Source organism: uncultured Sphaerotilus sp., assembly GCF_963924895.1.
Classification (GTDB): domain Bacteria; phylum Pseudomonadota; class Gammaproteobacteria; order Burkholderiales; family Burkholderiaceae_C; genus Sphaerotilus.
This window is the reverse complement of sequence record NZ_CAWURG010000003.1, coordinates 169676-225706: the sequence shown is the minus strand read 5'-3', so window position 1 is coordinate 225706 and position 56031 is coordinate 169676. Positions and strand designations below refer to the sequence as shown.

The 56031-nt window shown below is 67.9% G+C and carries 49 protein-coding genes, 1 tRNA gene, 1 pseudogene and 2 riboswitches (2 of these 53 only partly in view); of the genes and pseudogenes, 18 read left to right on the top strand and 33 right to left on the bottom strand.

The window, feature by feature from the left end; genetic code table 11:
* Both AABN02_RS01800 and AABN02_RS01795 read right to left on the bottom strand, forming a co-directional pair.
* Positions 1-410, bottom strand: the 5' portion of a protein-coding gene (locus tag AABN02_RS01800) for a hypothetical protein (RefSeq protein ID WP_338413205.1). Its footprint begins 148 nt before the window's first position; 410 of the gene's 558 nt are visible here — the first part of the coding sequence; its start codon is at positions 408-410; the stop codon falls past the left edge of the window.
* 158 nt (positions 411-568) lie between these two features.
* Positions 569-1024: a chemotaxis protein CheW gene (locus AABN02_RS01795; RefSeq protein WP_338413219.1), complete on the bottom strand. Its 456-nt coding sequence runs from the start codon at positions 1022-1024 to the stop codon at positions 569-571.
* A gap of 261 nt (positions 1025-1285) precedes the next feature.
* Here AABN02_RS01795 and aroC point away from each other — a divergent pair, with 261 nt between their 5' ends.
* Positions 1286-2395, top strand: a complete 1110-nt coding sequence (gene aroC, locus AABN02_RS01790) for a chorismate synthase (protein ID WP_338413204.1) — start codon at positions 1286-1288, stop codon at positions 2393-2395.
* Positions 2396-2431: 36 nt separating this feature from the next.
* Here aroC and AABN02_RS01785 read toward each other — a convergent pair whose 3' ends face one another.
* The 6 genes from AABN02_RS01785 to AABN02_RS01760 form a co-directional block, all read right to left on the bottom strand.
* Positions 2432-2920, bottom strand: a complete 489-nt coding sequence (locus AABN02_RS01785; RefSeq protein WP_338413203.1) for a chemotaxis protein CheW — start codon at positions 2918-2920, stop codon at positions 2432-2434.
* A gap of 4 nt (positions 2921-2924) precedes the next feature.
* Positions 2925-3194 carry an STAS domain-containing protein gene (locus AABN02_RS01780; protein WP_338413202.1) on the bottom strand — a complete coding sequence of 90 codons (270 nt, stop codon included), beginning with the start codon at positions 3192-3194 and terminating at the stop codon, positions 2925-2927.
* Between the two features lie 7 nt (positions 3195-3201).
* A complete protein-coding gene (locus AABN02_RS01775; RefSeq protein WP_338413201.1) occupies positions 3202-3585 on the bottom strand; it encodes a response regulator in 384 nt (127 codons plus the stop codon).
* Positions 3586-3605: 20 nt separating this feature from the next.
* Entirely contained in the window at positions 3606-4385 is a 780-nt protein-coding gene (locus tag AABN02_RS01770) for a hypothetical protein (RefSeq protein WP_338413200.1), read from the bottom strand.
* A 211-nt stretch (positions 4386-4596) separates the two neighbouring features.
* Complete coding sequence (gene ypfH, locus AABN02_RS01765) at positions 4597-5295, bottom strand: esterase (protein ID WP_338413199.1); 699 nt, start codon at positions 5293-5295, stop codon at positions 4597-4599.
* Between the two features lie 34 nt (positions 5296-5329).
* Positions 5330-6415, bottom strand: coding sequence for a low specificity L-threonine aldolase (locus AABN02_RS01760; RefSeq protein WP_338413198.1), 1086 nt, complete (start codon positions 6413-6415; stop codon positions 5330-5332).
* Positions 6416-6539: 124 nt separating this feature from the next.
* On the opposite strand from AABN02_RS01760, the gene AABN02_RS01755 reads away from it, so the two are divergent.
* The 3 genes from AABN02_RS01755 to AABN02_RS01745 are packed head-to-tail and all read left to right on the top strand — an operon-like array spanning position 6540 to position 8411.
* On the top strand, positions 6540-6935 hold the full coding sequence (locus tag AABN02_RS01755; protein ID WP_338413197.1) for a hypothetical protein: 396 nt from the start codon (positions 6540-6542) through the stop codon (positions 6933-6935).
* A gap of 21 nt (positions 6936-6956) precedes the next feature.
* Entirely contained in the window at positions 6957-7514 is a 558-nt protein-coding gene (locus tag AABN02_RS01750; protein WP_338413196.1) for an RNA polymerase sigma factor, read from the top strand.
* Positions 7515-7532: 18 nt separating this feature from the next.
* Positions 7533-8411 carry an anti-sigma factor gene (locus AABN02_RS01745; RefSeq protein ID WP_338413195.1) on the top strand — a complete coding sequence of 293 codons (879 nt, stop codon included), beginning with the start codon at positions 7533-7535 and terminating at the stop codon, positions 8409-8411.
* A 120-nt stretch (positions 8412-8531) separates the two neighbouring features.
* On the opposite strand, the gene gcvP is transcribed toward AABN02_RS01745, so the two are convergent.
* From gcvP to AABN02_RS01720, 5 genes and pseudogenes are all read right to left on the bottom strand, one after another.
* Positions 8532-11444 (bottom strand): aminomethyl-transferring glycine dehydrogenase, encoded by a 2913-nt coding sequence (gene gcvP / locus AABN02_RS01740; protein WP_338413194.1) that lies wholly within the window; start codon positions 11442-11444, stop codon positions 8532-8534.
* A gap of 102 nt (positions 11445-11546) precedes the next feature.
* Positions 11547-11918, bottom strand: coding sequence for a glycine cleavage system protein GcvH (gene gcvH, locus AABN02_RS01735; protein ID WP_338413193.1), 372 nt, complete (start codon positions 11916-11918; stop codon positions 11547-11549).
* A gap of 57 nt (positions 11919-11975) precedes the next feature.
* Positions 11976-13109 carry a glycine cleavage system aminomethyltransferase GcvT gene (gene gcvT, locus AABN02_RS01730; protein ID WP_338413192.1) on the bottom strand — a complete coding sequence of 378 codons (1134 nt, stop codon included), beginning with the start codon at positions 13107-13109 and terminating at the stop codon, positions 11976-11978.
* A 59-nt stretch (positions 13110-13168) separates the two neighbouring features.
* Positions 13169-13308, bottom strand: a riboswitch (glycine riboswitch).
* A gap of 12 nt (positions 13309-13320) precedes the next feature.
* Positions 13321-13426: riboswitch (glycine riboswitch) on the bottom strand.
* 22 nt (positions 13427-13448) lie between these two features.
* The gene (locus AABN02_RS01725) at positions 13449-13835 is read right to left on the bottom strand and encodes a nuclear transport factor 2 family protein (RefSeq protein WP_338413218.1); all 387 of its coding nucleotides are present in this window, start codon (positions 13833-13835) and stop codon (positions 13449-13451) included.
* A gap of 111 nt (positions 13836-13946) precedes the next feature.
* A pseudogene (locus AABN02_RS01720) lies at positions 13947-15965 on the bottom strand (NADPH-dependent 2,4-dienoyl-CoA reductase); the annotation flags it as partial.
* A gap of 115 nt (positions 15966-16080) precedes the next feature.
* Between AABN02_RS01720 and AABN02_RS01715 the strand changes: the two are divergent.
* Positions 16081-16635 carry a PadR family transcriptional regulator gene (locus AABN02_RS01715; RefSeq protein ID WP_338413191.1) on the top strand — a complete coding sequence of 185 codons (555 nt, stop codon included), beginning with the start codon at positions 16081-16083 and terminating at the stop codon, positions 16633-16635.
* On the opposite strand, the gene AABN02_RS01710 is transcribed toward AABN02_RS01715, so the two are convergent.
* The 7 genes from AABN02_RS01710 to AABN02_RS01680 form a co-directional block, all read right to left on the bottom strand.
* On the bottom strand, positions 16611-17258 hold the full coding sequence (locus AABN02_RS01710; RefSeq protein WP_338413190.1) for a 3'-5' exonuclease: 648 nt from the start codon (positions 17256-17258) through the stop codon (positions 16611-16613). The genes AABN02_RS01715 and AABN02_RS01710 overlap by 25 nt on opposite strands.
* A 408-nt stretch (positions 17259-17666) precedes the next feature.
* Positions 17667-18383: a SprT family zinc-dependent metalloprotease gene (locus tag AABN02_RS01705; RefSeq protein WP_338413189.1), complete on the bottom strand. Its 717-nt coding sequence runs from the start codon at positions 18381-18383 to the stop codon at positions 17667-17669.
* Complete coding sequence (locus tag AABN02_RS01700; RefSeq protein ID WP_338413188.1) at positions 18380-21502, bottom strand: type I restriction endonuclease subunit R; 3123 nt, start codon at positions 21500-21502, stop codon at positions 18380-18382. The genes AABN02_RS01705 and AABN02_RS01700 overlap by 4 nt, the downstream gene beginning before the upstream one ends.
* Positions 21503-21557: 55 nt before the next feature.
* Positions 21558-22241, bottom strand: coding sequence for a hypothetical protein (locus tag AABN02_RS01695; RefSeq protein ID WP_338413187.1), 684 nt, complete (start codon positions 22239-22241; stop codon positions 21558-21560).
* A gap of 1 nt (position 22242) precedes the next feature.
* Positions 22243-23436: an AAA family ATPase gene (locus tag AABN02_RS01690; RefSeq protein WP_338413186.1), complete on the bottom strand. Its 1194-nt coding sequence runs from the start codon at positions 23434-23436 to the stop codon at positions 22243-22245.
* Positions 23433-24689 (bottom strand): restriction endonuclease subunit S, encoded by a 1257-nt coding sequence (locus AABN02_RS01685; RefSeq protein WP_338413185.1) that lies wholly within the window; start codon positions 24687-24689, stop codon positions 23433-23435. Before AABN02_RS01685 ends, AABN02_RS01690 begins: the two co-directional genes overlap by 4 nt.
* Entirely contained in the window at positions 24680-27100 is a 2421-nt protein-coding gene (locus AABN02_RS01680; protein WP_338413184.1) for an N-6 DNA methylase, read from the bottom strand. The genes AABN02_RS01685 and AABN02_RS01680 overlap by 10 nt, the downstream gene beginning before the upstream one ends.
* 278 nt (positions 27101-27378) lie before the next feature.
* Between AABN02_RS01680 and AABN02_RS01675 the strand changes: the two genes are divergently transcribed.
* From AABN02_RS01675 to AABN02_RS01645, 7 genes are all read left to right on the top strand, one after another.
* The gene (locus AABN02_RS01675; RefSeq protein WP_338413183.1) at positions 27379-28566 is read left to right on the top strand and encodes a PilT/PilU family type 4a pilus ATPase; all 1188 of its coding nucleotides are present in this window, start codon (positions 27379-27381) and stop codon (positions 28564-28566) included.
* Positions 28567-28632: 66 nt separating this feature from the next.
* Positions 28633-29004: a hypothetical protein gene (locus tag AABN02_RS01670; protein WP_338413182.1), complete on the top strand. Its 372-nt coding sequence runs from the start codon at positions 28633-28635 to the stop codon at positions 29002-29004.
* A gap of 20 nt (positions 29005-29024) precedes the next feature.
* A complete protein-coding gene (locus AABN02_RS01665; RefSeq protein WP_338413181.1) occupies positions 29025-29600 on the top strand; it encodes a DUF2242 domain-containing protein in 576 nt (191 codons plus the stop codon).
* A 63-nt stretch (positions 29601-29663) separates the two neighbouring features.
* Complete coding sequence (locus tag AABN02_RS01660; RefSeq protein WP_338413180.1) at positions 29664-29909, top strand: hypothetical protein; 246 nt, start codon at positions 29664-29666, stop codon at positions 29907-29909.
* A 170-nt stretch (positions 29910-30079) separates the two neighbouring features.
* Complete coding sequence (locus AABN02_RS01655) at positions 30080-30829, top strand: SAM-dependent methyltransferase (RefSeq protein ID WP_338413179.1); 750 nt, start codon at positions 30080-30082, stop codon at positions 30827-30829.
* A gap of 28 nt (positions 30830-30857) precedes the next feature.
* Positions 30858-31118 carry a translation initiation factor IF-1 gene (gene infA / locus AABN02_RS01650; RefSeq protein ID WP_179634929.1) on the top strand — a complete coding sequence of 87 codons (261 nt, stop codon included), beginning with the start codon at positions 30858-30860 and terminating at the stop codon, positions 31116-31118.
* Positions 31119-31340: 222 nt separating this feature from the next.
* Positions 31341-32192 (top strand): family 16 glycosylhydrolase, encoded by an 852-nt coding sequence (locus tag AABN02_RS01645; RefSeq protein ID WP_338413178.1) that lies wholly within the window; start codon positions 31341-31343, stop codon positions 32190-32192.
* Between the two features lie 167 nt (positions 32193-32359).
* On the opposite strand, the gene AABN02_RS01640 is transcribed toward AABN02_RS01645, so the two are convergent.
* The 4 genes from AABN02_RS01640 to AABN02_RS01625 all read right to left on the bottom strand — a co-directional run bounded on the left by AABN02_RS01640 (position 32360) and on the right by AABN02_RS01625 (position 37317).
* Positions 32360-32435: transfer RNA gene (locus tag AABN02_RS01640), tRNA-Ala, on the bottom strand.
* A 21-nt stretch (positions 32436-32456) separates the two neighbouring features.
* Positions 32457-33119 (bottom strand): electron transport complex subunit RsxB, encoded by a 663-nt coding sequence (gene rsxB, locus AABN02_RS01635; protein ID WP_338413177.1) that lies wholly within the window; start codon positions 33117-33119, stop codon positions 32457-32459.
* Positions 33120-33220: 101 nt separating this feature from the next.
* Positions 33221-34570, bottom strand: a complete 1350-nt coding sequence (gene phaZ / locus AABN02_RS01630) for a polyhydroxyalkanoate depolymerase (protein WP_338413176.1) — start codon at positions 34568-34570, stop codon at positions 33221-33223.
* A gap of 287 nt (positions 34571-34857) precedes the next feature.
* Entirely contained in the window at positions 34858-37317 is a 2460-nt protein-coding gene (locus AABN02_RS01625) for a sodium-translocating pyrophosphatase (protein ID WP_338413175.1), read from the bottom strand.
* 272 nt (positions 37318-37589) lie between these two features.
* Between AABN02_RS01625 and ppa the strand changes: the two genes are divergently transcribed.
* Positions 37590-38129, top strand: a complete 540-nt coding sequence (ppa, locus tag AABN02_RS01620) for an inorganic diphosphatase (RefSeq protein WP_338413174.1) — start codon at positions 37590-37592, stop codon at positions 38127-38129.
* Between the two features lie 64 nt (positions 38130-38193).
* Positions 38194-39975: an ABC transporter ATP-binding protein/permease gene (locus AABN02_RS01615; RefSeq protein WP_338413173.1), complete on the top strand. Its 1782-nt coding sequence runs from the start codon at positions 38194-38196 to the stop codon at positions 39973-39975.
* A 15-nt stretch (positions 39976-39990) separates the two neighbouring features.
* Here the strand turns inward: AABN02_RS01615 and AABN02_RS01610 are convergent, their stop codons facing one another.
* Genes AABN02_RS01610 through AABN02_RS01595 form a run of 4 tightly spaced genes read right to left on the bottom strand, consistent with a single transcriptional unit; the run spans position 39991 to position 43203 of the window.
* Positions 39991-41337 (bottom strand): DUF1615 domain-containing protein, encoded by a 1347-nt coding sequence (locus tag AABN02_RS01610; RefSeq protein WP_338413172.1) that lies wholly within the window; start codon positions 41335-41337, stop codon positions 39991-39993.
* Positions 41338-41374: 37 nt separating this feature from the next.
* Complete coding sequence (locus AABN02_RS01605) at positions 41375-41755, bottom strand: type II toxin-antitoxin system VapC family toxin (protein WP_338413171.1); 381 nt, start codon at positions 41753-41755, stop codon at positions 41375-41377.
* Positions 41755-42009 carry a hypothetical protein gene (locus tag AABN02_RS01600; protein ID WP_338413170.1) on the bottom strand — a complete coding sequence of 85 codons (255 nt, stop codon included), beginning with the start codon at positions 42007-42009 and terminating at the stop codon, positions 41755-41757. Before AABN02_RS01600 ends, AABN02_RS01605 begins: the two co-directional genes overlap by 1 nt.
* A gap of 39 nt (positions 42010-42048) precedes the next feature.
* Positions 42049-43203: a GNAT family N-acetyltransferase gene (locus tag AABN02_RS01595; RefSeq protein WP_338413169.1), complete on the bottom strand. Its 1155-nt coding sequence runs from the start codon at positions 43201-43203 to the stop codon at positions 42049-42051.
* Between the two features lie 79 nt (positions 43204-43282).
* On the opposite strand from AABN02_RS01595, the gene AABN02_RS01590 reads away from it, so the two are divergent.
* The 3 genes from AABN02_RS01590 to AABN02_RS01580 all read left to right on the top strand — a co-directional run bounded on the left by AABN02_RS01590 (position 43283) and on the right by AABN02_RS01580 (position 49859).
* The gene (locus AABN02_RS01590) at positions 43283-45337 is read left to right on the top strand and encodes an NAD(+) synthase (protein ID WP_338413168.1); all 2055 of its coding nucleotides are present in this window, start codon (positions 43283-43285) and stop codon (positions 45335-45337) included.
* 88 nt (positions 45338-45425) lie between these two features.
* Entirely contained in the window at positions 45426-48233 is a 2808-nt protein-coding gene (locus tag AABN02_RS01585) for a zinc-dependent metalloprotease (RefSeq protein ID WP_338413167.1), read from the top strand.
* A gap of 264 nt (positions 48234-48497) precedes the next feature.
* Positions 48498-49859, top strand: a complete 1362-nt coding sequence (locus tag AABN02_RS01580; protein ID WP_338413166.1) for a methyl-accepting chemotaxis protein — start codon at positions 48498-48500, stop codon at positions 49857-49859.
* Positions 49860-49890: 31 nt separating this feature from the next.
* Here the strand turns inward: AABN02_RS01580 and AABN02_RS01575 are convergent, their stop codons facing one another.
* Genes AABN02_RS01575 through rarD form a run of 3 tightly spaced genes read right to left on the bottom strand, consistent with a single transcriptional unit; the run spans position 49891 to position 54012 of the window.
* Positions 49891-51714 (bottom strand): aminopeptidase P family protein, encoded by a 1824-nt coding sequence (locus AABN02_RS01575; RefSeq protein WP_338413165.1) that lies wholly within the window; start codon positions 51712-51714, stop codon positions 49891-49893.
* 14 nt (positions 51715-51728) lie between these two features.
* The gene (locus AABN02_RS01570) at positions 51729-53129 is read right to left on the bottom strand and encodes a TAXI family TRAP transporter solute-binding subunit (RefSeq protein ID WP_338413164.1); all 1401 of its coding nucleotides are present in this window, start codon (positions 53127-53129) and stop codon (positions 51729-51731) included.
* A gap of 4 nt (positions 53130-53133) precedes the next feature.
* A complete protein-coding gene (gene rarD, locus AABN02_RS01565; protein WP_338413163.1) occupies positions 53134-54012 on the bottom strand; it encodes an EamA family transporter RarD in 879 nt (292 codons plus the stop codon).
* A 137-nt stretch (positions 54013-54149) separates the two neighbouring features.
* On the opposite strand from rarD, the gene AABN02_RS01560 reads away from it, so the two are divergent.
* Positions 54150-55280, top strand: a complete 1131-nt coding sequence (locus tag AABN02_RS01560) for a trypsin-like peptidase domain-containing protein (RefSeq protein WP_338413162.1) — start codon at positions 54150-54152, stop codon at positions 55278-55280.
* Here the strand turns inward: AABN02_RS01560 and AABN02_RS01555 are convergent, their stop codons facing one another.
* Positions 55281-55847, bottom strand: a complete 567-nt coding sequence (locus tag AABN02_RS01555; protein ID WP_338413161.1) for a GNAT family N-acetyltransferase — start codon at positions 55845-55847, stop codon at positions 55281-55283.
* Positions 55848-55873: 26 nt separating this feature from the next.
* Positions 55874-56031, bottom strand: partial view of a GNAT family N-acetyltransferase gene (locus tag AABN02_RS01550; RefSeq protein WP_338413160.1) — the 3' portion only. 127 nt of this gene lie beyond the right edge of the window; the window shows 158 of its 285 coding nt (coding positions 128-285); the start codon falls outside the window, past its right edge — the gene reads right to left on this strand; its stop codon occupies positions 55874-55876.

Genomic DNA, 56031 nt, shown 5'->3' with positions numbered 1-56031 from the left:
GTGTGCTGCGTCCCGCCGGGCACCTCGTCGCCGGGTTCCGGCAGCACCACCGCCAGGTAATCAGCGAGTTGCCCCAGTGCGACCAGCAGCTGGCCCGTCTCGTCCAGCCGGTGCACACGGACGCGGACACCGTACTGGCCATGCATCAGCGCCCGGGTCAGCCGGCTGGCGTCCTCCAGCGGCCGCTCGAGCGATCGGATGTTGGTCTGCAGCAGCAGCAGCCCCGTCCCGATCGCCAGGCCCAGCAGCGCCGCGGACAGCAGCAGCGTGAAGTGGGTGGCATGGGCCGCGCTGGCCGCGGCCGGCACCCAGGCCACCGCGACGCCCGCCGTGGCCAGACCCAGCGGAAGCAGGGTCCCCAGGGCGAGTCGGGTCCGCAGGGAGATGTGTCGGAAGCGATCAACAAACATGGCAATTCCCATTCGATTCAAGCTTGTATCCATCAATGATGCAAAGGTAACAAAATGTCTTGGGTGGGACCTTGCCATAAAAAAGGCACGGTGCCCTTAACGCACCGTGCCTGAAACGAGTCACTGGTGGACTCGCGGCTGGAATATTCAGGTTCTGTTCACATGTCGGAGCTGGACGAGCTGAGTCCCAGGTCGCTGCTGCCCATCAGGCGTTCGATGTCGAGCAGGATCAGCATGCGGTCCTGCAGGTTGGCGATGCCGGTGATGAAACTGGTGTCCTGGCTGGTGTCCATCTCCGGGGCGGGCCGCACGGCCTCGCCGGGCAACTCCAGCACGTCCGACACCGAGTCGACCACCGCGCCGACCACCCGCCCGCGGATGTTCAGCACGATCACCACCGTGAAGCCGTTGTACTCGGCGCTCTCGCAGCCGAACTTGATGCGCAGATCGACGATCGGCACGATCACGCCGCGCAGGTTCACCACCCCCTTGAAGCACGACGCGGCATTGGCGATGCGCGTCGGAGCCTCGTAGGAGCGGATTTCCTGCACCTTGAGGATGTCGATCCCGTATTCCTCGTGGCCGAGGCGGAAGGTGAGGTACTCGCCGCGCATGTGGCTGGTGTCACCGGCACTGGCCGCGGCGTTGCCGCCGCGCTGTGTGGTGGAAGTTCCGCCGCTGGTGGTCGACCGGGGGGATGTCGGGTGCTTGAGGGCCGTGCTCATCTTGATCCTTGATGTGCGATGCATGGGATTCTCGACCCGGCCGGTGGCGGTGATGGCGGGAGCAGCGGGGCATAGTCCGCCCAGTTCGCCGTGGAGGGCCGCCTACAATCGACCGATCTTCTCCAGCGCAAGCAGTCACCCATCCGCACCATGTCCGGCAGCACTTTCGGTCTCCTGTTTCGAGTCACCAATTTCGGCGAAAGCCACGGCCCGGCCATCGGCTGCGTCATCGACGGCTGCCCGCCCGGGCTGGCGCTGTCCGAGGCCGACATCCAGCCCGACCTCGACCGCCGCCGTCCCGGCACCAGCCGCCACGTCACCCAGCGCAACGAGCCGGACCAGGTCGAGATCCTCTCCGGCGTCTACGAGGGGCTGACCACCGGCACGCCGATCTGCCTGCTCATCCGCAACACGGACCAGCGCAGCAAGGACTACGGCAACATCCTCGACACCTTCCGCCCCGGCCACGCCGACTACACCTACTGGCGCAAGTACGGCCTGCGCGATCCGCGCGGCGGCGGGCGCTCGTCGGCCCGGCTGACGGCGCCGATGGTGGCGGCCGGCGCCGTGGCCAAGAAGTGGCTGCAGGCCCGCCACGGCACGACCTTCCTGGGCTGGATGAGCCAGCTCGGCCCGATCGCGATTCCGTTCGAGGACGAGACGCAGATTCAGCTGAACCCCTTCTTCGCCCCTGGCACCTCGCAGATCGAGGCGCTGGAGACCTACATGGACGACCTGCGCCGTGCGGGGGACTCCTGCGGCGCCCGCATCCAGGTGGTCGCCCGCGGCATGCCGGTCGGGTTGGGTGACCCTCTGTTCGACAAGCTCGATGCCGACGTGGCCTACGCCATGATGGGCATCAACGCGGTCAAGGGGGTCGAGATCGGTGCGGGCTTTGCTTCCGTTGCCCAGCGCGGCACTGAGCACGGCGACGAGATGACCCCGTCCGGCTTCCGCAGCAACAACGCCGGTGGTGTGCTCGGCGGCATCTCGACCGGGCAGGATCTGGTCGTCTCGATCGCCATCAAGCCCACCAGTTCGATCCGCACCCCGCGCGACTCCATCAACCGGGCTGGTGAGCCAGCGACGGTCGAGACCTTCGGTCGCCACGACCCCTGCGTCGGCATCCGTGCCACGCCGATCGCCGAGGCGATGCTGGCGCTGGTGGTGATGGACCATGTGCTGCGCCACCGGGCACAGTGCGGAGATGTGGAGCTGCCGATCGAGCCGCTGCCGGGCCGTCTGCCGGAAGCGGGCTGACGGACGAGGGCGCGGTCGCGGGCGCCCGTTCGCGGTTCAGCGGCGGGTGCTGCCGGCCGCCATGAGGTGGGCCAGCGCGGCCGGGTCCAGCACCGTGGACAGATCCAGCTCCGGCGTGGCGACACCGCGCACCCGCACCAGGCTGCGCAGGAAGCGGGGATCCACCTCGGTGCCCAGGGGCGGGACCGGCTCGTGGTGGGCTTCATCCGCGTCCACCACCTCGTCCACCGCGTCGACCAGCACGCCCATGGCGGGCAGCTCGTCCCGGGTCTCCACGGCGAGGTCGACCATCACGATGCAGGAGCGCCGTCCGATGCTGGCCGCGCCCAGGCCGAGGCGGTCTCCGAGGTCGATCACCGGCACGACCGCGCCGCGCAGGTTCATCACGCCGCGGACGAAGGCCGGCACCATCGGCACCGGGGTCAGCGGGCCGAATTCCAGGATCTCCTTCACCCGCGCCAGATCGATCGTGTAGCGGCCCTGGCCCAGGGCGAAGCGCAGGTACTGGTGCGTGGGATCGGGCATGGGCTCAGGCATGGGGCAGCGTGCCGTCCAGGCCGCAGCGCTGCAGCAGCTCCGCCAGCGCCGGCGGCGCATGGCACAGCACCAGACCACGGCCCTGTCGGGCTCGGCTGAGGCGCAGCGCCAGCAGCAGCTGCAGACCCGACGAGTCGCACGCGGCCACACCCGCCACGTCCAGTGCGTCGTCCGGGCCGGCCTCGGCCAGCCAGGTGAGCAGCTGCTCGCGGCGCCGGGCCGCGTGGCGGATGGTCAGGTCACCGTCGATCGACAAGGCCATCGTCCGCTCACGGGCAAAGCCGTGCCACGGCGTCCACCAGCTGCGAGGGCTGGAACGGCTTGGTGATCCAGGCCCGCACGCCTGCGGCGCGTCCTTCGGCCTTCTTGGCGTCCTGCGACTCGGTGGTCAGCATGATGATGGGCGTGAAGCGGTGGTCGGCCGTGGTCTTGACGTGGCGCGCGAAGCTCAGCCCGTCCATGCGCGGCATGTTGACATCGCAGACGATCAGGGCGGGCGGATGGGTGTCGAGCCGGGCCACGGCATCTTCGCCGTCCACGGCTTCCACCACCGCGTAGCCCGCCTTCTGCAGCGCCAGCTTGACGACCGTTCGGAAACTGCTCGAATCGTCGATCACCAGAATGGTCTTGCCGGCGTGGAGGGGCGTGTTCATGGAAGGGTCCTCGGTCTGAATCAGAAAAACTCGACGCTGCCGCCGGATGCGCCAGTGCTGGCCTGGTCGTTGTGGCGAGCGCGCTGTTCCTGCATCGTGTAGGAACGTTCCAGCTCGGACAGCCAGTGCATCGCATCGGCGTGGCTGGCGTGCTCGTTGCATCGCATCCACTCGGTGAAGCGCTGCATGTCGCTGGTGACATTGGTCAGCGTCTGGTTCAACCGGTCCTGGAACTGCATGCCGACCAGCACGCGCTCCAGATCCTTCTCGATGCGCGCACTCAGCGATTGCAGGGCACAGGCCGCCGCCTCCGGGGGCGTGCGTTCGATGGTGAGCGTGACGAGCGCCTGCCGGGCCTCGACGAGGGCGTGCTCCTGGCGTTCATGGTCGCCGCGCGTGTCGGACGCGACCTGCTGCGACAGCAGCGCCAGCGCCGCGCGCGAGTCTTCCAGCCGCAGCAGGGGTGTGGCGTCCGGGGCGAGGCTGCTGCGCAGGTCGGCCTCGATCGCATCGAGCTGCAACAGGGATTCGGCCAGCTGGGCGAGCAGCTGCTCGCGCCGCTGGTGGGTGACGCCGGTCTCGTCGAGCATGCGGGTCAGCACGGCGTCCTGGCGGGCCTGCACGTCCGCGATGGACACGGCGGCGGCGCCGTCGGGGCCGGGCGTGTGCTGGCTGGCGGCCATGACGCCATCGCACAGCCGCGAGAACGATTCCAGCAGGTCGCCGATGCCGTTTTCGACGGCCGCGCGCGAAGCTTCGACGTGGCGTTGCCACACGGGCACCACCTCGGCGACCATCATGCGGGGACCCTCACCGAGAGGGGGGGCGCCTGGTGTCGGGGCGGTGTCGCAGTCTGACCGGGGATGCAGCGGCATGGGGATGACAGACGAAGTGGAGTGCAGAGTCCCCACTGTCGCGTCTGTCCGCCTTGCGCAATCCCCGAAATTCAGGAGCAATTGAAGGGCAGTTCAGCCCGGGTCGATGTCCGGGGGAACCTCCGGCGGCTGGCGGTCAGGCCGCACCGGTCGGTGCGCCGGCGAGGCTCATCGCTTCGCGCCACAGCCGCGGCGGCACGTGGTGCGTGAGCCGGAAGATGGCCCGCTCCAGCAGCGCCGGGTGCAGCTCGTGCGCGACTTCCTCGGCGATGTCGAGCGTCGCATCGCCGTCGTCCAGCGCCGCCACGTGCTCGAAGGCGGTGGTCGACTGCTGCGCCGGGATGACGCTGTCCTGCCCGCCGTGGAAGAAGTGGAAAGTAGTCAGCGGCGGGGCGGCCTCAGGCAGTTGCGCGAAGCGGCCCGAGAACGCCAGCACCCGCCCGACCAGATCCGGCGCCGCCACGGCCGCTTCGAGCGACACGATGCTGCCCTGCGAGAAACCGACCAACGCGGTCGCTGCCGAACCCACGCCGAGGCGCTGCTGGTGGCCGCGTACCCAGTCGATCAGTGTCGGCACCACGGCCTGCACGCGCTCGGCGCGGTTCTCCTCCGTCACGCCGACGACGGAAAACCACTGGCGGCCCTGCGCGGTGGGGGCCGCGTCGAAGGGCTCGAAGCCGTCCGGCAGCAGCAGCGCCGCCTGCGGGAAGGACTGGCGCAGCACCTTGGCCAGCGGCACCAGATCGTCGGCCGAGGCGCCGACGCCGTGCAGCAGGATGAAGAGTTGGGCGGGCGCGCCGGAGTCCGGCAGGCTCTGCATCAGGCGAGCGGTCATGGGGAATCCTTGGTGAAGCGGAAGCGAAAGCAGATCAGGCGCAGGCCTGCACGATGTCGGCGGCGAAGGCGTCCACCGACTCAGGCGTCGTGTCCCACGAGCACATGAAGCGGCAGCCGCCGCCCGCGATGAACTGGTAGAAGCGCCAGCCCTTGGCCTGCACCCGGGCGATGGCCGCGGGCGAGAGGCGGGCGAACACGGCGTTGGCCTGCGGGGCGTGCAGGCGCTCGACCCCGGCCACACCCTCCAGCGCCCGGTACAGCCGCTGCGCCATCGCGTTGGCGTGGCGGGCGTTGGCCAGCCAGGTGTCGTTTTCGAGCAGGCCGAGCCAGGGCGCCGAGATGAAGCGCATCTTCGAGGCCAGTTGCCCCGCCTGCTTGACGCGGTAGGCGAAGTCTTCCGAGAGCGCCCGGTCGAAGAACACCACCGCCTCGCCGATCGGCAGCCCGTTCTTGGTGCCGCCGAAACACAGCACATCGACCCCAGCGCGCCAGGTGATGTCGCTCGGGTGGCAGCCCAGCGTGGCGACCGCGTTGGCGAAGCGGGCGCCGTCCATGTGCACCTTCAAGTGGCGGCGCTTGGCAATGGCGGCGATGGCGCGGACTTCCTCGACGCTGTAGACGGTGCCCAGTTCGGTGGCCTGCGTCAGGCTCACCACCTTGGGCTTGGGGTAGTGCAAGTCGTTGCGCTTCGTGACCAGCGTCTCCACGGCGTCGGGCGTCAGCTTGCCGAGCTTGGCAGAAGCGCTCTCGCCCTCGGCGGTCAGCAGCTTGGAGCCGTTGGAGAAGAACTCCGGCCCGCCGCACTCGTCCGTCTCGATGTGCGCGACCGGCGTGCAGATCACCGAGTGGTAGCTCTGGCACAGCGAGGCCAGCGCCAGCGAGTTGGCCGCCGTGCCGTTGAAGACGAAGTAGACGTCGCAGTCGGTCTGGAACAGGTCACGCAGCCGCTCCGAGACCTCGTGTGTCCAGCGGTCGTCCCCGTAGGCGGGTTCGTGGCCGCTGGTCTGCGCTTCCATGAACCAGCGCGCGGCGTTCGGGCACATGCCGGCGTAGTTGTCGCTGGCGAACTGCTGGCGGGGCGGCGTGGTTTCGGACGGGGCGGGGTACGGGGTGCTCATGGGGCGGGATTGTCGCGCTGTTTATTTGATGAACGCTGGAATGAACCGGGTGCATGCTGTGTTCACCCTGGTGCGGGCTGGCCTCTGCCGGCTCCACCCGTTCGACCAACCAGGAGATGACGCCATGACCTTGATTCCTTCCTCGATCCGACGTGTCAGCCTCGCGCTCACCGTCTCGGCCACGCTGGTGCTGGGGGCCTGCGCGATGATGGCGCCGCCGCCACCCGCCATGACCGCCGGCGGCATGCTGACCGACGCGGCCGGCATGACGCTCTACACCTTCGACAAGGACGCCGCCGGCCGCAGCGCCTGCAACGGCCCCTGCGCCAAGAACTGGCCGCCGCTGATGGCCCCGGCCGATGCCAAGCCCCGCGGCGACTACAGCGTCGTCACCCGCGACGACGGCACGCGCCAGTGGGCCTACAAGGGTCAGCCGCTCTACACCTGGGTCAAGGACATGAAGGCCGGCGACACCACCGGCGACGGCGTCAACAGCATCTGGCACATCGCCCGTCCCTGAACCAGGCCGCCATCCGTCGCTTTGGCCGATCCGCCGGACTTGATCGTGCACCTGCCGCGCCTGCGGCGGTATGCGCGTGCGCTGACGGGCGACGCCGCCAGCGCCGACGATCTGGTGCAGGACACGCTGGAGCGCGCCTGGGCGCGGCTGCACCAGTGGCGCGCGCCGGTTGAAGGCGACCCGGCGGATCCGTCCGAGCGGCTGCGGGCCTGGCTGTTCACGCTGATGCACAACGTCCACGTGAACCAGCGGCGCCAGCACCACCTGGCCACCGATCCGCTTGACGACATGCTGGACGATCCCGCGCTGCCCTCCGTCAGCGGCGGGCAACTGGAGACGCTGGCGCTGCGCGACATCCACGCAGCGCTGGCGGGCCTGCCGCTGCCGCAGCGCGAGGTGCTGCTGCTGGTCGGGCTGGAGGACTTCAGCTACGCCGAGGCGGCCGCCGTGCTCGATGTGCCGGTGGGCACCGTGATGTCGCGGCTGTCGCGGGCGCGGGCGGCGATGCGGGTGGCCCTGTCGCACCCGGTGGCTACGCCGCGGCCGGGCGTGGCGGCTGGCTGGAAAGTGGTCAAGTGACGTGCTCAAGTGAACAACATGGACGCTGACGTTCAAGCCGACGAACTGCACGCCTACGCCGACGGCCGCCTGCCGCCCGATCGGCGCTTGGCGGTGCAGGCCTGGCTGGCCGCGCATCCGGACGAGGCGGCGCAGGTGCGCCAGTGGCAGTCGCTGAACCAGGCGCTGCACCTGGGCTTCGACGACGTGCTCAACGAACCGTTGCCGCTGCGGCTGGTCCGCGCCGCGCAGGGGGATGCAGCGCCGCCGGTGTCACCGCTGCCGCCGTTGGGCAACGCGAGCCGCTGGCGTCTGTGGTCGCGCGCCGGCTCGGGTCGCGCCGCCACCGCCGCGCTGGTGTTCGGGCTGGTCGGACTCGCCGTGGGCGGTGGTCTGGGCTATCGGCTTGGACAGGGCGGACCGGCCGTCAGCGAGACGGCCGCGGCCTCCGGCCGGTTCGTCCACGACGCCGCGCTGGCGCACGCCGTCTACACGCCCGAGCAGCGCCATCCGGTCGAGGTCGATGCCCGGCAGGCGGACCACCTCGTCGCTTGGCTGTCGAAGCGGCTCGGCACGCCGCTGCACGCGCCGCAACTCGCGCCACTGGGCTACGAGCTGCTGGGCGGGCGCCTGCTCGCGGCGGGGGAAGGGCCGGTCGCGCAGTTCATGTACCAGAACGCGGCGGGCGCCCGGCTGACGCTCTACGTGCGCCGCGCCGCGCCGGCCGGGACCATGCCCGCCGACACGCTGACCGCCTTCCGGGTCGCCCGGGAAGGCGATGTCGAGGTCTTCTACTGGGTCGAGGACGGCTTCGGTTACGCGCTGTCGGGCCGGGTCGCGCGGCCGCAGCTGCAGGCCGTGGCCGAAGCGGTGTACCACCAGCTCACGGCCCCGCCCTCGGCAGCCTCCGCCCCGTGACCGACCTCCGTCATCCTCGCGCATGCGAGGACCCACGCAGTCCAGCCACCGTTGGCGACCTGCGTGGGTGCCCGCCTGCGCGGGCATGACGGGGAGGTGGAGCGACGCCGGTCGCTGCGCTCACTCCCCGGCGTAGTCGCCCACCGGCAAGCACGAGCAGAACAGATTGCGATCCCCGTAGACGTTGTCCACGCGGCCGACCGGCGACCAGTACTTGCCGCGCCGCAGGCTCGCCACCGGATAGGCGGCGGTCTCGCGGGCGTAGGCATGGCCCCAGTCGTTGGCGAGCAGGCTGGCCGCCGTGTGCGGGGCGTTCTTCAGCGGGTTATCCTCGCGCGGCCAGGCGCCGGATTCGACCTGCGCGATCTCGCCGCGGATGGCGATCATCGCGTCGCAGAAGCGGTCCAGCTCGGCCAGCGGTTCGCTCTCGGTCGGCTCCACCATCAGCGTGCCGGCGACGGGGAAGCTCAGCGTCGGCGCGTGGAAGCCGTAGTCGATCAGGCGCTTGGCCACGTCCTCGGCGCTGACGCCGGACGAGTCCTTGAGCGGGCGCAGGTCGAGGATGCATTCGTGCGCCACACCGCCGCCCTTCACGCCGTCGATGCCGCCGCTGAAGTGGATGTCGTAGTGGTCGGCCAGCCGGGCGGCGATGTAGTTGGCGCTCAGGATGGCGATTTCGGTCGCCGACTTCAGGCCGTCCGCGCCCATCATGCGGATGTACATCCACGAGATCGGCAGCACCGCCGCGTTGCCCAGCGGCGCGGCCGACACGGCGCCCACCCCACCTTCGCGCACATCACCCGCCGTCGCATGGCCCGGCAGGAAGGGCACCAGATCCTCGACGACGCACACCGGCCCGACGCCCGGCCCGCCACCGCCGTGCGGGATGCAGAAGGTCTTGTGCAGGTTCAGGTGCGACACGTCGCCGCCGAACTCGCCCGGTGCGGCCAGCCCGACCAGCGCGTTCATGTTCGCGCCGTCCACGTAGACCCGTCCGCCGTGCGCGTGCACGATCTCGCACAGCGTGCGCACCTGCGGCTCGAACACGCCGTAGGTGGACGGGTAGGTGATCATGATCGCGGCCAGATCGGCGGCGTGCTTGGCGCACTTGGCGCGCAGGTCGTCCAGATCGACGTTGCCGCCCGCTTCACACTTCACGACGACCACCTGCATCCCGGCCATCTGCGCCGAGGCCGGGTTGGTGCCGTGGGCGCTTTCCGGAATCAGGCAGACCTTGCGGTGGGCGTCGCCGCGTGAGGCGTGCCAGCCCATGATGGCGAGCAGGCCGGCGTATTCGCCCTGCGAGCCTGCGTTGGGCTGCAGGCTGATGCCGCTGTAGCCGGTGGCCTGTGCCAGCCAGCCGGTGAGCTGCGTGTTCAGCGCGGCGTAGCCGGTGAGTTGCTCGGCGGGCGCGAAGGGGTGGATGTGCGCGAACTCGGGCCAGGTGATCGGGATCATCTCCGAGGTCGCATTGAGCTTCATCGTGCAGGAACCCAGCGGGATCATGCTGCGATCCAGCGCCAGGTCCTTGTCGGACAGCGACCGGATGTAGCGCAGCATCTCAGTCTCGCTGTGGTGGGCGTTGAAGACCGGGTGCGTCAGGTAGTCGCTGGTGCGCTGCAGCGCAGCCGGGATCATCGGCGTCACCGTGTCGGCGTATTGGGCGATGGTCGGCGTGACGCTGCCTTGCGCGAAGACCGTCCACAGCGCCTCGACATCGGCGCGGGTGCTGGTCTCGTCCAGGCTGATGCCCAGCGTGTCGATGCTGGCGGCGCGCAGGTTGCGGCCGGAGGCGACGGCGGCGGCCATCAGCGCATCCCGGCGTTCGCCCGCCTCGACATGCAGCGTGTCGAAGGCGGTGTCGTGCAGCAGGCGCCAGCCCATCACCTTCAGCCCTTCGGCGAGGATGGCGGTCAGCACGGCCACGCGCTGCGCGATGCGCTTCAGGCCAACCGGGCCGTGGTAGACCGCGTACAGGCTGGCGACGACGGCGGGCAGCACCTGCGCGGTGCAGATGTTCGAGGTGGCCTTCTCGCGGCGGATGTGCTGCTCGCGGGTCTGCAGCGACAGGCGGTAGGCGGGCGCGCCGTGGCTGTCGATGCTCACGCCCACCAGACGGCCGGGCAGCGAGCGCTTGAAGGCGTCCTGCGTGGCCAGATAGGCTGCGTGCGGGCCGCCGGCGCCCATCGGCATGCCGAAGCGCTGGGTCGAGCCGAATGCGATGTCTGCGCCGAGTTCGCCCGGCGAGACCAGCAGCGTCAGCGCCAGCAGGTCCGCGCCGACGATGGCCATGGCGCCCGCGGCGTGCGCGGCGTCGATGATCGGCTTCAGGTCACGGAGCTGGCCGTTGACGCCGGGGTATTGCAGCAGCACGGCGAACGCGGGCGCGGCGGCCAGCGACGCGGCGATCTCGGTCGCGTGGACCTGGTCGACCGTGATGCCCAGCGGCTTGGCGCGGGTGCGGATGACTTCGAGCGACTGCGGTAGCACATCGTGGGCGACGACGAAGCGCGTGGCCTTCGACTTGCCCACGCGGGCGGCCAGCGTCATCGCCTCGGCGGCGGCGGTGGCCTCGTCGAGCATCGAGGCGTTGGCGATCGCCATGCCGGTCAGGTCGGTGACCATCGTCTGGAAATTGACCAGCGCCTCCATGCGGCCCTGGCTGATCTCGGCCTGGTAGGGCGTGTAGGCGGTGTACCAGGCGGGGTTTTCGAGCACGTTGCGCAGGATGACGCCGGGTGTCAGCGTGCCGAAGTAGCCGCAGCCGAGGTGGCTGGTCAGCACGCGGTTCTGCGATGCCAGGGCCTTGAGTTCGGCCAGCGCCTGCGCCTCGCTCAGCGGAGCGGGCAGGTCCATCGGCGTGGGGCGGGCGATCGCGCGCGGGATGATGGCGTCGATCAGCGCGCGGCGGCTGGCCGGGCCGATGGCCGCCAGCATGCGCGCCTCGTCGGCCGCGTCCGGGCCGATGTGGCGGGCGGTGAATTCGCTGGCGTTTTCCAGATCGGCGAGGCGGGGCAGGGCGGTGTGTGGCATGGCGGCGGGGCTTCGGGGCAGCGGTTGTTCTGGCGGTTCAGACAAAGGCGCGGCCGCGACCGGGCGGGGGCGCGGTCGGACGGCGTGGTCGGCGGGGGTGGATCAGCCCTGGGTGAGGGCGTCGTAGGCGGTGGTGTCCATCAGCGCGTCGAGCTGCGACGGCTCGCTGAGCTTCATCTTGAAGAACCAGCCGGCGCCCAGCGGGTCGGTGTTGGCCAGCGAGGGGTCGTCGCGCAGGGCTTCGTTGACTTCGGTGACTTCGCCCGACAGCGGGGCGTAGACATCGGCGGCGGCCTTGACCGACTCGACCACGCCAGCGACGTCGCCCTGCGCGAAGCTGGTACCGACGGCGGGCAGGTCCACGAACACCACGTCACCCAGGGCATCCTGGGCGTGGACCGTGATGCCCACCACGGCAGCGGTGGTGTCGGCGGCGTTGATCCATTCGTGGTCGGCGGTGAACTTGAGGGACATGGGAAAGCTCCAGCGAAAAATGGGGATGTGGGGTGCGTTGCGGTGTGATCGGTGTGATCAGCCGCGGAAGTATCGGTGAGGCGCGAAGGGCATCGCGGCGACTTGCATCGGTACGCGCTTGCCACGGACTTCAGCGAACAGCGCGGTGCCGACCGCCGCGTGCGTGGCGGCGACGTAGCCCATCGCGATCGGCTGGCCGACGGTCGGTCCGACGGTACCGCTGGTGACGCGGCCGACGGGCTGGCCATCAGCATCGATGAGGGGGGCGCCTTCGCGGACGGGGGTGCGCTCCAGCCCGCTCAGGCCGATGCGTTTGGTGGTGGCGCCGTGGGTGAGCTGCGCGCCGACAGTGGCATCGCCGGGATAGCCGCCCGCCCGCGCACCGCCGGGCCGGCGCACCTTCTGGATCGCCCAGGTCAGGCCGGCTTCCACCGGGGTGGTCGCGGTGTGGATGTCGTGGCCGTAGAGGCACAGACCCGCTTCGAGGCGCAGCGTGTCGCGGGCGCCGAGACCGGCGGGGGCCACTTCGGGCAATGCGAGCAGGACGCGGGCCAGCGTCTCGGCTTGCGCTGCCGGCACGGAAATCTCGAAACCGTCCTCGCCGGTGTAGCCCGAGCGGGTGATGAAGCACTCGGCGCCGGCCAGCGTGAACGTGCCACCGGACATGAAGGTCAGCGCGGCGACACCCGCGTCCAGCCGTGCCAGCGCCTCGGCTGCCTTCGGACCCTGCAGGGCCAGCAGCGCGTGGTCCGGCATCGGGATGACCTGGCAGCGTCCGCCGATGCGCTCGACGAGGTGGCGTGTGTCTGCGTCCTTGCAGCCCGCATTGACGATGAGGAAGAGGTCGTCCGCCCGGCGTGTGACCATCAGGTCGTCGAGCAGGCCGCCCGCCTCGTTCGTGAAGAAGGCGTAACGCTGCTTGCCGATCGGCAGATCCTGGATGTCCTGCGGCACCAGCGTCTCCAGTGCGGCGGCGGCGTCCGGCCCGACCAGGCGCAACTGGCCCATGTGTGACACGTCGAACAGCGCGGCCGAGTCGCGGCACTGGCGGTGCTCGGCGATGATGCCGGCGGGGTACTGCACCGGCATCGCGTAGCCGGCGAAGGGCACCATGCGGGCACCGAGTTCCAGATGGAGTGCGTGCAGCGGCGTCTGCAGCAGCGGCGAGGAGGGGGTGGCGTCGGCGGTCATGGACAGGCTCTCGAAGGGCAACGGATCTTGAAAGGATCGGTCCACCGATGGTCGGTGGTGGTGCCCTCGCTGTCCGCTTTACCTGAGAGATTGACGCGGCCCCGGTGTGGCCGGTGCCGCGCTTGCCCCTTCGGTGGACCGCGATCGCTGCTGACCTGTGGGTCGACGCAGCGCGCGGTCTCTCTCCAGTGAGGTGACGCCGCCCTGCGGGCGACGTTTGCCAGTCCTTTTGCCTGAGCGTTCGAAACCCGGTTTCAAGGGGCCTCTGCGCCTTCGGCGGCCGGCTCGGGGGCGCGGCTCTCTCCTGGCGGCGTGCAGTTTAACCGCAGATTCACCGTTTCAGGCGGCCGGTTTCGCGGCTTTGTAAGCGGCCAGGTACGGCGCCAGCCGCTGCCCCATCTCGTCGCCGAGCGCCTGCAGCCCGCTCATCGGCCGCACCATCACCTCGAACTCGGTGATCTTGCCGTCCGCATCGAACTGGATCAGGTCCACGCCCTTGAGCGACTTGCCGTTGACGCTGGCGCTGAATTCCAGCGTCACGCTCAGGCCGTCGGCGCTGGCCATCTCGCGGTGGTAGGTGAAGTCCTCGAACACCTTGGCCACGGTGGACAAGATCAGTTGCACCACCTGCGCGCCGGGGTAGGGCGTGTGCGCCATCGGCGAGCGGAAGACCACCTTGCGGTGCAGGATCGCGCCGAGTTCGCTCAGGTCGCCCTGCGCGACCATGCGGTGCCAGTGCGCGAGGCTCTTCGCCACGGCAGTCGGCAGGCGCTCGGACAGCGTGGCGACGGGTGCCGCCTGCGCGCTTGCCTCGGCCGCCGCAGGATCAAAGCCCAGCGCCAGCTCGGTGCCCTGCTTGATCGCGCGCTTGGCGTCCAGCTCGGCGGCCACGTCGGCGCCGCCGATCAGGTGGACGCTGCAGCCCGCCGCCTGCAGCGCGGCTTGCAATTCGCGCTGCGGATCCTGCCCCGCGCACAGCACGACCGTGTCCACTGGCAGCGTCATCTCGCGCTCGCCGACCGTGATGTGCAGTCCGTCGTCGTCGATGCGCCGGTAGGTCACGCCGGGCACCATCTCGACCTGCCGGTTCTTCAGCGAGGTGCGGTGGATCCAGCCCGTGGTCTTGCCCAGACCGTCGCCGACTTTGCTCTCCTTGCGCTGCAGCAGCGTCACCTTGCGCGGGCTCGGTTCGATGTGTGCCGGGGTGAGGCCGCCGCGGTTGGCATACGCGGTGTCCACGCCCCATTCGGCGAAGAACTTGGCCTTGTCGAGGCTCGGGCTGGTGCCTTCGTGCAGCAGGTACTCGGCCACGTCGAAGCCGATGCCGCCCGCCCCGATCAGCGCCACGTCGTGCCCGACCGCGCACTTGTCGCGCAGCACGTCTAGGTAGCCGACCACCTTCGGATGGTCGATGCCGGGGATGTCGGGCGTGCGCGGCGTGACGCCGGTGGCGAGCACGACATGCTGGAAACCGGCGTCCACCAGCTCCTGCGCGGCGACGCGGTGTTTCAGCTTCAGCGTCACGCCGGTGAGCGCGATCTGCTTGCCGAAGTAGCGCAGCGTTTCAAAGAATTCTTCCTTGCCCGGCACCTGCTTGGCGATGTTGAACTGCCCGCCGATCTCGCTGCCCGCGTCGAACAGTGTCACGTCGAAGCCGCGCCGCGCCGCCGTCGTCGCGAACGCCAGCCCCGCCGGCCCGGCACCAACCACGGCGACACGGGCCTTCGTCGTGGCCGGCCGCTCGATCAGGATCGTCTCGTGGCAGGCGCGTGGGTTCACCAGACACGAGGTGATCTTGCCGCCGAAGGTGTGGTCGAGGCAGGCCTGGTTGCAGCCGATGCAGGTGTTGATCTCGTCGGCCCGGCCCTCGGCGGCCTTGCGCACGAAGTCGGCGTCGGCGAGGAAGGGCCGCGCCATCGAGACCATGTCCGCCATGCCGCCCGCCAGGATCTGCTCGGCGACCTCGGGGGTGTTGATGCGGTTGGTGGTGATCAGCGGGATGCCGACCTTGCCCTTGAGCCCTTGGGTCACCCAGGCGAAGGCGGCGCGTGGCACCTTGGTGGCGATGGTCGGGATGCGCGCCTCGTGCCAGCCGATGCCGGTGTTCAGGATCGTCGCGCCCGCGGCCTCCAGCGCCTGGGCGAGCTGGATGACTTCGGCCTGCGTCGAGCCGCCTTCGACCAGATCCAGCATCGACAGCCGGAAGATCAGGATGAAGTTCGACCCGACCCGCGCCCGCGTGCGGCGCACGATCTCCAGCGCGAAGCGGATGCGGTTCTCGTAGGCGCCGCCCCACTCGTCGTCGCGCTGGTTGGTCTGCGCGGCGATGAACTCGTTGATCAGGTAACCCTCGGAGCCCATGATCTCGACGCCGTCGTAGCCCGCGCTCTGCGCAAGGGCGGCGGCGCGGACGTAGTCCTCGATGGTCTGCTCGATCTCGTCGCCCGTCATCGCCCGGGGGCGGAAGGGGCTGATCGGGGCTTTCAGCGCGCTGGGGGCGACCAGCTCGGGGTGGTAGGCGTAGCGGCCGAAGTGCAGGATCTGCATCGCGATCTTGCCGCCCGCGTCGTGGACCGCTTGTGTCACGACCTTGTGCTTGTCCGCCTCGGCCTGCGTCGTCATGCAGGCGCCGCCAGGCATCGGGCGGCCGGCATCGTTGGGCGCGATGCCGCCGGTGACGATCAGGCCGACCCCGCCGCGGGCGCGCTCGGCGTAGAACGCGGCCATGCGGGCAAAGCCGTCTTTCGCTTCCTCCAGCCCGACGTGCATGGACCCCATGAGTACGCGGTTCTTCAGCGTGGTGAAGCCGAGGTCGAGCGGGGCGAGCAGGTGGGGATAGGCGGTGGTCGTTGTCATGGCGTGTCCTTGCTATGCAACCAGTTGCAGGGTGCAGTGAGGGCGCAGTGTAGGCAGGCCGCCGTGACTATGCAACGGGTTGCATGGTTTTCCCGAGGCCCGTAGACTGCGCCGCATGTCCCTGTCCCACGCCGTGCTCACCTCGCTGATCGAGAAGGCCTCGTCCGGCTACGACCTCGCGCGGCGTTTCGACAAGTCCATCGGCTACTTCTGGCACGCCACGCACCAGCAGATCTACCGCGAACTCGCGCGCATGGAAGCCGCCGGCTGGATCGCCTCGCAGCCCGCGCCCGATGCGGGCAAGACACGCAAGCGGCTGTACGAGGTGCTGCCCGCCGGCCGGGCAGAGCTGGCGCGCTGGGCCACCGAGCCGACACCGCCGCCGGATCTGCGCGACGACCTCTCGGTCAAGCTGCGGGCGGAGGCGGCGCTGGGCGAGATCGACCTGTGCACTGAGCTGCGCCAGCGCATCGCCAGCCACGCCGAGCGGCTCGACCTCTACCGCGCCCTGGCGCAGCGCGACTTTCCGCCCGGCCGCCCGCTCAGCCGTGCCGCGGCCATCCAGCACCTGATCCTGCAGAAGGGCCTGCGCTACGAGGAAGGCAATTTGCGCTGGTGCGAGGAGATGCTGGCGCTGCTGGACGGTCAGCAGGGCGACGTCGACGCCTGAGCCTGGCCCAGCAGCCGCGGGAGCTTGGCCTTTGGACAGGCCTGCACCTGCATCAGCCAGTCGTGGTCGGCGCGGCCGGTGCCGGCCGGGCCGCGCAGGTCCTGCTGGATGCGGACCAGCAGCGCCGCGGCCATCTCGGCATCCGCCAGCGCCCGGTGCGCCTGACCTGTGCGGGGCAGGCGGTGGAAATCGACCAGCGTGCCGAGCTTGTGGTTGGGTGCGTGCGGGTACAGGCGCCGTGACAGCATCACCGTGCAGGCGAAGGGGTGCGGCGCGGCCAGCCCGGCCTGCGCCAGCTCGGCCTGCCAGAACTTGCGGTCGAAGGCGGCGTTGTGCGCCACCATCGGCGCGCCGGCGACGAAGCGGGCCGCGTCCGACATGACCTGCACCGCGGTCGGCGCGCTGCGCACCATCTCGTTCGTGATGCCGGTGAGCTGGCTGATGAAGGCGGGGATGTAGACGCCGGTGAACATCAGGCTCTGGTAGCGATCGACCACCCGGCCGGCTTCCAGCAGCACGATGGCCACCTCGGTGGCGCGGTCGCCCATCTGGGGCGAGATGCCGGTGGTCTCGAAGTCGATGACGGCGATGCGGGAGGCGGAGGTGTGGGCGGCAGCAGGCATCCACCAATGATCTCAGAACGGCGAGAACATCACGCCCGCACCCGCCGTGCTGGTCCTCGGGGTCGAGTTCCCAGTAGCGCGAGAGTTCGCTGGGAGGGGCGTCCGCGGCGGTGGCGTGCAGTGGCGCCATCGCGCCGAGCAGTGCGGTGCAGGCGGCCGCAATCGATGCGCAGTGCAGCGGCAGGGCAGAAGTCCGACGACGGCGCCGATGGTAGGGCGTGGTTCGTAACATCGGTACGGATCGGTTCTGTGCTGCGGGTCCATTTGTAAATCGATGTGTCGCCGCCAGGGTGTCACCGCTTGGGCATCGGATGCGCCGAGCGGATGAACGACTCCGAACGACGTGGCGGTGAACGAGTGCCGTAGTGGAAGACGGTCTGACACGGCCCCGCAGTGGGCCAGCAAGTGCTACCCCTGCCACGCCTGTGCCGCGAGCGGAAGCGCATTCAGTTCGACCCGTGCCTCTCGCCACGTGGGGTAGTGCGCATCCAGCAGTGCGACGAATCGCTCGCTGTGCCTGGGCTCGATCAGGTGCACCATCTCGTGCAGGACGACGTATTCCAGCAGATCTTTCGGCTTGGTCACGAGGTCGGTATTGAGTCGAATATTCCGAGCCCGGTGGTTGCAGCTGCCCCATTTGGTCTTCATCTGCTGCAGGAAATAGCCTGTCACCGTCACACCGAGCTTGGGCTCCCACTTGCGAATCAGTTCAGGCACGACGCCGTGCAACTGCGTCCGGTGCCATGCCCGCAGGACCTGTGCCCGTTGTTCTCGCGTGGTACCGGGGCGGACGGCGAGCGTGATCCGTCGGTGATCAAGCGATACGGTCGGCTTTGCCTCACGCTCGATGACCGACAACAGATAGCGCCGCCCCCACAGATAGTGGCTTTCCCGTTCGATGTACTGGCGTGGCGTTTCCCGCGCCTGTGCCTGCAGCTTGTCTCGTTGGTCGCGAATCCAGCCCAGCCTGGAAATCGCATAGGCACGGGCAACCTCCAGGCGCGTCTCCAAGGGAGCGACCAGCGTGACATGCCCTTGGGGCGGGTGTACCGACAGGTGTACATGCTTGACGGCTTTGCGCGTCACGGCGATGTCGAACTCGCCGAGTTCGATGATCTCGGTCACTGATAGCCCGGCTGGTTCTTGACGATGTCGAAGACGGCTTTGGTTGCCGCGCGGTCCTTGTTCATCAGTGGATAGATCGCGTTCACCACCTGCGACTCACGCGCCTGATCACCGTACCACCCCGCAGGGGAATGCTCGCGCACGGTCTGGTCGATCTTGAGCGCCAGCGCGGCCTTGTCGTCGTCCGTGGTGGGGTACTGGAAGGTCGTCGCCGGAATCGAGCCCAGGTTGTTGAAAAGCACCACAGCCTCGTGCTTGCCGTGCAGCGAGACCGGTACCCCGTCTTTGGGCTGCTTGTTGACGAGTTGTTTCACCAGTGTCTCGGCTTGGCGCAGAAATTCCTCATAGGCTGCCGCGTCGGTACGGCTCTGTTTGATGAGATCGTCCAGCAGCTTGGACATCTGCTCGTAGAACATCGGGTCGGTGAGCTGATCGCGGATGATCGTCTTTCGAACGTTGTTGATGATCCCCTCGGCGATGGCGTTCTTGCTGAGCTTGCCCTTGGCATTGAGCTTCCTGGCGATGGCATCGTGGATGCCGGTCTCGATGATCAGCTCCGTCAGCGACATCTCGCCCAGTTCACCCAGCGGGGTGGCTGAATCAGCCTGGATGTAGGTGTTGATGAGGTGGCGCATGTCGGCCTCGAAAGGCTTGATGTCCAACTCCTCGCCCGAGTGCTTCTTGATGGCCGCGCGGGTGTCGGTGTAGAAGTCGACTTCCTTCTTCACCGCCACCGCCTCGGCATCCGAATACCCGGCCTCGGTCAGGTCCTGGGCGATGGCAGCGAAGGCCCGGACAACGTGGGCGACCAGCTTGTAAAACGACACCCGCAGCACCTCGGTGTCGTTCAGCGCGTCGGGATTGGCGGCATCGCCGCAGAAGTAGTGCAGAAACTGTTCGACCTCGCGTGGCATGGCCACTGGCTCGCACAGGTAGTGCAGCGCTTCGCGGGTCGCGTCGAGCTGTTTGCGCCCTTCTTCGAGCCAGTTCTTCAGGTGGACATTGTTGTCGTCGCCGTCACCGCCACCACCTTCGTCGATGTCCAGTTCATCGGAGCTGTAGACCGCAATGGCGTCCTGCACATTGCCGTACAGCTCCTTGAAATCGACGATGTAGCCGTAGTCCTTGTCTGCGCCGTCGAGCCGGTTGGTGCGGCAGATGGCCTGGAACAGGTTGTGGTCGCGCAGCTGGTTGTCGAGGTAGATGTAGGTGCAGCTCGGCGCGTCGAAGCCCGTCAGCAGCTTGCTCACCACGATCAGCAGTTTCAGGTTCGCCGGCTCCTCGATGAAGCGCCGCTTGGTTTCGTCCTCATAGACCTTGGTGGCCTGGCCATGCTTCAGCACGTGCTGCGTGTAGGTGTCGAACTTGTAGCGCTCGTCACTGTCGGCGGGTTCCCTGGAGATCGCGCCGGCGTTCGGCTCGTACGACGTGATGAGGCCGCAGTACCTGCCGAAGTTCGTGTTCTGCAGCAACCGGAAGTAATGGCAGGCGTCGTAGATCGACGCGGCCACCAGGATCGCCGTGCCGCGGCCGTTGTTCAGGCGCGGCTTCAGGCTGAAGTCTTCGATGAGGTTGGCGATGATGCGCTGCTTGCGCTCGCCCGAACTCATCAGCTCCTCCATCGTGGCCCAGCGCTTGCGCACCAGCGCCTTCTGGAAGTTGTTCAAGCCTTTGGTTTTGTGTTCGAACCACTGGTCGATGGCGGCGGGCGAGGTCAGCCGCTGCGGCACGTCGCGGGCCTCGTACTTCAGATCCAGCACCACCCCGTCGGCCACGGCCTGGTGGAACTTGTAGGTGTGGATGTAGGTGCCGAAGACGTCACGCGTCATCTTCTTGTCCTTGCGCAGCAAGGGGGTGCCGGTGAAGCCGATGAAGAGGGCGCTGCCCAGCCAGCGCTTCATCTGCTTGTTCATGTCGCCGCCCTGCGTGCGGTGGCATTCGTCGACGAACACGTAGAAGCGCCCCTGCACCTTGGGCGGCGGCCCGCTCAGGTCGGTGACGTTGAACTTGTGGATCAGCGCGCACAGCAGGCGCGGTGTGGCGGCACTCAGCTTCTGCACGAAGTCGGCCCGCGAGACGATGCGCGGCGAGGGTGCTGACTCGCCGATCACCCCGGCATTTTTCATCACGCCCTCGATCTGCTTGTCGAGTTCATCGCGGTCGGTGACGACGAGGATGCGGGCGTTCGGGTCGTGTTCGAGCAGCCATTTGGCGATCAGCACCATCAGGATGCTCTTTCCGCTGCCTTGGGTGTGCCAGATCACGCCACCCTCCTGGCGGGCGATGCGCTCCTGCGCGGCCTTGACGCCAAAGAACTGGTGCTGGCGTGGCACCTTCTTGTGGCCAGCGTCGAACACCACGAAGTTGCGGATCAGATCCAGCAACCGGGCCTTGTTGCAGAGCTGGGTGAGCGGGCGGTCCAGCAGCGAGCCGGCGGAAGGCGTGGCCGTCACCGCACCGGCTGCGACCAGCGCTTCGTCCTTCCACTCCACGAAGAACTGCTCCGGCGTGCCGGTGGTGCCGTAGCGCAGGCCTTGCGCATCGCTGCCGGCCAGCAACAGCTGCACCGTGCTGAAGAAACCCTTGTTGAAGATTTCTTCCTGGTTGGTGATGAGCTGGCGCACCCCGTCGGCCACCTCCACTGAACTCCGCTTGAGTTCGATGACCACCATCGCCATGCCGTTCAGGTACAGCACCAGATCCGGCCGGCGCTCGAAGCCGCCCTTCAGCCGCACCTCCTCGGCCAGCGCGAAGTCGTTCCTGTCGGGGTGTTCCCAGTCGATGAGGTGCACCGTCTCGTGGGCCTGGCCGGCGGCGATCTGCACGGGCACGCCGTACCGCAGCAACTGGTAGGTGCGCAGGCTGGCCTGGTAGAGCGTGATGCCGGTCGAGTCGGCCGCGGCTTGCAGCTTGTACAGCGCCGCGCTGATGTGGGCGGCGCTGTAGCGACGGGCGGCCAGGTTGGCACGCAGGAGGTCGGTTTCGATGCCGCGGTTGTTCTCGCGCTTGCTCCAGTGGCCCAGGTAAGCGTAGCCCAGGCCGCCTTGCGGTGTCGCCGCCGTGATGCGTTCAACGACGCGGTTCTGAGTCGCTCGCTCGTGGCGTGATGTTCCGGCCATGTGTGTGTCCCCTCCCTTGGGGGTGTTGTCTGGTTTGCGATCAGGCCAGGCGGCTTCAAATGGCTGCCAGCACCGCTTGTTCAAAAGCATGGGCCTGACTGCACAGCGCTTTGACCGCAGCCCAGTTGTCGACCACCTGGCTTGCGAAAGCCCGGTAATCGCGCACCGTCTTCTTGATCTTCTGGCTCTTGGCCAACTGCCCCAGTCTGGCCTCCAGATCAGGGTTGCACTGCGCGCCGGCGAGCAGCGAATGCCCGGGTGGCAAGGTCGCTGCGGCCAGCCAGGTGCCCGTGGATTGAGCGGGCAAGCACAGCACGGTCTTCTGGCCGGCTTGGGCAGCGCCCAGCCAGCTCTTGAGGGTCGTCTTCAACGGGACGACGCTGTCATCCACCGGTGGACAAGGCCGTGCGCAGGGCAGCGCCGCCCAGCCCTTGCTGACCGCCATGGCTTCTACGGTCGGCCCGCACTGGTCATAGCGGCTGCCCGCCACATCGACATCCAAGTGGATGATCAGCAGGTCAACGTCGCCCAGCAATGGGTCGGTATCCAGCGAGCCCGTGTGACGCTGGCTGGCCGCATCACACCATTTCAGTACACCCCCCCAGCCTGCACCCATCTGCGGCTGCGTTGCCTCGGGCTGCAGCTGGGTCAGCACAAACGGCTGCGGCAAGATGGCCTTGAGCGAGGCCTGAATCACTTCGTAGTCCGTCGGCCCTTCGGCCACCAGTGCGATGCGCAAGTCAGACATTGGGCACGGCCCCCAAGTGCCCCATCATCCACAGGCGGGACAGCGGGTATTGCTGATTCATTCCGGCCAGTTCGCCCGACGGCTCGATCCGCCGCACTACTGTCAGGCCATTGCTATTGCGTTCCACCGCGAAGAGCCGGGTTTGCGGGTCGGTCAGATCCAGCCCGTCCAGCACCGCCGGGTTGTGGGCCGTGAAGAGCAGTTGGCGATCGGCCGCGTTGTGCTGCAGCCAGCCTGACAGTCGCGACGTCAGCTTGGCCAGCAGTCGAGGGTTGAGGGCCTGATCGAAGTTGTCGATGGCCAGGATGCCGGGTGCGTCAGGCAGCAGGCACAGCACGGCGCAGAAGATGATGTAGAGCGCGCCCTCGCTGGCGTCGTAGGCCGTCAGTTCGTTGCGGCTCTTGTTCATGAACCTGTCGGTGAATTTCAGCATCAGCTTGGTGCGCGGCACCTTGCTCGACACCAGCGCGGCGCCGTGGCTGGTGGCCTGCACATCGGCCACCCAGTCGATCAGCTCCAGCACCTGGTCGAGCAGCGCGTCACCCGCCTCCTCCTGCGCCTCCAGGTGCTTGCGCAGCGCCTCGAAGCTCTCGGCCAGCAGTCCACCGCTCAGGCCCACGGGCCGGCGTGACTGCATGTCCGGCACCACGCCGCGCAGGGTGGGCGTGTTGGGGCAATAGATGGCGTAGTCCTGCAGGCGCCGCAGCAAGCGGGCGGCCGGGTTGCTGGCTTCCAGATCCACCATCTTGAGCGCCGCCAGGCCCGCCTGGGGGTTCAGATTCTTCTTGTTGCGCACGCCGTCGGACACCACGTCGTTGGTGCCATCGGTCAGCACCTCGGTCTTGTACGACCAGGCCGGCTCGGGCGAGTCCAGCGGGTTCAGCAGCGACACGCGGTAGCCCTCTTGGGCATCGCCTTGCACGCCGATGCCGATGTGGGCCGGCGTGCGCTCGGTGGCAAACGAGCTTTTGTAGAGCCGGGGCAGGCCCGCGCGCACGCCACGGCGCAGCAGGCTCTCGTCGTCCACCACGCCATTGGCGGCGGCGCCCAGCACGCCCAGGGCTTCGAGCACATTGCTCTTGCCGACGCCGTTGGCGCCGATGAAACAGTTCACTCGACCCAGTTCGATGCTGGTCTGGTGTATGGACTTGAAGCCCTGGATCGTCAGCGTGCGAATCATCGTCATATCAACCTCGTTCTGCCTGTCAGCAGCTCTTGCATCATGGCCTGCTTGAGGGCGCGGGTCTTGTCGCGGCGGGTTTCGAGGGCGGAGAGTTCGGCGTCCATGTCGGAGAGGACGGCGGCGATGGCAGTTTGTTCGGGCACGGGTGGAAGAGAAAATCGGAGTTTATTTAGTTCCGCCAGATTCACGACTAATTGGGCTGATCCCGCGCTAGGAGCCAATACCATCCTTCTTCCTACCGGTGAGTTGAGGTAGGAGACTAGGTAGTCCGGCATTATCCTGCTATTGAGGCGAAGCAAACCGACCGCTCTTGAAATGTTCGCGCCTTCAAGCGATACAGGAACTCTTGCTGCTTCACCTGGGTAGCCAACCAACGCGATAACGACGTCGTTTCGCCTTAAAACAGTTCGCTCGTATTCGGCGCTCTTCTCGTGCGACACGAATGGCATATCGCGGCCAATTCGACCGACCTTAATGTCTCCCGCCCTCACCATCGGAATGCCATTACTCTTAAATTCTCCTGCCGTCACGATGCCGTAAGTAGCCTTCACGGTCAGCATATTTCCTAAGTAGAGCCTCTCCCATTTTCCACCAAATCCAGGCAGCCGAGTCTGTCCGGTCAGTAGTTGCTGCGCGGCGGCCTGTTTGAGGTGGCGCTTCTTGGCGATGAGACGGTCTAGGCCGGCCAGCAGGGCATCCACATCGCTCAAGGCTTCGGCGATGGCACGTTGTTCAACAACGGGTGGGCAGGTAACCTGCAGTTGTTCGAATTTTTTCCGTTTAATTCCTTGAGCAGTTGAGCCTGATGAATTTTCAGAAAGTAGTTTTTGGAAATGATCCGACAGCATCAACTGAAATAGGAATGGGCTGAATGCGAGCGTCGGGTTTGCCTTCAGCAAGATGGTGCGCTGACTGAGGATGTACCGTCGTTCATCAGGTATAAGGGCCACATTTCCGAGTGGCGCTTCCGTTGTAAAAACGATGTCGTCGGGCGCGGCGTCCCCGTTGGTCATCCACCTCGTGTAGAGCGCGTCCGAACCGAGGTAACACTCCTCACTAAAGTCGATAAATCCACACTTTACGTTGCGTGCCGAGAGCGCAGGAATATCTCCACCACCCCAATCCATCCCCAGCTTTCGCGGTGTACGGCCTCGGTAGTCGATGATCTTAGAAGTGGTTTCGATAATCGTTCGCGTACTCCACTCAGTCGGTATCACGCCAGCATCAGTCTGCTTGTAGCCAGGCTTCACTTCCATGACGCCCCCATCCGCTTAAGGTGTTCCTCAACCCTGTCGGCGAGCGTCGCCACCTCCTCGGTGAGCTGCGCCATCGGCGCGGCGTAGCGCTCGGCCAGTTCACGCACACGCCCGGTCAGCGTCTGCGACACCCGATCCAGCTCGCCCTGCACCGTGGCCGCCAGCTGCGCCATCCACTTGTCGTCCACCACCAGCGCCTTGATCTCGGCATCGGTGAGCTGTGGGTATTTCTCGCAGGCGAGCTTGTCGAGCGCCGCGTCGGAGTCCTTGACCTGCTTCTTCAGCGCGGTGATCCGTTCGCTCAGGCCGAGCCACTCCTTCAGGATCTTCAGCTCCACCGCACCATCCGGATCCCGGCCAATCTCGCGCACCCGCTCCTTCACCGCCGCAGCGGTGATGCTGTCGTAGCCGGCGAACACGGCGTCTTCACCGCTGTGCTCCTCTTCCAGCTCGGCAAGGCTGGCCCCAGCGGCTTCCGACTCGGCCTGCCGCCCCTCCAGCGCCGCCTGTTCCTTGGCGAAATAGCGGGCCACGATCAAGGGCTTGGGGACCAGGTCGCAGGCCCAGCCCTTGTCCTTGCGCCTGCCCTTCTTGTCGGTCTCGACGATGCGCGCCGGCCGGGCCACCCAGCCGTCAGCGGCGATCAGGTAGGCATCGTCCTGCATCGTCTCGGCCCAGTAGTCCATCAGGTGCTGGTAGACGTCGTAGGCGTCGAGCAGCGACACCGCGCGGAAGCGGGCGAGCAGGTCCTCGGCCAGCACCTCGATCAGCGCCTTGGGCTGGCTGCCCACGCCAAAACCGCCGAGCTGCCGCGTGGCCTCCGCACGCCAGTCGGCAAAGCGCTGCGTCGCGGTCTGGTTGAACGCGGTGAACTCGGCGTGGCCCAGGATGGCGGGCTTGACCTCGGCCAGCGCCAGCTTCAGCCGGGCATAACCCGGCCGCCCAGCGGACTCGAACAGCGTGGCGCGCACGCCGGGCAGCACCGCCCAGTAGGCCGAGAAGGCGTCCAGATCCCGCTCGGGGATGCCGCCGCGCAAGTGGGCGTCGATGTCGTGCAGGTCCTCGGGCTCGGCGCTGTCGATGTAGCGCGGCAGGTTGAGGTTGAAGTCGTTCTTCGCGTCAGCAATCTCGTCGAACGGCACCATGCGGGCATAACGCGGCGTGTCGGTCTGCTTGGTGAAGGTGTCGACGATGCGGTGGATGTCCTGCTCGCGCAGGCGGTTCTTGTTGCCGTCCTTGATGTAGCCCTTGGCGGCATCGACCATGAACACGCCTTTGCGCGCACTGGCGTTCTCCTTGTCCAGCACCAGGATGCAGGCCGGAATGCCGGTGCCGTAGAACAGGTTCGCCGGCAGGCCGATCACGCCCTTGAGAATGCCCGAGCGCACCAGCTGCTGGCGGATCACGGCCTCGGCATTGCCGCGGAACAGCACGCCGTGCGGCAGGATGCAGGCGCCTTTGCCGCTGCTCTTGATCGACCGGATGATGTGCAGCAGATAGGCGTAGTCACCCTGCTTGGTCGGAGGCTCGCCCCAGGCGAAGCGCTGGTAGGCGTCGTGGCTCGGCGTGAGGCCCGTGCTCCAGGTCTTGTCCGAGAACGGCGGATTCGCGACCACGTAGTCGTAAGTGCGGAGCTGCTCGCCGTCCTTGAACTTGGGTGCGGCCAGCGTGTTGCCCGACAGGATGCTGGCGGTCGGGAAGTCGTGCAGGATCATGTTCATGCGGGCCAGACCCGCCGTGGTCACGTCCTTCTCCTGTCCCTCCAGCGTGATGTGCTTGCCCGCCTCGGCCGCTACCTTCAGCAGCAGCGAGCCCGAGCCGCAAGTCGGGTCATAGGCGGTGGTGGCCGCGCGGGTGTTGGCCGGCGAAATGCCGATCACCTTGGCGATGACGCGGCTCACCTCGGACGGCGTGTAGAACTGGCCCTTGCTCTTGCCACTCTCGGTGGCGAAGTGCCGCATCAGGTACTCGTAGGCGTCGCCGAGGATGTCGTCGTGCTCGGCGCGGTTCTGCGAAAAATCCAGCTCGGGTTTCTGGAAGATGCCGACCAGATTGGTCAGCTTGTCCACCATGTCCTTGCCTTCGCCGAGCTTGTTGGGGTCGTTGAAGTCGGGAAAGTCGGTGCGCGCCAGCCGTGCGTTGGCGTCGATCAGCGGCTGGATGATCTGGGTGTTGATCTTGTCGCCGATGTCGATCTTGCCCTTGAGCGCGACCATGTCCTTGAAGCTCGCGCCTGGCGGGATGATCACCGGCGGCGCGAAGTCATCGCTGTCACCGTACTTGTCGGTGATGTACTTGATGAACAGCATGAACAGGACGTAGTCCTTGTACTGGCTGGCATCCATGCCACCGCGCAGTTCATCGCAGGAGGCCCAGAGGGACGAGTAGAGGTCGGACTTCTTGATGGCCATGAATTGCTGTAACAAATATTCTTGAAGGAAAACGCGCGATCTGCCCGGGCTGAAGAGGGTGGATTTTGAGGGCATCGGCGAGCACCAGACCGATCGTGACGCCCCTCAGCGGGATTAAACGGCGCGAAGGACCATGGCGTTGGAGCCCGCAGACAGGCCGCTCGTGCGCGCTGCGCCGCAGTCATCCGGCTTATCCGCTGATTCCCCAGCCCACGCCGCTGGCAACCTCCCGGCTGCGCTGCGGCGGTGTGCCCCAGCCCCTCATGTGATGGAGCCCCATGTCCGCCCTGACCGAAGACCAAGCCCGCACCTACATGCACAAGCTGCTGGCCGCGATGGTGCGCGCCGGTGGCTCGGACCTGTTCATCGCCACCGACTTCCCGCCGAGCATCAAGTCGCACGGCAGCATGCAGCCGCTGACCGCGCAGAAGCTCAACGCGGACACCACGCGCCGCCTCGCCCAGGCGCTGATGAACGAGACCCAGCGCCAGGAATTCGAGAGCGAGATGGAGTGCAACTTCGCCATCTCGATCCCCGGCGTGTCGCGCTTCCGGGTCAACGTCTACGTCCAGCAGCAGAGCGTGGGCATGGTGATCCGCACCATCGCGTCGGAAATCCCGAACATCGACAAGCTCAAGCTGCCGTCCAAGCTCAAGGATGTGGTGATGGACAAGCGCGGCCTGGTGCTGGTGGTGGGGGCCACCGGGTCGGGCAAGTCGACCACGCTGGCCGCGATGATCGACCACCGCAACCGCGAGTCCGCCGGCCACATCATCACGGTCGAAGACCCGGTGGAATACGTCCACGCCTCGCGCAAGTCGCTGGTCACCCACCGCGAGGTGGGCGTGGACACCAAGTCGTGGCACCACGCGCTGAAGAACACGCTGCGCCAGGCGCCCGACGTGATCCTGATCGGCGAGATCCGTGACGCCGAGACGATGGAACACGCGATCGCCTTCGCCGAGACGGGCCACCTCTGCCTCGGCACGCTGCACGCCAACAGCGCCAGCCAGACCATCGAGCGGATCATCAATTTCTTCTCCGAGGAACGACGCGCGCAACTGCTGATGGACCTGTCCGCCAACCTGCGCGCCATCGTTTCCCAGCGCCTGGTGCGGCGCGAGGATGGCAACGGCCGGGCCGCGGCCATCGAGATTCTGCTCAACACGCCGACCATCGCCGACCGCATCTTCAAGGGCGAGTTCAACGAGATCAAATCCGTCATGGCCCGCTCGCGCGAGCTGGGCATGTGCACCTTCGATGCGGCCTTGTTCGACCTCTACAACGAGGGCCTGATCAGCTTCGACGACGCGCTGCGCAATGCCGATTCCGCCAACGAGCTGCGCCTGCAGATCAAGCTCAAGAGCCGCCGGGGTGAGCCGCCGTCCTCGGCCTTCATGTCGCTGGACTTCGAGCAGGAACCGAAGCCGGCCGAACCCGAAGCCCCGGCCGCTGGGGCGCGCTGACGCAAGGGCAGGGGGCCGCCACGACGCTGTGGCATCATCCGGCGCCCTCAATTGAAACGCTTGCACATGGACCTGAAACTGCCCATCGCCATCATCGACGAGCTGTCCGACAGCATCATCAAGTCCACCGGGCTGCTGGACATGGCCAGCGGCGAGATCGGCAACGTTCGCTACGAGGACCATGATCTGGAGGCCGACGGTTTCCCGGCCCACGACGAGGACTACGAGTTCACGTCCGGCCTGCTGACCAACGGCAAGAAGGATGTCGAGTTCAGCATCACGGTCGATGTGATGGCCGCGCGCTACTCGGTCACGCCGACCGAGCTGCTCGAGATCAAGAGCCGGGCCGCGAAGCTGTTCTCCGCCGCGCCAGAGTCCGCCGTGGCTGACAAACCGGCGGCCAAGGCCAAACCCGCGGGACGCCGCCCGGCCCGTTGACGGCTGCTCCCGGCCCGGCCATGCGACCACTCGACCGCTGCGCATCGATCGCGACACTGGTGGTCGCGGCGGCCATGCTGGCTGGCTGCGCGGGGGCCCCGGGCGTGTCCCCCAAGACCAGCCGGGTCTATCTGAACGAGGCGTTCGCGTCGACGGAAACCTTCTCGCGGGTCTTCACGTCCGATGTCACGTCCACCTGCGAAGCGGCCCGGCGTGCGCTGCTCAGCCAGGGCTATGTCATCACCTCCGCGGCCCGGGCCGACGCGGTCAATGGCCGCAAGAGCTTCCAGCCGGAAGCCGAGGTCCATGTGCAGATCGAGTTCCACATCGTCTGCGTGCCCGAGGTGACGCCGTCGGCGGCCACCGTGGGCGATCCGCGCTCGACGATCGCCTTCGTCAACGCGGTGCAGGACCGCTACTCCCTCAAGAAGAACCCCAACTCCGCCAGTCTGGGGGTGAGCGCGATCGGGTCGCTGTCGCTGCCGGTGTCCTCCAGCGACGACTCGCTGGTCAAGGTCGCCAGCGAGACGATCCCGGCCGGCGCGTTCTATGACCGGTTTTTCGGGCTGATCGAGCGGTACCTCGACGCACCCTAGGGCCGGTGCCAAGATCCGCCGGGCATGAATGGTGCTATTGTTTCCCAACGACTGGAGAGCACCATGACCGGTTCACGGCCCCCATCCGCCCAGAAGGGACGGGAAGTGCAGGGAACGCGCGCTGACGCGCTGCGGGCCGCATTGCTGCCGACGGTCGAATTCCTGAGCCGCCGCCGCGCCGATCTGATCGACACCTCGCTCATCGAGGACTACGTGGCGCTGAACTGGATGGAGTGGCACGGCGGCAGTCTGCGACTCACGGTCACCGGACGCAATGTGTGCGCGCAGCTGGCCACCCGGGCGAAATGACCACCGGGTCTGCCGATTTGTCAAGATGGCGTTGCAAGAGTAAACTGCGCAAAGGCGCTGCAAAGTTGTTTCGACTTTGCAGCGGTTTTGTTTTTGCGTCGCGCTAGCGCCCATTCACTGGCCGTGTCCCTGTTGGTCGGGTTCCGGCGGCCCAAGAGGACTCGCCTCGCATGCCGGGATACCTGCTCAAGCACGAGATCATCGAGGTGATCGGTGCTGCAACGCTCAACATTCGGTCGTTGCTGGACCGCCAGCAGTTCGCCGATCCGCTGGGAGATGCGCAAGGGCTGGGCATTTCGTCGGCTGCGTGGCCGCTGTTCGGTCTGGTCTGGCCGTCCGGGCTGCATCTGGCAGCGGCCATGGCGATCCGGCCCTTGCGGGTGGCCGAGCGCATTCTTGAAATCGGCTGTGGCCTGGGCCTGGCCAGTCTGGTGGCTCATCGGCGCGGCGTTGATGTCACGGCAAGCGACTGTCATCCACTGGCTGGCAGCTTTCTGCGCGAGAATCTGAGATTGAACGAGTTGCCACCGATGCCGTATTGCCACGGGCATTGGGGTGCGCAGGAGGCGTCGACGAAGGACCTGCAGGTGGACCCCCGCCATGCAGCCTTCGGGCCGCAGGTCGAGGGATTGTTCGACCTGATCATCGGCAGCGACGTGCTCTATGAGCGGGACGATGCAGGGGTGCTGTCGTCCTTCATCGGCCGCCACGGGGCTCCCGTGTGCGAGGTGATGATCATTGATCCCAACCGTGGCAACCGATCGCCGTTTCACCGCCGCATGGCGGCGATGGGTTATGCGCTGCACGAGACACCGATCCGCCGCCTCTTGTCGGCGACGGAGAGTGCGTACAGTGGCCGATTGCTGCATTACCGCCGAGTCGCATCGGCAGCGGGTTCGCCTGGCGGACTCGCGTCTTGAATTCCATCCATTTCACAGGAGGCCCCGTTTGGCCAAAGAAGAACTGATCGCCATGAATGGCAGCGTCACTGAGGTGCTCCCCGATTCGCGTTTTCGCGTGACGCTGGAGAACGGCCATCAACTGATCGCCTACACCTCCGGCAAGATGCGCAAGCACCACATCCGCATTCTGGCGGGGGACGCGGTGTCGCTGGAACTGTCGCCCTACGACATGACGAAGGGCCGTATCACCTTCCGTCACATCGAGCGCCGCGGTCCTGCCCCGTCGCACGGCGGCGCACGCCGTTGATGCATGGAACTGCTCCGCATCGCGGAGCAGTGATGGAACGAGCACCGCCGAGGCGGTCGCCCGTTGGGTGAATTTCTCACATTTGGCTGGCTTGCTGCAGCCAGAGTGTGTGGAAGTACCCGTTTGAGGGGGTGTGGAGCGGGCTTGCAATGCCTAGTCTTGGGGGTATGAACACGATCTGATTTTTCAGATCGATCGAATTAACCCAGATTGCACCCACTCATGTCCGCTTATTCACGTCCTATCAAGTCGCTCGCGCTGGCTCTGGCGCTGCTGCCGGTCTCCGGTCTCGTCCATGCAGCGGGCACGTCGTTTGTTGACGGGCTCGACAGCCAGGACGCCAGCCGCTGGACCCGGTCGAATGATGTGCCGCCTGTCGCTCCGGTGAACAACAGCTGGCGCGCGGACCACATCGCCTTTTCGGGCGGCGAGATGCAGCTCCGCCTGAACACCGCGCCGTGTGCCATGGCGCCGGAGCAGTGCGGCGGCCGGTCGTCTGCGTCGGGCCAGCTGGTCAGCAATGACACCTATGGCTTCGGCCGCTACACCGCGGTGCTCAAGGCCGCAGGCGGGCAGGGCGTGGTCACGGACTTCATGAAGTACAGCGGTTCCGTGGCGGCTGCGCCGACGGACCTGGTCGGCATGCACATCCAGGGCCAGGATCCGACCCGGCTGCAGGTCAGCTACGTTCAGGCGGGTGTCGGGGCGCAGTACCAGACCATCAATCTGGGGTTTGACGCCTCGGCCGGCCTGCACACCTATGCGTTCGACGCGAGCGCTGGCGCGCTGCACTGGTATGTCGACAACAGCGAAGTCTTCAGCATGATGGGTGGCTCGCTGCCCTCGGCCGATGGCTACATCGTCAGCGATGTCTGGGCCGCCAACCCGATCACCGCGCCGCTGTTCGGCAGCTATTCGGGCGCCCCCACACGTGCCTACTTTGACAGCATCGCATTCGAAGCCGCCGTGACGCCCGTGCCCGAGCCGGCCTCGGCCCTGCTGATGTCCGCCGGCGCTGGTCTCCTCGCCTGGCGCCGCCGGCGCGAGGCCCGTGCTGCAGCCCGCACGGCCTGAAAGCAGAAGGCTTCGAACTGCGAGGAGCCACCGTTCCTCGCAGCGGTGTCTGTCCGCCCGAGCGTCGATGGATGCCGCCTTCAACAGGCAACAAAAAAGCCCTTGAGTGTTGATTCTCAGGGGCTTTTTGCTTGTGCCAGCGTTTCGGTCTGGCGAGATGGTTGTGATGGTGGAGAGGAGGAGGATCGAACTCCCGACCTTCGCATTGCGAACGCGACGCTCTCCCAGCTGAGCTACCCCCCCGACACAACGACAGAAACTATATCATGACTTCGCGACGCGTTGCGCGCGCGCCTTGGCCAGCGCGGCCTCGATGATCTGGCGTTTGCGGTCCAGCTCACCCGGTACCTCGGCCTGCTTCGTCAGCGCCTCCAGATGCTCCAGCTTGTGGACCGCCTTGGCTTCCAGCTGCGCTGCATGCTGGAGTCCCGCCCGGCTGCGACGCCCGTTCCGGTCCAGGTATCGGGTGCGGGCTTCCTGGGCCTGGGTATCGGTCCAGGCCAGCCAGCCGGTCCGGCCTGGTGTGGTGACTTCAAGCGAGATGCAGTCGACCGGGCAGGCCGGCAGGCACAACTCGCAGCCCGTGCATTGGGACTCGATGACCGTGTGCATCTGCTTGTGCGTGCCGACGATGCAGTCGACCGGACAGGCCTTGATGCACAGGGTGCAGCCGATGCACCAGCGTTCGTCGATCACGGCAACGGTCAGGGGACCTTCGACGCCGCAGGCGGTGTCCAGCGGCACGACAGCGCGACCGGTCACTGCCGCCAGCCGGACCACGCCTGCCGTGCCGCCAGGCGGGCAGCGGTTGATCTCGGTCTGGCCCGCAGCGATGGCCTCGGCGTAGGTGCGGCAGTCGGGATAGCCGCAGCGGGTGCACTGGGTCTGCGGCAGCAGGGCGTCGATCTGGTCGGCAAGCGTGGGCATGGTCTGGTGGCGTGCGCCCGGTGTCGCAGACGCAAAAAAACGGGGCCGGTTGGTCACCGGCCCCGCATTGTGTCGCAGCGCGAAAACCGCGCGTGGACGGATCAGCTCGTCGCCGTGGACTTCTTGCCCTTGGCCGGCGCGGCAGCAGCAGGTGCTGCGGCTACCGGCGCTGCCGGGGCTGCGGCGATGGCCGGTGCGGCGGCCTGCGCAGGCTGCTGGTGCTGCAGGATGAACTTGCGCACTTCCGGGTAGGCCATCTCGCGCCAGCGGCGGCCGGAGAAGATGCCGTAGTGACCGGCACCCTGCACCAGATAGTGCTGGCGGCGGTCGGCCGGGATGCCGCTGCACAGGCCTTGCGCGGCTTCGGTCTGGCCGGCGCCGGAGATGTCGTCCAGCTCGCCTTCGACGGTCAGCAGCGCGGTGGTCGTGATGTCCTGCGGACGGACCAGTTCACCCTTGACGTTCCAGGTGCCGTAGACCAGCGAGAAGTCCTGGAACACAGTCTTGATGGTTTCGAGGTAGTAGTCCGCGTCCATGTCGAGCACGGCGTTGTACTCGTCGTAGAACTGGCGGTGCGACTCGGCACTGTCGTCATCGCCGCGCACCAGATCCAGGAAGTAATCCCAGTGCGAGTTGGCGTGGCGGTCCGGGTTCATCGCGACGAAGCCGGTGTGCTGCATGAAGCCAGGGTAGACACGGCGACCAGCGCCCGGGTAGTTCTGCGGCACGCGGTAGATCACGTTCTGCTCGAACCAGTCGTGCGTGCGGTTCGTTGCCAGATTGTTCACTGCCGTGGGGCTCTTGCGGGCGTCGATCGGGCCGCCCATCATCGTCATCGTGCGGGGCGTGAACTCGCCGCGCGAGGCCAGCAGCGAGATCGCGGCCAGCACCGGCACCGTCGGCTGGCACACCGAGATCACATTGACCTCCGGGCCGAGCAGGCGGATGAAGTCCTGCACGTAGCCGATGTAGTCGGCCAGGTGGAATTCGCCATCGGCCATCGGCACCATGCGGGCATCGACCCAGTCGGTGATGTAGACCTTGTGGTCCTGCAGCAGCGTGCGCACGGTGTCACGCAGCAGCGTGGAATGGTGGCCGGACAGCGGGGCGACGACCAGCACGATCGGCTGTGCGCGCATGCGCTCCAGCATCTGGGCGTTGTCGGTGTAGCGCTTGAAGCGCAGCAGGCGGCAGAAAGGCTTGGACTCGATCACCTGTTCCTGCACGGCGACGTCGACGCCGTCGACCTGGACCGAGTTGATGCCGAAGGGGGGCTTCTCGTATTCCTTGGTCAGGCGATGCACCAGGTCAAAGCCGGCAGCCATCCGTTGCGAACCGGGGGCCTGGGCGAAGGGAGACAGCGGGTGGCTGTACAGCTTGCCGGTGGCGCTGGCGAATTCGGCAAACGGACTGAGCAACGCGCGTTGCGTTTCGTAGAGTTGGTAAAGCATTGCGATTCCTCTGACTACCGGGGGGCTTCGTCACCGAGTGGGTGGCGAGCGAATATGTTGCACTGCAGCATTGTATGCCTTCGCCGCTTTTTCTGAAGGATGAATCGCAAGTGGCCCGGAATCAAGCAGGCAATTCCCCAAGGTCGGGGGCACCCGTGGCCTGTTGCGCGGAGTTCTGAAATTCCCATGTCAGGATCGCTGGAGGAACTGTTCCAAAAAGCAGCAACCGACCCGCCGGAGAGACGGGTCTGTTGCCGTGGTACTACAAGGTTTGCGTCACCGGGGTGTCACTTCAGGGTCACTTCAACCCGGCGCGCCTCGGCCGCAGAGCCGCTGCCGGTCGACTCGGCGGGCTTGCTCAGCTCGACCTTGTCGTCGGCGACACCGAGCGCCTTGAGGGCGTCCCGCACCGCGAAGGCCCGCAGCTTGGCCAGCTCGGCGTTCTTGGCCGGGTCGCCGCTGGCATCGTGGAAGCCGCTGAGCACGGCCATCTTGCCTTCCCCGACCGCCTTGACGACATCCGCGAGCGCGGCCGGAGCGCCATCCGCCAGCGCCGCCCCGCCGGAGGCGAAGTAGAACTTCACGACGCCGTTCTCGACCTTGATGGAGGCCGCGTCGGCATCGACCGCTGGTGCCGCGACAACCGCCGCCGCCGGGGCCGCTTCCACCTTGGCAGCTGGCGCCGGGGCCGAGCCACCCGACAGCAGGGGCACGATCAGCAGCGCGACGATGTTGATGATCTTGATCAGCGGGTTGATGGCCGGGCCGGCGGTGTCCTTGTAGGGATCGCCCACCGTGTCGCCCGTGACGGCGGCCTTGTGCGCCTCGCTGCCCTTGCCGCCGTGGTGGCCATCTTCGATGTACTTCTTGGCGTTGTCCCAGGCGCCGCCCCCGGTACACATCGAGATCGCGACGAACAGGCCGGTCACGATCGTGCCCATCAGCAAGCCGCCCAGCGCCGCCGGTCCGAGCAGCAGACCCACCAGCACCGGCACGACCACCGGCAACAGGCTCGGCACGACCATTTCCTTGATCGCCGCCGAGGTCAGCATGTCCACCGCGCGGCCGTATTCCGGCTTGGCCGTGCCCTGCATGATGCCGGGGATGTCCCGGAACTGGCGCCGCACTTCCACGACCACGCTGCCGGCCGCGCGGCCGACCGCCTCCATCGCCATCGCGCCGAACAGGTAGGGGATCAGGCCACCGATGAAGAGGCCGACGATCACCAGGTGGTTCGACAGGTCGAAGCTGATGTGCAGGCCACGGGCTTCGAGCGCATGGGTGTAGTCGGCGAACAGCACGAGTGCAGCCAGACCCGCCGAGCCGATCGCGTAGCCCTTGGTCACCGCCTTGGTCGTGTTGCCCACGGCGTCCAGCGGGTCGGTGATGTCGCGCACCGACTTGGGCATCTCGGCCATCTCGGCGATGCCGCCGGCGTTGTCGGTGATCGGGCCGTAGGCGTCGAGGGCGACGACGATGCCGGCCATGCTCAGCATCGAGGTCGCGGCGATGGCGATGCCGTACAGGCCGCCCAGCTGGAACGCGGCCAGGATCGCCAGACAGACGAACAGCACCGGCCACGCGGTCGAGCGCATGGAGACGCCCAGACCGGCGATGACGTTGGTGCCGTGGCCCGTGGTGGACGCTTGCGCGACGTGCTGCACCGGGGCGTACTGCGTGCCGGTGTAGTACTCGGTGATCCAGACCAGCGCCGCGGTCAGCACCAGACCGACGGCACAGGCGCCGAACAGCCGCATCTGGCTGCCCGCGCTGCCCAGCACGTCGTCCGGCACGAACAGCGTCGTGACGAAGTAGAAGGCAATCAGCGACAGCACGCCTGCGACGATCAGGCCCTTGTAGAGCGCCGGCATCACGTTCTTCATGCCGGGGCTGGCCTTGACGACGCTGCAGCCGATGATCGACGCGATGATCGACACGCCACCCAGCAGCAGCGGATAGACCACCGCCACCATCGGCGCCGTGGTGATCAGCAGCGCGCCGAGCACCATGGTCGCGATCAGGGTGACCGCGTAGGTCTCGAACAGGTCGGCCGCCATGCCGGCGCAGTCACCGACGTTGTCGCCCACGTTGTCGGCGATCACGGCCGGGTTGCGCGGGTCGTCCTCGGGGATGCCGGCTTCGACCTTGCCCACCAGATCGGCGCCCACATCGGCGCCCTTGGTGAAGATGCCGCCGCCGAGCCGCGCGAAGATCGAGATCAGCGATGAGCCGAAGGCCAGGCCCATCAGCGGCTTGATCGCGGTGGAGAGGTCCGCGCCCGGTGTCGTGCCACCGCTGGTCAGCACCCAGAACACGATGCCCACGCCCAGCAGGCCCAGGCCGACCACCAGCATCCCGGTGATCGCGCCGCCCTTGAAGGCGATGTTCAGCGCGTCGTTCATGCCGCGGGTGGCGGCCTGCGCGGTGCGGACATTGGCCCGCACCGACACGTTCATGCCGATGAAGCCGCAGGCGCCCGAGAGCACGGCGCCGATGACGAAGGCCACCGCCGTGGGCAGCCCGATGAAGAGCGCGATCAGCACGGCCAGCACCACGCCGACGATGGCGATGGTGCGGTACTGGCGGGCCAGGTAGGCGGCGGCACCCTGCTGGATCGCCATGGCGATCTCCTGCATCCGGGCGTTGCCCGCGTCTTGCCTGAGGATCCAGCTTCGGGTGATGAAGCCGTAAATCACTGCGGCCAGGCCGCAGAGCAGCGCCGCCGTCAGCGCGGTGGTCATGGACATCGGAGTCTCCTTCCTCGTGGGGGTGGGTCGTCGAACTCGGGCAATGATGTCGGGCGTCGCTGGGGTGTCCGCCGCTCTGGTTGAGGGCCATCCTAGGAGAAGCGAAGCGTTAAAACAATCACGCCAGCATGGTGTTTTCCAGCAGTGGAAGCACATTTCCGGTGCATCGGATGGGGACCTTGCCCGGAAGCGGGACTGGCCATGCAAGGTCAGTGCAAGCGCACCCCGTAGAATCCCGAAAATTGTTCGTCCCCACTCGGAAAAACTCCCACATGAGCCTGCACAACGTCACCCCCGGCGCGAAAGCCCCCGAGCAATTCAACGTGGTCATCGAGATCCCGATGAACGCCGATCCGATCAAGTACGAAGTGGACAAGGAAAGCGGCGCGCTGTTCGTGGACCGTTTCATGACGACCGCGATGCACTACCCGTGCAACTACGGCTACATCCCGCGCACCCTGGCGGACGATGGAGACCCGGTCGACGTGCTGGTGATCACCCCGTTCGCGCTGACCCCGGGCGTGGTCGTGACCTGCCGCGCCATTGGCGTGCTGCAGATGGACGACGAAGCCGGCGGCGACGCCAAGCTGCTGGCCGTGCCAATCGACAAGGTCCTGCCGATCTACACCCACTGGCAGAAGCCGGACGACATCAACCCGATGCGCCTGAAGGCCATCCAGCACTTCTTCGAGCACTACAAGGACCTGGAGCCGAACAAGTGGGTCAAGGTCAAGGGCTGGGAAGGCCCGGAAGCCGCCAAGGCCGAGATCGTCAACGGCATGGCCGCGTACGACAAGGCCAACGCGGCCTGATCCGGGTCGCACGGCAATAAGGGAGCCGCAGAGGCTCCCTTTTTTTCGCCCGTAGACTACGGGCATGAACTGGAACCAGGAACTTCTCAACAGCGCCGTCTGGCTCGGCAAGACCTTTGCCATCACGCTGGTGGTCTTCGTGCTCGTGATGGCCGTGCTGGCGCGCACGACGGTGTGGGGGCGGCAGTTCTGGTCGCTCAGCGGCGGCTACTTCTCGCCGAAGCGCAGCTGGCGGCCGCTGCTCGGGGTGGCGCTGCTGCTGCTGTTCACGCTGTTATCGGTGCGCATGAACGTGCTGTTCTCGTTCTGGTACAACGATTTCTACAGCGCGCTGCAGGCGCTCGACCAGCCCAAGTTCTGGTTCAGCCTCAACCTGTTCGGCGTGCTGGCCGCGATCCACGTCGTGCGGGCGCTGCTCAATGCGTACATCAACGGCTCGTTCACCATCCACTGGCGCCAGTGGCTCAACGACCGCACGGTCACCGAGTGGATGGACCACCAGGCCTACTACCTCGGCCGCTTCGCCCAGCCGGGGGTGGACAACCCGGACCAGCGCATCCAGCAGGACGTGACCAATCTGGTGTCGACGACGCTCTCGCTCGCGCTGGGGCTGGTCAGCTCCGTGGTGTCGATGTACGAGTTCACCGGCATCCTGTGGGACCTGTCGGCCTCGATGACGGTGTTCGGCACCGAGGTGCCGCGGGCCATGGTGTATCTGGTCTACCTCTATGTGCTGGTGGCGACGACCTTCGCGATCTGGATCGGCCGCCCGCTGATCGAGCTGAATTTCCTGAACGAGAAACTCACCGCCAACTACCGCTACATGCTGGTCCGGCTGCGCGAATACGGCGAGAGCGTGGCGCTCTACCGGGGCGAGCCGGTCGAGAAGCGCGGCTTGCTGTCGAGCTTCTCCGCGGTGATCGCCAACGCCTGGGCCATGCTCTGGCGGGGCCTGAAGTTCGATGGCTACAACCTCAGCGTGAGCCAGGTGGCGGTGATCTTCCCGTTCATCATCCAGGCGCCGCGCCTGTTCGCTGGCACCATCAAGCTCGGCGACGTGATGCAGACCAGCCAGGCCTTCGGGCAGGTCGAGGGCGCGCTGTCCTTCTTCCGCAGCTCCTACGACGGCTTTGCCGGCTACCGCGCGGTGCTGGACCGGCTGAGCGGCTTCGAGGCCAACGTGAAGGCGTCGTCGGCGCTGGCGCTGCCGCAACTGAAGGACAACCCCGACGCGCTGGTGCTGCGTGGCCTGAGCGTGATGCGGCCCGACGGCCAGCCGCTGACCCGCGACCTCCACCTCACGCTGTCCGCCGGTCAGGCGCTGCTGATCCGTGGCCCGTCCGGCTCCGGCAAGACGACGCTGCTGCGCACGCTGGCAGGCCTGTGGCCGTTCTCGACCGGACAGGCCGAACGTCCGGGCGGCAACGCCTGCCTGTTCCTGTCGCAGCGGCCGTATCTGCCGATGGGCAGCCTGCGCGGCGCGCTGGCCTATCCGGGCGACCAGATCAGCGACGACGCAGCGCGCCCGATCCTCGCCCAGGTGCAGCTGGGCCACCTCGCCGACCAGCTCGACGTGGTGCAGGACTGGTCGCAGGTGCTCTCGCCCGGCGAGCAGCAGCGCCTGGCCTTCGGCCGCGTGCTGGCCAACCGGCCGTCGATCGTCTTCCTCGACGAGGCGACCTCGGCGACCGACAGTGGCCTGGAGCACAGCCTCTATGCGCTGCTGCGCGAGCAACTGCCGAAGGCGATGCTCGTCAGCGTCGGCCACCGCGAGACGCTGGCCGCCTTCCACGACCAGGCGCTCACGCTCGGCCGTGGTGGGGCCTGGAAGCTCGAGTCGGTGTGAACGGCGGGTGCGGGGTCAGGGCCGCGGATCGCTGGCGGCTGGCACCGGCGGCGCCACCGTGTCCCGCGCCATGCAGACCCGGTAGCGCATCTCGCAGCGCTCGGCGAACCACGCCGTGGTCAGCTTGCGCGTGATCTTCGGGCTGTTCAGGTCGATGTCGGGCAACTGCTCGCGGGCGAGTTTCAGGCCGCGCTTGTCAGCGAGCTGGTAGAGGCGCCGGTAGGTCGGCGAGGTCTCGAACTCGAAGCGCTTCTCCAGCTTCAGGTCGCGCTCGATCTGCGCCGCGTTCACGCCCAGCGCGGCCTGCAGCGCCAGCAGTGCGCGCCATGCCTGGCTCGGCTCGGTGCGCGGTGACACCGGCTCGCCCGCCTTGTAGCGCAGCAGGTCGCCGTCCGGGTCGATCTTCTGGCCGGTCAACTGGGACAGCAGCGACTGCACCGCGGCGTTGCGGCTGCTGTAGCGGCCGGCGTTGTAGTCGGCGAAACGGTAGAGCATGCGGTTGTACGAGACCGGGTAGTCCAGCAGCATCGCCGCGCCGAAGTAGAGGCCACCGCGGCGCTTGAACACCTCCTCGCGCGGTGTGCCGGCCGGCCGCCACGGATAGGGCTTGTCGCGCATCTGCTCGCTGGCGAAGGCGACGCTGACCTGCGTGGAGCCGCCCGTGCGCACCGGGTTCTGGCCGCCGGCGAGCTGCGCGCCCAGCGGGATCTCGCGGATCATGTCCTCGTAGAGCATGGACAGCTCGCGCTCGGTACGCAGCCGGTCCAGGCGCTGCTGGTAGGTGCGGCCGTCCGGCGAGGTTTTCGACAGCGCGAGGTCCATCACCGCCTGCGGGATGCCGAAGCGCTCGCGTTTCTTGTCGAGTTCGGCCTTGGCGATCTTCGACAGGTTGGTCACCGGCGGGTCGGCCTGCCAGGTCGATTCCTGCTCGATCACGGCGGCCAGCGCGCAGACCTTGTGGGCCTGCGCGGGGATCGACAGCGCGGCGAAGGCGGTGGCGATGTCGTCGGCCCAGGCGCTGCGCTCGCTGATGTTCGGCGGCAGCACGCGCAGTGCGACGGCGCGCACCTCGCTGGCGCTGACCGGCGGGGGCGCGGGCGGCGGCGGCGGGGCGGGCGGCAGGGGCGGGAGGGGCGGGAGGGCTGGCGGTGGTGGCGGCGCCGGCACGGGAACCGGAGTCGGCACGGGCGTCGGTGCCGGCAGGGGGCGTGGGACCGGGGACGGTACCGTCGTCGTCGGTGGCAGCGTGATCACGGGCGCTGGCGCAGGAGCGGGCGGCAGACGGTCGCTGGGCAGCGTGCCGCAGGCGGCCAGTCCGGCCATCACGGGGGCGAGAGCGGCGAGGCGCAGGGCAGTGTTCATTCGGGGACGATGTCAGCGTGAAGGGCGGTGCCGAGGGTCAGACCACGAACCGCACGATCTGCAGACCGGGTACCGCTGAGAAGTGTTTGACGTTGGCGGTGAGCACTGGCATCTGGTGGATCAGCGCGGTGGCGGCGATCAACCCGTCGCCCATCTGAAGACTGTGGCTGAGCACCAGCGTTTCGACCAGTTCGATCGCCCGGTCGGTGATCGCTTCCGTGATGGGCAGTATGGACATCCGGCGCTGCTGCAGCATTTTCTTGACCGCCGCCATCTCGGCCTTGTTGCGCAAGCCCTGCAGCAGCTCCAGATATGTGACCGCCGAGATCTTGGGTGGATCGGTCAGCGCGTCCAGCGTGCGGAGCGCGGACGGGTTTCCGCGCAAGTGCCAGATCAGCACATCGGTATCGATCAACATCAGGGCTGGCGGCGAGAGCCATCGAGGTTGAAGCGGGACGCCCGCAGTCCACGGACATGGGCTTCCACGTCCGCGATGTCGTCCCGGTCACGCCAGAGGCCAAATGCCGGGTCGGTCGTCGGCTCAGCCGCGTCGGTCGGTGTTTCTGTTTCGATCCGCACGGTGACCCACGCGTCCGAGGCCGACGTCAGTCGATCTCGCCAGGCCACGGGCAATTCCGCAATCGGTACATGCTCGATCACGATGGCGTTCATGGTGCGTTCCTTTCGTGCCACAGGTCCATGGAGGAAAGGTCATTCTGCCTTGAACGGATTACGCTCCCGCAACTCGCCCACATACGCCTCGATCCCCGCCGTTTCCTCGTCCAGAAAGCGCGCCACCGCGTCCGCGAAGCCGGGATGCCGTAGCCAGTGCGCCGACGAGGTCTTCACCGGCAGCAGCCCGCGCGCCATCTTGTGCTCGCCCTGCGCCCCACCTTCGAATCGCACGAACTGTTCGCGCACGCACCAGTCAAGCGGCTCGTGGTAACAGGCGGCGAAGTGCAGGTGCGCGATCGGCTCGGTGCAGCCCCAGTAGCGCCCGTAGGCCACGCGCTGCGCCGGGTCGAGCGCCACCAGCGAGGCCGCGACCCGCTCTCCGCCACGCCGCGCGACGAACAGCAGCCAGTGTTCCGGCATCGTGCACGCCACTTCGGTCCAGAACGCCCGCGTCAGGTAGGGCGTCGAGCGGTGTTCGCGGTAGGTGTTGTCGTAGCACTGGTAGAAGTAGTCCCAGTCGGCCTCGGTGATCTCCGCGCCGCGCAGCGCCTCGAAGGTGACGCCCGCCTCGCGCACATAGCGCCGCTCCTGCTGGATCTTCTTGCGTTTGTCGCGGGTCAGGCTGGCGAGGAAATCGGCGAAGTCGGCGTAGGGCGTTGGCGCTCGGTTCGACCAGTGGAACTGCACGCCTTCGCGCAGCAGCCAGCCCTGGGCCTGCGCGGCGGCGCGGTCGGCGTCATCCAGGAAGAGCAGGTGCGCCGACGACAGGCCCTGGTCACGGGCGAAGGTCTCGATGCCCTGCAGCAGCGTCGCCCGCGCCGCGTCCGAGCGCGCCAGCAGCCGGCTACCGGGGACCGGCGTGAAGGGCACCGCGCCGAGCAGCTTCGGGTAGTAGCGCTGGCCGGCGCGCTGCCAGGCGTCTGCCCAGGCCCAGTCGAAGACGTATTCGCCATAGGAATGGCGCTTCAGGTAGAGCGCCGCGGCGGCCTGCAGCGTGCCGTCCGCGTCGGCCAGCGTCATGAAGACGGGCTGCCAGCCAGTGGCGGTGACGGCACTGCCGCTGCGGTGCAGCGCGGCGAGGAATTCGTGGCGCAGGAAGGGTGTCGGCGCGGGACAGTCGGCGAGCAGGGCGTTCCACGCGTCGGCGTCGAGCGCGGCCGGGTCTTCATGCAGGCGGAGGGTCAAGGTCATGGCCGCGGATGTTCGCATGCCGGGCGGCTACAGTTCGCCTCAGTTCCCGACCCCCTTCGACCGTTCTGGAGATATCGCCTTGGCTTCCACGGAACCGTTCTTCAATCTGTACACCCACGGCTTTGCCCGTGTCGCCGTGGCGGTGCCCGTCTGCCGTGTGGCCGATCCGGCGTTCAACGCACAGCAGACCATCGCGCTGCACCACCAGGCCGCTGCCCAGGGCGCCGTGCTGGTCGCGTTCCCGGAGCTGGGCCTGTCCGCCTATTCCTGCGACGACCTGTTCCACCAGCGCGCGCTGCTCGACGGCTGCGAGCGGGCCCTCGCGGCGGTGATCGCGGCCTCGATCGGCGTCCACGCGGTCGCCGTGGTGGGCCTGCCGCTGCGGGTCGACCATGCGCTGTTCAACGTCGCGGCCGTGGTGCTCAACGGCCGCCTGCTCGGCGTCGTGCCCAAGACCTTCCTGCCGAACTACGGCGAGTTCTACGAGGCGCGCCAGTTCGCGCCGGCCACGCAGGCAATCTCCACCGAGGTGACGCTCTGCGGCCAGACGGTGCCCTTCGGCGCCCAGATGCTGTTCGACGCGGGCGCCGGTGTGCCGGGGCTGAAGTTCCACATCGAGATCTGCGAGGACGTGTGGGTGCCGATCCCGCCCTCGTCGTTTGCCGCGCTCGCCGGGGCGACGGTGCTGGTGAACCTTTCGGCCTCGAACGTCACCATCGGCAAGGCCGACTACCGCCAGGCGCTGGTGGCGCAGCAGTCGGCGCGCTGTGTCGCGGCCTACCTCTACAGCTCGGCCGGCTACGGCGAGTCGACCACCGACCTCGCCTGGGACGGCCACGCGCTGATCTGCGAGAACGGCACCATGCTGGCCGAGTCCGAGCGCTTCCGCATGGACGCCCAGCTGCTCACCGCCGACGTCGATCTGGAGCGCCTCTCGCGCGAGCGGATGCGCCAGACCAGCTACGCCGCCTCCGCTGCGCGTCACCGCAGCGAGGTCGCCGCGTTCCGCACCGTGCCTGTCCCTCTGAAGCGGCCGGACGACGCCGAGCTGCCGCTGCGGCGCTGGGTCGACCGATTTCCTTACGTGCCCTCCGACCCGCGCAGCCTCGACGCGCGCTGCGAGGAGGTCTACAACATCCAGGTGCAGGCGCTGGCCAAGCGGCTGCAGTCCTCGGGCGTGAAGCAGCTGGTGATCGGCGTCTCGGGCGGGCTGGACTCGACGCACGCGCTGCTGGTCTGCGCCAAGACCATGGACCGGCTCGGCCTGCCGCGCACCAACATCCGCGCCTACACCATGCCCGGTTACGCCACCAGCGGGCGCACGCTCGACCAGGCGCTGCGGCTGATGGAGTCGCTCGGCTGTGCGGCGCAGACCATCGATATCCGCCCGAGCTGCCAGCAGATGCTCGACGACATCGACCACCCCTTCGCCGATGGCGAGCCGCAGTACGACATCACCTTCGAGAACGTGCAGGCCGGCGAGCGCACCAGCCACCTGTTCCGCCTGGCCAACCACCACAGCGCGATGGTGGTTGGCACCGGCGACCTGAGCGAGATGGCGCTGGGCTGGTGCACCTACGGCGTGGGCGACCACATGTCGCACTACAACGTCAACGCCAGCGTGCCCAAGACGCTCATCAAGCACCTCGTGCGCTGGGTGGCGGGCAAGGGCGAGTTCGGGCCGGACTGCAGCCAGACGCTGATCGACGTGGTCGAGACCGAGATCAGCCCGGAACTCGTGCCCGGCAGCGCGGACGGACAGCCGCAGCAGTCGAGCGAGTCGAGCGTCGGCCCCTACGAGCTGCAGGACTTCCACCTCTACTACACACTGCGTTTCGGCTTCGCGCCGTCCAAGGTGGCCTTCCTCGCGCTGCACACCTGGGGCGACGCGCAGGCCGGCCGCTGGCCCGAGGGCATCGGCGCGCACAACGCCTACCCGCTGCCGGAGATCAAGCGCCACCTGCGCACCTTCCTGTGGCGCTTCTTCAAGACCAGCCAGTTCAAGCGCAGCTGCGTGCCGAATGCGCCGAAGGTCGGCTCGGGCGGCTCGCTCTCGCCGCGCGGTGACTGGCGCGCGCCAAGCGATGCAGAAGCCACGGTCTGGTTGGGCGATCTGGACCACGTGCCCGACTGAGCCGGTGCCCGCGGCCACAATGCGCGGTTCCATTCCGTCCCTGGCCCGCCTTGCAGCGGGCCTGCATTCTTCGTTGCACTGGATCCGCATGTCGCCGCGCTCCCTGACCTCCCTTGCTGCCGCCCTGGTGGCCTTGACCGGCTGCGCCCACGGGCCGACCGCGACGGCTCCGGTCGCTGCAGCCTCCGCGTCTGCTCCAGTGGCCGCTGCCAGCAGTCCAGCCAGTGCTGCCAGCGCCCCGGCGGGTGTCGCACCCGCAGCCGGTGCGCCGGCCGCCGCGGCCACGCCCGTCGCCCCCAATCCGCTGCCGCCGTTCGCGCTGGTGACCCGCGACGCACGTCGCTTCGGCGGCATGATCACCGCGTGGCAGAAGGACGAGAAGGTCTGGCTGGAACTGTCGGAGCACGATTTCAACGTGCCCTTTTTCCTGTCGCCCAAGATCGCCAGCGGCATCGGTGAGGGTGGCGTGCTCGGCGGCCTGATGGGCGGACGCACGGGGGCAGGGCGGGCGCAGTGGGTCGAGTTCCGCCGGGTCCACAACCAGGTGCAGCTCATCGCGCGCAACGCGCAGTACGTCGCCAAGGCCGGCACGCCCGAGGCCCGCGCCGTGGCGGCTGCCTTCTCGCCCAGCCTGCTGGGCAGCACGGTGGTCGCCAGCCAGCCGCACCCGGACCGCAAGACCGTGCTGGTCGACGCCAGCGCGCTGTTCATGGGGGACATGCTCGGCATCGGCGCCCAGTTGCAGCGCAGCTTCCGCCAGGGCTACAGCATTGACCAGCGCAACTCGGCGATCACGGCCGTGCGTGCCCAGCCCGATCTGCTGGTCGTGCAGGTGCAGAGCCATTTCGCCACCGCCGCGCTGAGCGAAGGCCAGCCCGGCGCAGCCATCAGCCCGACCGTTCCGAAGACGCTGCCAGATGCGCGCAGCCTGTTCGTGCAGCTGCACTACTCGCTGTCGCGCCTCCCCGAGAAGCCGATGGCGCCACGCGCCGCCGACGCCCGCATCGGCCATTTCCTCTCCACCGTCGACGACTACAGCGACGACACCGCCCGCACCCCGCGCCTGCGCCACATCCACCGCTGGCGCCTGGAGAAGCAGGACCCGGCCGCCGCGCTGTCGTCGCCGGTCAAGCCGATCACCTACTGGATCGACCGCAGCGTGCCCGAGCGCTACCGGGCGCCGATCACCGCCGGCATCCTGGAGTGGAACAAGGCCTTCGAGAAGATTGGCTTCAAGGACGCCATCGTGGTCCAGGTCCAGCCGGACGACGCCACGTTCGACACCCTGGACACCGGCATCGCCTCGATCCGCTGGATGACCAATGCCAGTGCGATGTTCGGCGCGGTCGGCCCAGTGCACGTGGACCCGCGCAGCGGCGAGATCCTCGATGCGGACATCGCCATCGAGAGCCTGAGTTCGCGCGCCATCCGCACGCTGCAGTCGCAGGTGCTGGCGCATCCCGGCGTGGACGACTGGCTGGCGCTGATGCAGGCCCGCGACGCGCAGCGCGAGCGCCCAGCGACCGCCGCAGCCTTCGCCCGGCCCTTCGTACTGAACAACCTTGGCGACCTGTGCCAGCACGCCGACGCGGCGGGCGAACAGCTGAGCTACGCGCTGGACGTGCTGGCGCTGCGCGATGGCGCGGACCCGGCCGGCCCCGAAGCGCGGGCCTTCGTCGAGGCCTACCTCAAGGACGTCACGATGCACGAGGTCGGCCACACGCTGGGCCTGCGCCACAATTTCCGGGCGTCGCACGTCTACAGCGAGGCGCAGCTGTCCGATCCCGAGTTCACGCGCACCCACGCCCTGTCCGGCTCGGTGATGGACTACTCGGCGGTCAATCTGCCGGGGCGCGGCCAGCCGGCGGTCGCGCCCTTCCTGACGACGATCGGGCCGTACGACGACTGGGCCATCGAATACGCCTACCGGACCTTGCCGGCCGGTCAGGAAACCGCTGAACTCGGCCGCATCGCCGGCCGCAGCGGCGAGCCGGAACTGGCCTACGGCAGCGACGAGGACAACCTGTTCGGCATCGACCCCGAGTCGCTGCAGGGGGACCTGGGCAGCAATCCGGTGGCCTTTGCGCGCAAGCGCATCGGCATCGCGCGCGATCTGCTGCGCCGGCTGGAGGCCCGGCCGGTGGCCGAGGCCGACTTCGCCACGCTGCGCCGTGGCGTGTCCTACGCCGTGCGCGACGTGGCGCGGGTCAGCGGCACCCTGCTGCGCCAGATCGGCGGCCTGCGCACGCTGCGCGACGCGCCGGGCACCGGCCGCGATCCGCTGACCCCCGTGCCGGCGGCGCAGCAGCGCGAGGCGTTCGACACCCTGGTGGCCGAGGTGCTGTCGCCGGACAGCCTGACGGTCTCGCCGAGCCTGCAGCGCCGGCTGGCGCCGGACTACCTGGAGCGCGCGGATGCGCTGTTCAGTGGCAGCAGCACCGTGGCGACCGACTTCACGCCGCAGACCCAGCTGTCGGACCTGCAGCGCGGGGTGCTGGCGCAGCTGATGAGCGAGGGCGTGGCCGTGCGCCTGCTCGACAGCGCCGCCAAGGCGAGCGATCCGGCCCAGAGCCTGACGCTGGCCGAGCTGAACCGGCGCCTCGACGCCGAGGTCTGGGCCGATCTGGCGCCGGGTCACGGCGACATTCCGGCGATGCGCCGGGCGCTCCAGCGCGAGCACACGACCCGCCTGATCGGCCTGCTGATGCAGCCCGCACAGGTCGGTCGCGTGGAATTGCGCACGCTCCTGCGGCGCCGTGTAGAGGATCTGCTCGCAAGGTTACGTTCGGTACGTTATCGTTCCGACTGGTCTGCAGAGACTGCCGCGCACCTGCAGGACAGCATCGACATGCTGCGCGAGGCACTGCAGGCCAGGGTGGTACGACCGAATGTGTGAAGGACGTGTCGTTCGAGGGGTGGCCGGTGGCACGGCCAACCTTGAATCGCGGGCCCCCGGAACCTTCGAATGAAGGTCCGTTTTTGCAACATTCGGCGCCCAGGCGCACGTTCAGGGCCGGATTGCGGGATCCGGCTCCCCTGCTCGCAGGCACGTCATGCAGGCTCTTGCATTTCGACGTCTGTGTGACGAGACGTGATGTATTTCGCAAAACGTAGACCTTGAACAGAATCGGGGCATCGACCAGACCGGAGCCCGTCCCCGATGTTTTCTCTCCACCACACCCGTCGCCTGCTTGCCGATCTGACTGTTGGCACCCGACTGGGCATGGGCTTTGGCGCCCTGATCGCCCTGATGCTGGTGCTGACGCTGTTTGGCGTCTATGCACTGCAGGACAACACCGTGCACGTCGCGCAGCTCGGCACCGTGTCCGCCGCGCAGATCGCCCAGCTCCAGGCGCAGCAGCAGGAGTGGATCGTGCTGCTCGGCTCGCTCGGTGCGCTGGCGCTGCTGGGCGGCTCGCTGATTGCCTGGACGCTGGTCGACAGCGTGAAGTGGCCGCTGGACCGCGCCGTGGACATGGCCGAGCGCCTGGCCGACGGCGAGGACCACCACCCGGCCGACGCGCACCAGCAGGACGAGTTCGGCCACCTGCTGCGCGCGATGACGGACATCCGCCGCCGGCTGCATGCCGCGACGCAGGAAGCCGCGCAGGTCACCGCCCAGGCGGTGCCGGCCCAGGCGGTCGCTGCAGTGGACGAGGGCGGGCTGGTCGTGGCCACGACCGCCGCACTGTCCGACGTCGATCAGCCGCTGCAGGTGTCGGTGCGCACGGCGCAGGAAATGCTCAGTGTCGCGGTGACCGCGGCGCAGCGGGGCGGCGAGGTCGTCTCGCAGGTCGTGGCCAACATGGACGACATCCGTGCGGCCAGCCGCGAGATCTTCGAGATCATCGGCAAGATCGACAACATCGCCTTCCAGACCAATCTGCTGGCGCTGCACGCGGCGGTGGAAGCGGCCCAGGCGGGCGAGAAGGGCAAGGGATTCGCCCAGGTGGCGGGCGAGGTGCGTGCGCTGGCGGTGCGGGCGGCCAACGCGGCCAAGGAGATCAAGACGCTGGTGCATGCCTCGGCGGAGAAGGTCGAGTTCGGCGGCCAGCTGGCGCGCGACGCCGACCTGACGATGGACGCCATCGTTGTCTCGGTGCAGCGCATGACCGACCTGGTCGAGCAGCGCCGCCAGCATCCGCAGCTCGGCGGCCCGATCGCCGCGCAGCCGGAACAGGACGTGCTGCTGCTGGACCGCCTCAACGCCAGCAACGCCACGATGGTCGCCGAGAGCGCGTCCACCGCCGAGGCCCTGCGCCTGCAGGCCGAGCGGCTGCAGAAGGTGGTCAGCGCCTTCCAGATGCTGCAGCAGACCCAGGAAGCCGCCTGGAACGCCCACCACGCCATCGCCAGCGCCCGCCAGCGGGCCAAGGGCCAGCAGGTCACGCCGATGCCGCCGTTCCCGTCGTCCGACTGGGGCACGCTCGACGAGAACCGCCAGGCCGCTGCCCGCCTGCGCCGCCGCACGGACGACGGTGGTGACGGCAATGGCAGCGGTGGCGACTCGACGACCTACTGAACCGGAACCCGGCCGCCGAACCCGGTGGCGCTCAGACCGGCTCGGTCCGCGCCACCAGCCAGTCCAGCGCGGCACCCGACAGCCGTGGGGCCAAGCGGCGGCGCACCTCGGCGTGGTAGCCGTTCAGCCACTGGCGCTCGTCGTCGCGCAGCAGGCCGTGGTCGAGGCAGCGGGTGTCGATCGGACACAGCGTCAGCGTCTCGAACGCCAGGTACTCGCCAAACTCGTCGGGTTCGCCGACCGAGACATTCAACCCCAGGTTCTCGATGCGGATGCCCCAGCGGCCATCGCGGTACAGCCCCGGCTCGATCGAGGTGATCATGCCCGGCCACATCGCCATCGAGGCGTCTGGCACCGCACGCGAGATGCTCTGCGGCCCTTCATGCACGTTCAGGAAGTAGCCCACGCCGTGCCCCGTGCCGTGGCCGAAATCCAGCCCAGCCTCCCACAGCGGCGCGCGGGCCAGCGTGTCGAGGTGCGGTGACAGCGTGCCAGCGGGGAAGCGGGCGCGCGAGAGGTTGATCGTGCCCTTGAGCACGCGGGTGTAGTCGGCCCGCTGCGCTGCGCTCGGCGTGCCGATCGGCCAGACGCGGGTGATGTCGGTGGTGCCGCCCAGGTACTGCGCGCCGGAGTCGATCAGCAGCAGCCCTTCGGCGACGAGGCCGTCCGGCGTCGAGATCCAGGCGAAGGATTCCGGGGTCGCGCGGTAATGCGGCATCGCGCCATTGGCGTTGAAGCCGGCGATGGTCGGGAAGCTCAGCGAGACGAAGCCCGGCTGGCGCGTCCGCGCTTCCGTCAGGCGCTCGTCGATGGTCAGCTCGCTGATCGCCTCGTGGCCGAGGGCGGCTTCGAACCACGCGTAGAACGCGCACATCGCCGCGCCGTCCACCTCCATCGCCTCGCGCACGAAAGCGGCCTCGGCGGCGGTCTTGCGGCTCTTGGCGAGCGTGCTCGGGTTGATGGACTCGACGACGCGCACCCTCGCCGGCACCGCCTGCCGCAGCCCCAGCGTGATGCGCTTGGGATCGACCAGCAGCGTGGCGCCGTCCGGCAGCCGCGCCAGCGCCGCGCGGGCGTCCGCGTAGTCGGCCAGCACCACGCCGTCCGCGGCCAGCCGCGCCTGCAGGTCCGCATCGATCTTGCCGGCGCCGACAAAGAGCGTCGCGGCCTGGGCGTCGATCAGCAGGTGGGCGAGGAAGACGGGGTTGTAGTCCACGTCGGCGCCGCGCAGGTTGGTGATCCAGGCGATGTCGTCCACGGTGGAGACGAGGTGGTGGCCGGCCCCCGCCCGCGCCATGCCGGCGCGCACGGCGGCGAGCTTCTCGGCGCGTGACACGGCGGCGTGGGGCACGCGGTGTTCAAAGACCGGCGCGGCGGGCAGGCCCGGACGGCCCGGCCAGGCCTCGTCCAGCACATCCAGCTCGGTGCGCAGCACGATGCCACGGACGCTCAGTGCATCGCCGAGTTGCTTGGCCGCTGCCAGCCCCAGCACGGCGGCGTCCACCGCCAGCACATCACCCTGGGCCAGCGTCTGCGCGATCCAGTCGAGGTGGTGGGTCGCGGCGCCGGTCGGGATCTTCACCAGCTCGACCGTGGTGCCGGCCAGCTCCGCCTCGGCCTGCGTCCAGTAGCGGCTGTCGGCGAAGACGGCGGCGCGGGTCGGTGTCACCACCAGCGTGCCCATCGAGCCGGTGAAGCCCGAGAAGCGCACGCGGCCCTGCCAGCGCTCGGGCAGGTATTCCGAGAGGTGCGGATCGGCGGACGGCACCAGCACGGAGGCCAGTCCGTGGTGCTGCAGGCGGGTGCGCAGCAGCGCCAGTCGTTCGGGAACGGGGGAGGTGTTGGCGTGCGTCATGGCGGTGTTGGGGGTCAGGTCGGAGAAGTCACGGGCACATCGGGTGTTCCGTCGAGCCGCTGGCGCACCAGCGTGATGTGGCTGCGCAGCGAGTACAGCTCGTCCGCATAGGACAGCGGCACCGGCAGGCGCTCGACATGTTCCTCGATCCCGTCCAGATCCTGGCGGAGCAGGGTGGCGCTGCGCGTGCCATCGGTGATGTGCTGCTCGATCTCGCGCAGGCTGCCGTACCAGCGGAAGATGCGCGAGCGGATGCGGAAGTTGTAAAGCGGCGGCACCACCCTGGAGAGCGGAATCAGCACCGCGATGATCGACACCAGCACCACCCACATCCGGTCCACCAGATTGGCCATCCAGAAGCTGACATGGCGCTGCAGCACCGGCTCGCCGGTGGCGTAGAAGCGCTGGGCCTCGGGTGCCAGCGGGTAGTCGCCGCCCACGCCCTTGGGGAACTCGCCCTTGGACTGGAACCAGTTAGGCTCGCCGTGGATCTTGCGCGCGGCCTGCACCAGCAATTGCTGCAAGGCCGGATGGGTGTCGTTGCGCACCACCAGCATCGCGGTGGCCGCGACCAGCCGCACGTCCTGCGCCGGCAGGTCCTTGGCCAGATCGACCACCCCGCGCGGCAGCCCGACCGGCGACACCTGCGGCACGCGCCGCGCATAGGCCTCGGCCTGCGCGAAGTCGAGCAGCCGGATGCCGGGCGTGATCAGCAGCATCCGCACGATCGGCGATTCGGGCGCCGAGACCATCGCCATCGCGTCGATCTCGCCGGCCAGCAGCGCGACGACCGCCGGTGTGGTTGCCAGCCGGGTCAGCGGCATGGAGGCGGTGTCCAGCCCGTTCGCGTCCAGCAGGCGGCGCATCAGGTTGGTCACGCCGCTGCCGTCCTGCCCGACGTTCAGGCGCCAGCCGGCCATCTGCGACAGGCTGTCGAGCGTTTCGCGGCCGAGCTTGGCCTTGGAGAAGTCCTCGCGGTAGAACACCCAGACCGGCTCGCGGAACAGGCTGCCCAGGCTCAGCAACGGGTCGTCCGGGGCCTCGTCGCCGAGCCGGACCTCGTCGGAGCCGCCCTGCACGAAGGCGGCGTCCACGTCGCCGCTTTTCAGCAGCTGCAGGTTTTCCAGCGAGCCCTGCGTCGGCTTGAGAACGACCTCGATGCCGTACTTGCCCAGGGCCTGCTGGTAGCGCGCGCCGAACTCGGCGTAGGCGCCTTGCGCGGTGCCCGTGGCCAGCACCATGCGGCGTGGCGGGTTCGGGTTGAGCATGACGTAGGCCACCCACACCAGCCCGACCGCCAGCAACAGCACCGGCCCGCCGGTGATCAGCATTTCCTTCAGCGAGATGAGGGCGGAGCGCACGCGCAGCAGTGCGGTGCCGGTGTGGCGCATCAGGGGGCGGGTGAGGGTGCTCATGGGGTCACATCGTCGCGGATTGGCGGCTGCGCCACCAGAGTTCGGCGCTGAACAGCGCGCAGGCCGCCCAGATGATGACAAACCCTTGCGCCCGTGCGCCGGCAAAGGGCTCGTGGAACAGCCAGACACCGAGCGCGAGCTGGATGGTCGGCCCGATGTACTGCAGCATGCCCAGCAGGCTCAGCGGAATGCGCCGCGCGCCGCCAGCGAACAGCAGCAGCGGCACGGCGGTGAGCGGCCCGGCGGCCATCAGCAGCCATTGCAGGTCGAAGGGGGCACCCGGAAAGACCGATTGGCCATTGGCCACCGCCCAGCCGAGGCCGGCCAGCGCCAGCGGGCCGAGCAGCAGGGTCTCCAGCGTCAGCCCTTCGAGCGCGCCGAGCGTGGCGGTCTTGCGCAGCAGGCCGTAGGACGAGAAGCTGGCGGCCAGGATGAGCGCGATCCACGGCGGCGTGCCCTGTGCCCAGGTGAGCCAGGCGACGCCGGCCGCCGCCGTGGCCACCGCGCCCCACTGCGCCGGGCGCAGCCGCTCCTTCAGCACCAGCCAGCCGGTCAGCACATTGACCAGCGGGGTGATGAAGTACCCCAGGCTGGCGTCCACCACCCGGTCGTGGCTGACGGCCCAGATGTAGACGTACCAGTTGGTGCCGATCAGCGCGGACGAGGCGAGGAACAGCCCGACCACGCGGGGGTTGCGCAGCGCCGGGCCGAGCCAGCCCCAGTGCCGCCGCGCGGTGAGCACGCCGAGCAGGAACAGCAGGGACCAGACCACGCGGTGCGCCAGCACTTCGAGTGCGGCCACACCATGCAGGAGCCGGAAATACAGCGGAAACAGCCCCCAGATCACATAGGCCAGCGCGGCCTGCAGGATGCCATGGCGCATCAGATGGGACCGGGCGTCCGCCAGCGGACAGGAAACGATTGGACAGAGGGCATGGGTGCAAGGATACCTGCGCGCTGCATGCCGGCCCGTCACCGGCGGACACCGTCCAGCGGTGACAAAATGCAAGGAAACGGCCAGTGACGGGACGCACCATGATGAAGAGCGGGAACAACGGCGACAAGGCGAGGAACGGCGAGCGGGGGCACCGGCGGCGGCTGGCTGGCTGTCTGTTGCTGGCGCTGGCCTGTCCGTTGACGGCCTGCGGACGCGAGGAGTCGGCCGTTCCGCGGCCCGTCGCCGCCCGGGGCACGCTGCTGCCGGATGAACAGGCCGTGGTGACGCTGTTCGAGCAGTCGGCGCCCTCGGTGGCCTACATCACGACGGAAACCGTGCAGCGCGGCACCTTCGGCGGCGCGGAGGTCAGTCAGGGCGCGGGCTCGGGCTTCGTCTGGGACAGCGTCGGGCATGTCGTGACCAACTTCCACGTGGTCAAGGACGCGCGCAAGGTCTTCGTCCGGCTGGACGCCGGCAAGCCGATCGAGGCCGAGCCGGTCGGCGGTGCGCCCGAATACGACCTGGTGGTGCTGCGGCTGAAGACGGTGCCGAAAAACCTGCGCCCGGTGCCGGTGGGCAGCTCGCGCGACCTGCGCATCGGCCAGACGGTCTACGCCATCGGCAATCCCTTCGGGCTGCAGCGCACGCTGACCAAGGGCCTGGTCAGCGCGCTGGACCGGGAACTGCCGACGGCGAATTTCCGCGAAGTCGCGGGCGTGATCCAGACCGACGCGGCGATCAACCCCGGCAACTCGGGCGGCCCGCTGCTGGACAGCGCAGGCAGGCTGATCGGCGTGAATTCGGCGATCCGCTCGACCAGTGGCTCGTCGTCGGGCATCGGCTTCGCGATTCCGGTCGATCTGGTGAACCGGGTGGTGCCCTCGCTGATCAACCGCGGCCACGCGCCCTTGCCGGGCATCGGGGTGACGCCGATCTCGCCGGACCAGGTGGCGCGGGCGGGGATCACGGGGGTGGTGCTCGCGGCAGTCGGACGCGGCACGCCCGCCGCGTCGGCCGGTCTGGTGCCCTACAACCCGCAGACGGGCGATCTCGGCGACGTCATCGTCGGGGTCAATGGCAAGCCGGTGGAGACGCTGTCGACCTTCGTCGGCGAGCTGGAGCGGGCGGGGATCGACTCCACGGTGGAGCTGACCGTGCGGCGCAGCGAGAAGGAACGCAAGGTGCGGGTCAAGGTGATCGACCTGCGGGCCTGATCAGGACTTGTTCAGCTCGACCAGCCCCGACCGCCAGGAAATCCAGGCCAAATAGAACAGCCGGTGCGCCTTGCACAGCAGCATGGGGTCCTTCCGCATGCCCTGGGTCGTCCGGGTGGTCACGGGCCGTTCCGGCACCGGTTTTTCGTACATGAAAAACGACAGCCCCATGGACTTGTAAGACGAGGCACCGACACGCCGGTAGGCCGCCTGTTCGTAGAACGCGAGGGCCGGCGTGTTGTCGGTGAGGCACTGCAGTGCGACTTTGCGGAAGCCGATCTCGGTGGCCAGTTGTTCGCAGAACCCCAGCATCTCGCCGGCAATGCCCTGGCCGCGAAGCTCCGAGTCCACGGCGATCATGTTCAGCCAGAGCGCGCCCTCCGCGGGGCGCGGCTGCACGTGGATGAACGCCGCGATGCGGCCCTGGCGCCTCGCCACGTAGAACCCCGGTCGTTCATAGCACAGCCAGTACCGCAGCGAAGACTCCGAGATCAGGTGCCTGAAATTGTCGGACACCAGCTGGTGCACCGCGCGGAAGTCCTGGAGGCGGCATGGGCGGATCGACATGTTGACCTCATTGGAACGAATTGGTATCAATTCATCAGTCGCAGTGTCTCCGGATGCCGCTGCATGTACACCCGCACATACGAGCAGCTGGGCCGGACCTTCAGCCCTTCCGCCGCAGCCCACGCCAGCGCCTCGGCCACCAGCGCCGCGGCGATGCCCCGGCCTTCGAGCGCCCGTGGGACGC

What these genes read in the sequence shown, in the direction of transcription:
- AABN02_RS01795 (WP_338413219.1), bottom strand. Translation starts at nt 1,024, where the DNA reads ATGCGCGGCGAGTACCTCACCTTCCGCCTCGGCCACGAGGAATACGGG.
- aroC (WP_338413204.1), top strand. Translation starts at nt 1,286, where the DNA reads ATGTCCGGCAGCACTTTCGGTCTCCTGTTTCGAGTCACCAATTTCGGC.
- AABN02_RS01785 (WP_338413203.1), bottom strand. Translation starts at nt 2,920, where the DNA reads ATGCCCGATCCCACGCACCAGTACCTGCGCTTCGCCCTGGGCCAGGGC.
- AABN02_RS01780 (WP_338413202.1), bottom strand. Translation starts at nt 3,194, where the DNA reads ATGGCCTTGTCGATCGACGGTGACCTGACCATCCGCCACGCGGCCCGG.
- AABN02_RS01775 (WP_338413201.1), bottom strand. Translation starts at nt 3,585, where the DNA reads ATGAACACGCCCCTCCACGCCGGCAAGACCATTCTGGTGATCGACGAT.
- AABN02_RS01770 (WP_338413200.1), bottom strand. Translation starts at nt 4,385, where the DNA reads ATGATGGTCGCCGAGGTGGTGCCCGTGTGGCAACGCCACGTCGAAGCT.
- ypfH (WP_338413199.1), bottom strand. Translation starts at nt 5,295, where the DNA reads ATGACCGCTCGCCTGATGCAGAGCCTGCCGGACTCCGGCGCGCCCGCC.
- AABN02_RS01760 (WP_338413198.1), bottom strand. Translation starts at nt 6,415, where the DNA reads ATGAGCACCCCGTACCCCGCCCCGTCCGAAACCACGCCGCCCCGCCAG.
- AABN02_RS01755 (WP_338413197.1), top strand. Translation starts at nt 6,540, where the DNA reads ATGACCTTGATTCCTTCCTCGATCCGACGTGTCAGCCTCGCGCTCACC.
- AABN02_RS01745 (WP_338413195.1), top strand. Translation starts at nt 7,533, where the DNA reads ATGGACGCTGACGTTCAAGCCGACGAACTGCACGCCTACGCCGACGGC.
- gcvP (WP_338413194.1), bottom strand. Translation starts at nt 11,444, where the DNA reads ATGCCACACACCGCCCTGCCCCGCCTCGCCGATCTGGAAAACGCCAGC.
- gcvH (WP_338413193.1), bottom strand. Translation starts at nt 11,918, where the DNA reads ATGTCCCTCAAGTTCACCGCCGACCACGAATGGATCAACGCCGCCGAC.
- gcvT (WP_338413192.1), bottom strand. Translation starts at nt 13,109, where the DNA reads ATGACCGCCGACGCCACCCCCTCCTCGCCGCTGCTGCAGACGCCGCTG.
- AABN02_RS01725 (WP_338413218.1), bottom strand. Translation starts at nt 13,835, where the DNA reads ATGGTCGCGCAGGGCGACCTGAGCGAACTCGGCGCGATCCTGCACCGC.
- AABN02_RS01715 (WP_338413191.1), top strand. Translation starts at nt 16,081, where the DNA reads ATGTCCCTGTCCCACGCCGTGCTCACCTCGCTGATCGAGAAGGCCTCG.
- AABN02_RS01710 (WP_338413190.1), bottom strand. Translation starts at nt 17,258, where the DNA reads ATGCCTGCTGCCGCCCACACCTCCGCCTCCCGCATCGCCGTCATCGAC.
- AABN02_RS01700 (WP_338413188.1), bottom strand. Translation starts at nt 21,502, where the DNA reads ATGGCCGGAACATCACGCCACGAGCGAGCGACTCAGAACCGCGTCGTT.
- AABN02_RS01690 (WP_338413186.1), bottom strand. Translation starts at nt 23,436, where the DNA reads ATGACGATGATTCGCACGCTGACGATCCAGGGCTTCAAGTCCATACAC.
- AABN02_RS01685 (WP_338413185.1), bottom strand. Translation starts at nt 24,689, where the DNA reads ATGGAAGTGAAGCCTGGCTACAAGCAGACTGATGCTGGCGTGATACCG.
- AABN02_RS01680 (WP_338413184.1), bottom strand. Translation starts at nt 27,100, where the DNA reads ATGGCCATCAAGAAGTCCGACCTCTACTCGTCCCTCTGGGCCTCCTGC.
- AABN02_RS01675 (WP_338413183.1), top strand. Translation starts at nt 27,379, where the DNA reads ATGTCCGCCCTGACCGAAGACCAAGCCCGCACCTACATGCACAAGCTG.
- AABN02_RS01670 (WP_338413182.1), top strand. Translation starts at nt 28,633, where the DNA reads ATGGACCTGAAACTGCCCATCGCCATCATCGACGAGCTGTCCGACAGC.
- AABN02_RS01665 (WP_338413181.1), top strand. Translation starts at nt 29,025, where the DNA reads ATGCGACCACTCGACCGCTGCGCATCGATCGCGACACTGGTGGTCGCG.
- AABN02_RS01660 (WP_338413180.1), top strand. Translation starts at nt 29,664, where the DNA reads ATGACCGGTTCACGGCCCCCATCCGCCCAGAAGGGACGGGAAGTGCAG.
- AABN02_RS01655 (WP_338413179.1), top strand. Translation starts at nt 30,080, where the DNA reads ATGCCGGGATACCTGCTCAAGCACGAGATCATCGAGGTGATCGGTGCT.
- AABN02_RS01645 (WP_338413178.1), top strand. Translation starts at nt 31,341, where the DNA reads ATGTCCGCTTATTCACGTCCTATCAAGTCGCTCGCGCTGGCTCTGGCG.
- rsxB (WP_338413177.1), bottom strand. Translation starts at nt 33,119, where the DNA reads ATGCCCACGCTTGCCGACCAGATCGACGCCCTGCTGCCGCAGACCCAG.
- phaZ (WP_338413176.1), bottom strand. Translation starts at nt 34,570, where the DNA reads ATGCTTTACCAACTCTACGAAACGCAACGCGCGTTGCTCAGTCCGTTT.
- AABN02_RS01625 (WP_338413175.1), bottom strand. Translation starts at nt 37,317, where the DNA reads ATGTCCATGACCACCGCGCTGACGGCGGCGCTGCTCTGCGGCCTGGCC.
- ppa (WP_338413174.1), top strand. Translation starts at nt 37,590, where the DNA reads ATGAGCCTGCACAACGTCACCCCCGGCGCGAAAGCCCCCGAGCAATTC.
- AABN02_RS01615 (WP_338413173.1), top strand. Translation starts at nt 38,194, where the DNA reads ATGAACTGGAACCAGGAACTTCTCAACAGCGCCGTCTGGCTCGGCAAG.
- AABN02_RS01610 (WP_338413172.1), bottom strand. Translation starts at nt 41,337, where the DNA reads ATGAACACTGCCCTGCGCCTCGCCGCTCTCGCCCCCGTGATGGCCGGA.
- AABN02_RS01605 (WP_338413171.1), bottom strand. Translation starts at nt 41,755, where the DNA reads ATGTTGATCGATACCGATGTGCTGATCTGGCACTTGCGCGGAAACCCG.
- AABN02_RS01600 (WP_338413170.1), bottom strand. Translation starts at nt 42,009, where the DNA reads ATGAACGCCATCGTGATCGAGCATGTACCGATTGCGGAATTGCCCGTG.
- AABN02_RS01595 (WP_338413169.1), bottom strand. Translation starts at nt 43,203, where the DNA reads ATGACCTTGACCCTCCGCCTGCATGAAGACCCGGCCGCGCTCGACGCC.
- AABN02_RS01585 (WP_338413167.1), top strand. Translation starts at nt 45,426, where the DNA reads ATGTCGCCGCGCTCCCTGACCTCCCTTGCTGCCGCCCTGGTGGCCTTG.
- AABN02_RS01580 (WP_338413166.1), top strand. Translation starts at nt 48,498, where the DNA reads ATGTTTTCTCTCCACCACACCCGTCGCCTGCTTGCCGATCTGACTGTT.
- AABN02_RS01575 (WP_338413165.1), bottom strand. Translation starts at nt 51,714, where the DNA reads ATGACGCACGCCAACACCTCCCCCGTTCCCGAACGACTGGCGCTGCTG.
- AABN02_RS01570 (WP_338413164.1), bottom strand. Translation starts at nt 53,129, where the DNA reads ATGAGCACCCTCACCCGCCCCCTGATGCGCCACACCGGCACCGCACTG.
- rarD (WP_338413163.1), bottom strand. Translation starts at nt 54,012, where the DNA reads ATGCGCCATGGCATCCTGCAGGCCGCGCTGGCCTATGTGATCTGGGGG.
- AABN02_RS01555 (WP_338413161.1), bottom strand. Translation starts at nt 55,847, where the DNA reads ATGTCGATCCGCCCATGCCGCCTCCAGGACTTCCGCGCGGTGCACCAG.